Here is a 48794-nt window from a genome sequence, read left to right on the forward strand (position 1 = left end):
TGGGCCAAGAGTTCAGGCGTTTGGGCAATAGCCCGGGCAACCGACATCGGCGCCATGGTCGAGGACAGGACCAGATCGACCCCGGCGGCGTATACGGCCTCGAGGTCTTTCCCGACGCAACCGGCTACTAAAATGACCGGCTTGTCCTGCTGCTTGGCTAGCCGTGCGATTCCGATTGGCGCTTTACCCATCAGTGACTGGCCATCGATTTGGCCTTCCCCACTGATGACCAAGTCCGCCGTCGCGATTTTTTCCGCCAAGTAGGTCAACCGCAAGATTTCCTGAATCCTCGGTTCCAGTCGACCACCCAAAAAGGCCAATAACCCAAAACCAATCCCCCCGGCGGCACCAGCACCGGGAACCGCGCCCCAATCCGTTCCCAACTGCGTTTGACACAGATGCTGTAAGTTTACTAACCCGGCATCGAGTTGGGCAACCACGGCTGGCGTCGCACCCTTCTGGGGACCAAAGACGGCCGATGCGCCTTGCTGGCCAGTCAATGGATTCGCCACATCCGTTAAACCAATGATTTGCGTGTCAGCCAGTCGGGCATCGAGCTGACTCAAGTCGATGGTCCTGATATTTCCCACTGCCGCACCAGTCTGGTCAATCAACGCGTGCTGGTCATCGTAAAATCGCGCACCTAGGGCTTGAGCCAGACCTACACCGCCATCGTTGGTGGCACTGCCACCGAGGCCCAGATACAGTGTCGTCGCCCCCGCATCCAGCGCCGCTTGGATGACCTGGCCGACGCCATAACTCGTAGTCGCCAGTGGATCTAACTGATCACGGGGAACTTGGGTAATGCCGGCACCCTCCGCAACTTCTAAAATAGCCACGTGATCGGCCAGCAGGCCCCAATGTGCCGTCACGGGTTGGCCCAGCGGTCCTTGAATCGGCGTCGTCATGGCCCGGCCCCCAACAGCGGTCAACACACTGGTAACCGTCCCTTCGCCGCCGTCCGCAATGGGTACCGCCTCGACCTGGGCCGTGGGTGCCACCTGTTTAATGCCCCGGGTTAAGTACGTCGCCACTTCTTGGGAGGTTGCACTGCCCTTAAACGAATCCGCCGCTATTACGATTTTTGTCATCCTACGCCACTCCTTCATTAGATAGCCCCATTATACCGCATTGCCTCCTTGCATCAGCTACGCCTTATCCCACCATCACCAATCACCAAATACCCTTAAGTATCCCTTAACTTTCCCCAATCCCCCGCACAAACGCCCCACCAATTTCGTTAGTACCAGTAGACGCCACTTTTTGGCAACGCCAAAAAGGGCCGCCAACTCACAGATTGGCGACCCACATGTCCCAGCGAACTGACCCTACTTCAGGTAGGTCACAGCGCTGCTAACATTAATTTTTTTGGTTGTAATGCCGTTCTTATAGAAGTTATCGGCCATTTCTTGTTGTTCCTTGATAACGCTGGCGTACATGCCCCGAATGCTGTAGCGACGGCGGTCAACCATTTTCTTGACCACTGACTTCTTCAGCTTCAGCGACTTACTGAGCATGGTCGTCAATTGCTTGTGATGCGTATCGGCCCATTGCATGTCGTCTTCCAGGTATTTGACCAGGTATTTCGACACGGTCTTGTGCGACTTGGCGTAGGATTGCATCGATAAAATGTAGTCCCGGTTGTTACTCATGCCGACCCCATTGCTCAAGGCCTTGGCGTTTTGCGTCAGCTCAGCTTGAGCCGTGTACGGATCCCAGGTGACCCAAGCATCGATTTTGCCCTTAGCAAAGGCGACACTGGCCGCCGATTGGTCCATGTTGACCCAATCCACGTCGTTGACTTCCAGACCGGCCTTCACCAGCAGCTGGAGCAGCAGGTATTGGGAACTGGTCCCCTTGGTATAGGCGATCTTCTTGCCCTTCAAGTCCTTCAGCGAGTTGATGCCGCTGTTCTTCTTGACCAGGATGCCGGACCCCTTGGCCTTGGTCGACCCGACGCCGACGTAGGCCAGCTTGGTTCCGGCCGATTGGGCCGTGACGGGTGGCGTATCCCCGGCCCGAGCGTAGTCGATACTCCCGGACTTCAGGGCCTGCATCAGCGCGTTGCCGTCTTGGAATTGCTTGAGAACCAGGCGATAGCCCTTAGCCTTCATTTTCTTGACCAGCTTGCCGCGTTGCTTGGCGATATCAAAGGGATCTCCCTTTTGATACCCGACCGTGACCGTGGTTAATCCGTTGGTGTGACTGCTCTTGGCGCCGTCCGTTTGCCGGTAGCCGTAATAGGCGACCCCGACCCACAGAACCAGCACGATGCCGACCAGCCATTTTAAAAATGTCCGCTTGGTCCGACTCATGCGCTAGCACCTAATTTCACCGGATCGTTTACGACCAGGTCCCGTAACTTCGGCCGCAAGACCTTACCCGTGGCGTTGCGCGGGTAATCGCGAACGAACAGCACGTGCTTCGGTTGTTCGTAGCCGGCCAAGGACTTCTTGGCTTGGTCGAAAATGGCCTGTTCTTGATCCGCTTGGCTGCCGCTATTCGGCCGACTGATGACGACCGCCGTGACGGCTTCACCGTACAGGTCGTCAGGCGTGCCAATGACCGTGACTTCCTTAATGAAGTCCAGTTCACTCAAGACGTTTTCCACCCGGGCTGGGGCGACCTTTTCGCCACCCACACTGATGATATCCTTCTTCCGACCGTTGATGTAAAGGTAACCATCGTCGTCGAAGTAGCCCAGATCCCCGGTCAAGAACCAGCCGTCCTTGAAGGAATCGGGGTGCGGATCGAGGTAAGACTTGATGACGTGGTCGCCCCGCACCGCAATCTCACCGGATTGTCCCGGCGTCGTGGTGAATTCGCCGTCGATCAAGATAGCCATGTCAGTACCCACCGGCAAGCCCACGGAACCGACCTTCGGCTTGTCAAATGGGTTCAACGTGCATTGACTGGCAGTTTCGGTCATGCCGTAGCCCTCCAAGATGCGGGTGTGGTAGGTGTCTTCGAAGTCCGTCAACTTTTCTAGCGGCAAGGAGAACGACGAGCACCGGACGAACCGCAAGTGGGTCTGGTCGTTGTAAGCGGCCTTGGCCTTGTCGTTTAACAACAAGATGTTGATGATGGTTGGTACCACGGAGGCCCAGGTTACGCCGTTATCTTGGACCTGTGGCCAGAAACGACTGGCTGAGAACTTAGGCGTGATGACCATTTTACCGTCGGATAGGCGCGTTGATAAGACGGAAACGACCTGCGCGTTGATGTGGAACATCGGCATGGTAATCAGCGTCGTGTCGGCAGCCGTCAACCGGTGAGCGTCGATGTCGTGTTGGGCACCGTGACGAATCAGGTCGTGGGTCAACCCTACCCGCTTCGGCTTTCCGGTGGTCCCGGACGTGTGCAAGATCAGCGCCAGGTCCTCTTCGGTCGGCGTCGCAGCCACATGGCCGGCAACCGCCGTGTCCCGAATGACCGTCAACTTATCGGCGGTGTTGAGCGTCAAATCGGCGCGTTGCGTTTGTCGGTCTGCCAAGACAGCGTCGACCAGTTCGTCGGCCACGATGACCGCCGCGTAGTCGTGTTCCTTCAGGTCAGCCAGCATTTCTGCTGCTGGCGTATTGGCGGAAACGGGGTTCATGATGGCCCCGATTTCCCAGATGGCTTGCGTCAAGACGGGGTACATCCCCGAGTTCGGCAGGCACACGTAGATGACGTCGCCGTGGCCCACGTGCAGGCCGCGCAGTTGATCGTCGAGTTGGTCGACGTCGGCCGCGAGTTCTGCGCCGGTGTACCACTGATCGCGGGACTCGTCTTTGATGATCTGATCGTTAGCGTGTTGTTTTAATTGATTGGTTAATTTAAGCGTTACTTTTGACATGTGAACGTGCTCCTTTCGAGAACAGGTGCCATTGTGGCCGACCAATCAGGATACCAAATGGCGGTACCTTGAAGCAGAACCACGAAATCAGCAGAGCGCCACCGGCCACGAACAGGTAGCCAACGGGCAGCAAGAGTAATAGCAGCCATGCCGGTAAGCTGATGTGGGCCAAGATGGCATTTAAGGCAAAAATCGGTAAACTTTGACATAGGTAGATCCCGAAGGAAACCTTGGAGAAGGCTTGAATCAGGTTGTCTAGCCAGTCTGGTAAGCCGTGTTGGCGCGCCTTGGCGTACTGCAGACCGAACCAGAGAACAAATAAAATCATAAAGCAGTCGTAAATGAAGATGAACGGCTGGTGCACGGAGAAGATGGCCTTGCGACTCAGCTGCAAGATGTCACGGTCCCCGAAGAATAAGAAGACCGTACCGATGGCCATCAACCCGGCCATCCAGTTGATGAACTTGTGGTGCTTTTCAATAAAGGCGACCACATCATCGTAGTGAATGGCGACAAATCCCCCAACCACGAAGTAGAACTGGTAGACAAAGACGTTGTTACCGTAAGCGCGGAACCACCAGAGCCAGTTGCTGGTGTCGATGTGGGGCAACCAATATTTGATGCCCGTGATCAAGAACAGCTGCACCCCAGCACTAATGCCGATGATGGCGAAATGGTGATCCGGGAGTTTCTTAAACATATAGACGATCGCGGGGAACAACAGGTACAGCTGGAAGGTAACCACAATATAATACATGTAATACTCATTCCCATACTGCAACGCGTTGCCCAAATGGGCCCAATACTTCGGCCAATCGATGCCGCCGCTGGCAATCAACGTCGCGACGATCATGATGATGGCGTTCCAAGCAATGTAGGGGACCCCAGAACTGATGTAGCGTTTTTTCCAAAATCGTAACCACTGATGATCGCGGTTGTAATAATTCAGGACCAACACTAACCCGGTCATGAACATAAAGCCCATTCGCGTAAAATGCAGGGCCAAGTGGGTCGCTTCTAACAATAATTGACTATTCGTGGTATCGACCAAGCGGTTCTCAAATGCCGTCGTGGTGTGATTGAGCAACACCCCACCGATGAACATGACCCGCATGAGATCAACCTCATGTAAATACCGCCGTTTTTTCCGTTCGGCCACGGTCTCACCTCTTCTAACGGGTCGCCCCGTAATTAATACGCCTTTAGTTATATCATTCGATTAACCCTGACGTCCTGATGGTTTTCTAAACAGAAAATAAGAATTTCTTAGATAACCTCATTTCTGGCTTAAAAAGACCAGTCACCATCTACATTACGCTTGATAATCCACTAGTTATAGTAGAATTCATAAAGTTCACAACTTGTTCACAAAAAAGTCAGTTTTTATTAACAAAGCTCCTTCGGCAAAAGTGTTATATTGTTAAGTGTTACATAGCAGTTGGGGGAGCTTGGTCTTAGTGACCACTCCCCCTTTTTTTCGACAATTTTTAAAGGAGATGGCTCATTTGCAATTCAAACACCCCCGGATGGTAACGCTTGCTATTGCCTCCCTGGCAGTTCTGACAGTCGGTTTGGCCGGTTGTTCTAGTTCCAAGAGCTCGTCAAGCTCATCGGCGGCGAGTTACAAGATCAAGACGAACAAGTCCGTGTTGACGGATGCTCAAATCAAGAAGAATTTGGACACCAAGATCATCACGACGCGCCAAGACAGTCAGAAGAGTTTGACCGCAACCTATAAAGCAGCAGCACAAAACAGTAAGTACACGTTGGACAACCCCTACGTCAAGGTCAACCCGTACAAGACGTCCCCGCTGTCCGCATTAGTCACGTTCAAGACCAGCGACGCTGAAAAAGTTAGCTACACGGTCGTTGGCAAGTCGGACAAGACGTCCATCACCAACACCGTTAAGGGTGGCTACACCACGACGCACCAAGTTCCCGTTGTGGGGCTGTACGCCGACACCAACAATACGGTGAAGATCACCGCCACCAACAAGGATGGCAAGACGACCACCAAGACGCTGAAGATGCAGACCGGTAAATTACCGACCTACGTTGCCAACGCCACGATCACGACCAAAAACGTCGACAAGTCCAAGATGGAGATCGGCAAAAACAAGCTGACCATCATGAACCGGACGACCAAACAACCCTTCGCCATTGACGCGGACGGCGCCGTGCGGTGGTACAGCACCGACTACTCCCAACACACGATTGAACAGTGGTCGGGTGGCCGCATCATGATGCTGTCGAAAAAGGACGTCAACTCCGACGTTTATAACGATTTAATTGAAACCGACTACTTGGGTCGGGTCTACAAGGAATACAGTTTCGCGGCCAACACCAGTAGTTCCGATGCAGCCAGCATCAGTAAGGCCGCTGCCAAAGCCAACAGCGAAACCACGGTCATTCACCATGACTTGGTCGAACTGCCGAACCACAACTTCCTGGCCACCGTTTCCGACGGGTCCAAGTACAAGGAAGACACCATGGTCGAGGTTTCCCACAAGACTGGTAAGATTGTGAAGGTCATCGACATGAAGAAATTGCTACCGAAGTCCATGTGGACCAAGTACGCTAAGGGTGCCGATGGCAAGATCGACTGGCTCCACCAAAATGCCGTGGACTACGACAAGAATGACAAGTCCATCGTCATTTCCAGCCGGAACCAAGACATGATCATGAAGCTGGATTACAAGACCGACCACATCAAGTGGATCTACTCCGGTAAGAAGGCTTCCACGTGGCCTAAGGCTTACCGCCCTTACCTGTTGAAGCCGGCCAAGGGCACCGTCATCACCGGTGGTCAACACGGGATCTACCTGCTGAACAACGGCGGCAAGAACTCCGCCAACAGCGAAGACTTCCTGTTGTACGACAACAACATTGCCGTCACCAACGGGAACAAGAAGACGTCCGGGAAGTACTCCCAAGCCGTGCAATACCACGTCAACGCCAAGGACATGACCATCAAGACGACCTGGTCTTACGGGAAGTCCCTGGGTAAGGACAACTTCACCTACGTCATCGGTTACGCCGAACGGCAAGCCAATGGTAACACGCTGATCGACTTCGGTTACAAGCACAACGGTGCGCAAAGTAACGTCATCGAAGTCACCAAGTCAGGCAAACAAGTCTTCAACGCCACTATGAAGAGTGCCGCGGACAAGGCCTACGCCTACCGGGCTTACCGGGTACCGTTCTACAGTGCCGATTACCAATTCGACGCCACAAAATAGACTTTTGTTCCACGTGAAACACCCCTGAGAGCTTTTCTCAGGGATGTTTTTTGGGTTGGATTGCGATTTACTGAAGGTTGAGTCTAAAACTGGTGAAGCCAGGTGCCTGCGTCAGGCGCTAATTTCCCCACCATCTCAGTGTTTCCACCGCCGCCGATGGTTCTGCTGGTAAAGCCAAGCAATCAAGGCGACCACCAGCAAGATGGGCACTAAAATGGCGTAGCCCGCCAACAGGTGACTGAAGGCCGCAACCAGAACGGCGCCGGCGATGAAGCTGCCCAGCACAGCGAAGGTGTCTCGGGCCCTGCCACGAGCTTCCTGGTCGTGATAACGCAGGCTGTCGACCAGTGATTCCGTGGCCGTGCGCAGGTTGCCAGTCATCATCAACGGCGTGAACGGCGCCCCCTTGATGCGGCGAAATTCCTGCAACTCCACGGCCGCCGCCAGAGACAGCAATGCGGTGGCTGCCCAGTCGGGAATCACGTTGGTCGTGATTAAGGTAACGATTAAAATAGCAAACTCCAACCACAACGCCACGCTCTGTGGGCTCACCTGGCGTTGGGCTAGCCAGTGCTGCAACAACCGCGCCACCGCCGTGCCCAAGGCAAAGGCCAGTAGCGCCGTCAAATACCGCCCCATTTGGGCCAATTGTAAGTGGCCGAAGTTAATCCCCAGTAAGATGAGATTCCCCGTTTGTAAGCCCGCAAAGACGGCGCCGTGTTCCAAATAGGAATAGGCATCGAGCGCCCCGGCAATCATGGTCAAACCACTGCCGAAGATCAACTCCTCGTGGGCAGGAAAAGCTTTCTGTCTCACAATATTCACCTCTACACAAAAATTTCGTTCTTCCAGTATACGAGAAATTGTTTAAGTTTTTCCAAGGACGACCAAAAGACCCACCAGCAACGGCGGTCCGTCACTGATGGGTCAAGGGTTTACGTGGCTAGTTAAATGTTTCTAAAGACGTGGTAATCAGCCGGATGAAGGCGTCTCGGTCGAGGTCTAAGAGCACATCGGTATTCTTGGGCTTGCCAGTCAGTTCGTAATAATCACAAACGGTTTCGCCTCGTACCAATTCACCCTGCGTTTCGACGTCCACGTTCATCAACTCGCTGTGGAACATCTCTGGATGCAACAACCAGGCAATCGTACACGGATCGTGTAGCGGCGCGCCTTTGAAGCCCCATTTAGGATTTTCATGGTACAGCTCAAAGAAGTTCAGCAGGCCGTAAAAGGCGTGGGCCACGGGATTGTCGATTTGGCCGATAGCGTCGATCTCTGGCTTTAAGATCTGCGCCTTGTGAGTGACGTTCAACGGTGCCATCGTCAACGGAATGCCGGCGTTGAGCACGATTTTGGCGGCTTCCGGGTCGACGTAGATGTTGAACTCAACGGAAGGCGTCCAGTTGCCCAGCCCCATGGCACCACCCATGAAGACGACGCGGGCGATCTTGGCTTTTAACTCGGGATAGACGCGCAAGAATAGGGCCAGGTTGGTCATCGGTCCGGTCACCACCAGCGTCACCGGTTCAGCGCTGTGTCGCAAGGTTTGGGCCATCAATTCGATGGCGGTCAAGTCTTGGACCGCAAAATCCGGGTCAGGCAACTCGGCACCGTCCAGTCCGCTCTTACCGTGAACGTTACCGGCCGTTTCTAACGGCTTTAACAGCGGTGTGCGGTTGCCGCCAGCCACCGGGATCTCTTGGTGGTGCATCAGCGTCAAGAGCCGCATGGCGTTGTTTAACGTCTTCTCCGGCGTCTGGTTACCGGCCGACGTGGTCACGGCCAACAGGTCGATCTCCGGGTTGGCCAGCGCCAGCATCATGGCTAAGGCGTCGTCGTGGCCGGGGTCGCAGTCTAGAATAATCTTCGTTGTCATTATCGTTGTCTCCTCTTCAGGTCATTAGGTCCATTCTAAACGAAAATGGCAGCGCTTTCTACCGGACACAAAAAAATTCTCGCCACCATGACGAGAATCCACGTTCATCTATTCGATTGGGCTAGCTGGGTTCGAACCAGCGCATCACGGGATCAAAACCCGTTGCCTTACCACTTGGCTATAGCCCAAGAATTGTAGTCATCACTGACCCAACAGAAATAAATTTTATCATTAAGTAGGGGGATAACGCAAGTCTTTTTTGAAATTTTTTGCCAAGAGATTTAGTTGCGTCGGTCAAATCAAACCGTTACCATGAATTGTGTAAGCAAAAAGTTGCCGATAACCATGATTATTAATATTAATAAACGATTATTAATTATATGAGGTGAAGACATTGACCGGAAAAGTTACGATTAAAGATGTTGCCAAAGCAGCAGGAGTTTCAGAAGCGACCGTTTCACGGGCGTTAAGCCACAGCCCGCGGGTCAAACGTGACACGAGTCAAAAGATTCAAAATATTGCCAGCAATCTGGGCTACCACCCTAACGACCTGGCCCGGAGCATTCGCGTCCAGCAAACGCACACCCTGGGGCTAATCATCCCCGACATCCTCAATGCCTTCTTCACCCACCTGAGTCGTGCCATCGAAGACGCGGCGTCGCGAGCGGGCTACGACGTGATCTTGGTCAACACGGATGAGAACCTGGCCAAGGAAGCCAGCGGTTTGAATTTGTTATTAGAAAAACAGGTCGACGGCGTCATCATCACCAGCGCCGGTGGCCCCACTGACTACGCCGCCATCTTAGGGCCGACGCCGGCCGTCTTCGTGGACCGCATGCCGCCGACCCCCAATCACGCGCCTTACGACCGGGTCTTGGTCGACAACGTGCAGGGCACTCGCGCCATCGTCTCCCAGCTGATTGCCCAGGGTGCGACCCGCGTCGGCATCATCAACAGCGCAGTGTCCTTTACCGCCAGTGAACGTTTGACCGGCTACCAGGAGGCCCTGACCGCGGCCGGCATCGAACCGGACGAGGCCATCGAGGCTACCGCCCGCACGGACAACAGCAACGTCCAGCAGATGACGCGCCAGCTATTGATCAATCAAAAATGTGACGGCCTGTTTGTTGCCGACAACACCATCATGCAAAGCGTCTTGCGCAAGCTTCCGGACCTTGACGTCCCCCACCTGCAACTCGGTGGCTTTGACGACCAGGACTGGTTCGACTTTCTCCCCCAGCCCATCGTCACCGCCCGTCAGCCGATTGCCGAACTGGGGCAAACGGCCATCGATCGGCTGGTCGCCAAGATTGAAGACCCCGACCTGTTGCCGGAGGAAATTCGCCTGGCTGCGACCACCATTTCACGCTAACGTAATTCCCAGAAATAACCGGGCCAAATACGCCGCTTGCGTTTCATTGAACCGGCAGTCACGGACCGCCCAGTCGGACACCCGCAGTGTTTCAAAGCGGCAGGTACTCAGGTCATGGTGTTTCAGCGAGGTGCCCGAAAAATCGGCCTGGTTCAGGTCGCAGTCGGTGAATTGACACTGTTTCAGCGTACTTTCCCAGCAGTTCAGTTCCGTGAGCTTGCTGTGCTGAAACGCGACCTGGGTCAGCTTGGTTTCATTAAAATTCGTCAATGAGCCGTCACAGTCCACGAACGTGACGGCTTTTAGGGTGCCGTGATCCAGGGTCGTGCCGACCAACTTGCAGTTTTCAAACCGGACGCGAAACAGGCTGATACCCGTGAAATCGCAGTTGACCAGCGTACAATTGCGAAACAGCGTATCGGTCACCTCGAAGCGATTGAAGGTGTCGCCCATGAACACCATCCCCGATAACGTCGACTGGTCGATCAGCGGGTGTTCCAACTGCTGTTCCGTGATGGTTTCTTGTTTCATGGCCACCTGGGCCAACAGGTGGTCTTCGGCTTGGGTGATGCTCGTGAAGGACTGGGGAATCAGGACTTCGGTGGGAATTTGGGGTGCTTGCATGGTGTTTCAGCTCCTTTTAGGGGTAGTATATCGCAATACCAGGCGACTGAATAGCATGATAATCACGCCTTCGTCAACCTTTTTTAGCACAAGATTATCCGCTCAATCAACCAATTCCAAGTGATCCCATCTCTGCTTGTCATCCCCTAATTCATCCCGTACACTAAAACTTATCAGGAAAATTCTCGAAAAAAAAACGAACCACCCTGGCTGGGGTAGCTCGTTTTTGCTTTACTCGCCAATCCAGCCACGCGAAGGTAGTGGCGGTACTTTTCACAAGATTGATGAGGTGCTTGGAAAAGGATTGGTGAGGTTGTTGCTGTTGATTGTGGGTTGGGCGGCTTTTTGCATGGGCGAGGTTCGCTCAGAGCGTTGCGGCCGCTCTCACCCTGTCTATCCGGAAACTGGCGGCCTCCGAAACGTGTTCCGCGAGCTAGACTCCTGCGCTTAACCCAGCCAAGAAAATTTCCCAAGCCCAGGGTGGATTCTCCTTGCTGGTAAGGTTCGCTCAGGGCGTTGCGGCCGCTCTTGCCCCATCTATCCGGAAACCAGCGGCCGCCGAAACGTGTTCCGCAGGGCAGCTGGTTCCGCTTAACACCGCTAAGCAAATAACCCAAACCCAGGGTTATTCACTTAGCGCCGTTAATGCTCGCCAGCTTAGCGCCCTGCTCCACACTCTTACTTTAAAATCTCACAAAACTCAATCGTCTCATGGTTTGGTCCCAAAATGTTGAAGAACCGAATGCCCTTGTCCCAGAATGATGGGATAGATTGGATTTCGTCGTTGACCAGGTCTAAGCCCTGTTCCTTAGCGGCGGCGAAGGCCTTGTCGACGTCCGTGGTGTTGAGTGAGATGTGGTTGATGGCGCCGGCCGTTGGGTTGGTCGGGTCGCCTTCCCAGGTTTCAATCGTCAAGTTGCCCAATCGCATGAAGGCACAGCGGTTGTCGCCATTGGGAAATAGCCCAGCGCGCTCAAAGCCCAACGATTCGTAAAACGCCATCGTCTTGTCTAAGTCTGCCGTGGGAATTCCCACGTGTTGAATTCCAGTAATAAAGTCTTGAACTGCCATTTTGCATTAGCTCCTATTCAATCTTTTGTCCGACATCAACGGCCTGGTGCTTCAGCTTCGGGAAGATCACCTTGTCGGCCACCCCGGTAATCCCACCTTGGGCGAGGAAGGCAAAGACCGTCCCCAACCCGAAGTTGGTAAATTGCCGCGTGATGACCAAAGCGATAACTGCCATGATGGTCGGCGGAATGTAAGACGCCCACATGGCTTTGGCCGCTTGCCCCTTAAAGTAGCGGAAACGCAGGATCTGCATCAAGTCATCGGCCGGGTGCAACACCAAGTTGACCCGTTGGTAAATGGAAATGGCGACCGCGATAAACGCGACACCTAAGAAGTTCAGCGCGACGTAGAGGATGACCATCCCCGTACTGCGTGCCTCGGGAAGGCCGGCAAATAACGCCGGATATTTCCCATCAAAGAAGTCCTCAAACACTTGAATCAACGCGGAGAACGGGACCATGAAGACCATGTTTCCGGCGATTCGTTTCCAATCCCAGTGGTGAATCAAGATGGCATTTAACACCGCCGTCAAGAATCCCATGATCAGAAACGCCCAAAACAGGTTCCAATGAAAGGCCGTTCCCAAGTTGGCTTCGGCTGCGGACCAGTAGGCCGCCCCCAAGAAGGACGGGTGAATCTTAGCGCTCGTGACCAACGTCAACACGTTACCGGCCGAGTTGATGACCAGTGACAGTGCGAAGTAGGCAATCGCCTTGGACATGGAAATCGTCCGTTGGTTACTTACCGTAACGTCGGCACCCGTATTCAAATCGCTTGCTGCTTCAACTTTCACAATAATCCCTTACCTTTACTAGTCACTCACTTTAACGACAGCCTTGCTGACACCAGCAACCTTGCCGTTTAAGACATCCTCAACTTGTTCCAAACTGACTTCGTGGCTGATCAAGGATTCCACATCCAATTGACCGCTGGACAACAGGGCGATCCCGTCTTCGAAGGCGTAGGGGTTGATAAAGGCCCCTTGGATCTTCAATTGCTTTTGGTAAACTTCGTAGGTGTTCATGGAGAAGGTCTGATTTGGCTTCCCAACACCGAACATCAGGACTTGGGCGCCCTTCTTCGTGGCTTCAACGGCTTGTTCTTGCGTTTGTGGCAACCCCACGGCTTCAATCACAACGTCGTAGTCGGCAGGAATGCTGTCACGCGTGGTGTTGTAGGTGTTGGTAACGCCAAATTTTTCCTTGTTGAAGGCTAATTTTTCGTCCACGATACCAGCAAAATCAACTTGGTGCACCCCGTAAGCTTGTAATAATTGCACAAATAATTGCCCCATGAAACCATCGCCGATGACCAATGCCTTTTGGTAAGGCTTAACGCTCAGTAAGCTCATGCCATGAACCGCACAAGAGATGGGTTCAGTCGCGGCAGCGGCCTTTAAAGACACGTTGTCAGGAATTGGGTAAACGACGGATGAAGGTGCCGTGAAGGATTCTTCCAAGCCACCATCGCGGGTCACCCCAACGGCGGACAGGTTGTCACACAGTTCTGGGCGGTCGGTCCGGCAGTATTCGCATTGGCCACAGTAGATGTTGGGGTCAACGGTAACTCGGTCGCCGACTTTCACGTTGGTAACGTCACTACCGATAGCGGCAACGATCCCGGAGTTTTCGTGGCCCAACACGATTGGTGGCACAGCGTCAGCAGACCCTGGCAAACCGGCGTAAAGGGCCCGGTCAGTCCCACAGATGCCAGCGTAGGCGGTGTTGACCAATACTTCGTTGGCTTTAACCTCTGGCTTGGCGACGTCTTGGATCTCCATCTTTTTGGTTCCCGTTAAAACTAAGGCTTTCATAAGTTAAAATTCTCCCTCTCTTACTTGTTGTATTCGTTAAGTGCTAAGGCAAAGTCCCCTAGCGTGGCTGAACCATTGTCTTTGACGGCCGGCATCACGATGTAATCCGTGAGCTTGCCGACGTTGACATAATCATTCAATAACTCAGCAAATTCGTGCCGCACCTTTTTCAAGAAGGTCTCGCTGACGACACCGCCACCAAAGACGATTTTGTCGGGCCGCATCATCAACGTGACTTGCAGGGCTGCTTGCGCAACGTAGTAGGCCATGATGTCCCAAACGTGGTCGGTCAACGGCACGTCCTTACCGGGTTTCCCCAGCCGCGCGTCGAACGTGGGCCCGCTGACCAGACCTTCCAAGCAATCCCCGTGAAATGGGCAAATGCCGGCGAAATTCAAATCGTCGGGGTGGCGCTTCAAGCGAACGTGCCCCATTTCAGGATGCCCCAAGCTGCCGACGAAATGCCCGTTAATGACGGCGCCGGCCCCCACGCCGGTCCCAATCGTGAAGTAAACTAACGAGTCAATATTTTCATTGAACAGCGTGGACATCACGTACTCGCCATAAGCAGAGCCATTCACGTCGGACGTCCAGTACATCGGCACGTCTAGTTCCTGCTTCAGCCGGCCCACGAAATCCGTGTTGGCCCAGCCCGGCTTCGGCGTGTTGGTGATGTACCCGTACTTCGGCGAGTTGTGCCGCAGTTCGATGGGCCCAAAGGATGAAATGGCAATCGCCTTTAGTTCTGGGAACTGCTTAAAGTACGCGATGGTCTTGCTTAAGGTTTCTTCCGGGGTCGTGGTCGGAATCCGCACCTTGTCCTTGGTTTGATAATCTTCGTTACCGATTGCACAAACAAACTTGGTTCCCCCAGCTTCAATACTTCCGAGTTGCATAGTTGCTACCTCCATATTTACGCCGGGGGCCGTGACCCGCGGCACCTTTTATCTAAGTTATGATGACTGATACAGTCATTTTTAAATCGTTTTCAGTATAGCAACCTCCCAGCGAAATTTTAAGGCGTTTTTCCGCATCGAATTTTCAGAAAAGACGCCAAAATCGCATGATTATCGAAATGCAAACGATTGTATTTATCGTGAAATTAGTCACTTGTTCGACAAAAAAGGGCGTTTTGTTCAGTTACTGGTAACGCTTTCATTATCTTTCAGCCCTGAAAGGCGCCCCGCCAATTGCGACGGGACGCCTCTGGATGATGCTATTTTTTTGGTTGGTGGTGCTACTGAATGCACTACCGCAACGTGCGCCACTGGCCCGACTTGGGCACGCCACCTCACCAACCCAGCGCCCCAAGACCGGGGCCGGTCACGACCTAGTCAACGTCGTCCGCAAGATGGTCAGCACCTGTTGCTGGGCCGGGGTCAAGACGTGTGACGACCGGTAAACGATACTCGACAGAAACGCGGGTTGCTCGTCATCTAGCAATTCCAACCGCGCCACATCGGGACGGTGCTGGTCAACAATGCCCGTTAGGAAAGTGACCCCCACATTTTCCGCGACTAGATTCATAATCGCATGGGTATCCGTCGCCCGGAAAACAACGTCTGGTCGGAAATGGTTCCGCCGCGTTAACAGATTAAATGCCGTGTTATGCACAAAACTATGATTAAAGAGAACAAACTTTTCTTGCTTCAATTCACTAAAGTAAATCCGTTTGCGCTTGGCTAACGGGTGCGCCGCCGACACAAAGATGTTGAACGGTTGGCGATCAAATTCTTCGGCAATCAACGACTTATAGGCAAGCGGTGCCGTCGACCCTAATAAGGCCAGGTCCGCCTGCCCATCACGCAGGGCATTCCGGAGCCAGACCGACCCGCCCGTCAAGGTTCGGATATCTGCCAACATCCCCCGTTTCTGCAGAGACGCCGCCACCTGGGGAAAGTAGTAATTTTCGATGATCGGCGGGAGTCCCAAAACCGTCTGATCCTGCGTTAAGTGCGTAATCTCCTGATGGGCCAAGGCCAGCTCTTGGAGCACTGATTCCGCGTGAACGGCCAGCTGCCGGCCACTTGCTGTTACCACCAATTCATGATGAACCCGGTCCCGCAAGACGAGTTTCGCCTGAAATTCGGCCTCTAATCGCTGAATCGCCATGGTGATTGTCGGCTGGGTAACGCCAAATTCGTTAGCCACCTGCGAAAAGTTTTTTAATTTAATTAGGCGATCGAAATAGGCCAAGTCTTTTGTGTTCATTTTAACACCCCTTTGTCACACTGATTGTAACCCCATTATAAATTATTTTTATAGTCGCTGCCACATTTGACTATACCCGCCTCCCGCCGCTATGCTGTTTCTATAGAGTTAATCAAATAACTGGAGGCATCATTTATGAAAAACGCAGATGCAATTTTAAATAACCCCTTTCTAAATAAGGGCACAGCCTTTACGCAAGCCGAACGCCACGCTCTCGGCCTGGTCGGCACACTACCTGCCCACGTCCAAACGCTGGCTGAACAGGTCACGCAGGCTTACGCGCAGTTCCAAAGCAAGTCCAGTCACTTGGAAAAGCGCCTCTACCTGATGACCCTGTTCAATGAAAACCGGACCCTCTTCTTCCGCTTGATGGCTGACCACGTCGTTGAATTCATGCCCATCGTGTATGATCCCACGGTGGCAGATTCTATTGAAGCATACAGTCACCTCTTCACGGATCCCCAAAACGCCGCGTTCCTTTCCGTTGACCACCCCGAAGATTTCGAAGCTTCCCTGAAAAACGCTGCTGGCGGCCGTGATATCCGCTTGGTCGTCGTCACTGACGCTGAAGGCATCTTAGGAATGGGCGACTGGGGCGTTAACGGCGTCGACATCGCCGTGGGTAAGCTGATGGTCTACACGGCCGCAGCTGGTATCGATCCCGCGCAAGTCCTCCCCGTCAGCATTGATGCCGGAACGAACAACCAAAAGCTACGCGACGATCCGCTCTATTTAGGAAACCATCATAAACGGTTGGCTGGTGACCCATACCTGGACATCATCGACCAATTTGTGACGGCCGAACGGAAGCTCTTCCCCGAATCCTTACTCCACTGGGAGGACTTTGGCCGGGCTAACGCGCAGGTCATTCTTGACAAGTACCAGGACCAATTTGCCACCTTCAACGATGATATTCAAGGAACTGGGATGGTCGTGTTGGCCGGGATCTTAGGTGCCTTGAACATCTCTAAGGAAGATATCAAGGACCAAAAATTTGTCACGTTCGGTGCCGGAACTGCTGGCATGGGCATTGCCAACCAGATTCTTGATGAATTACAACGCGCTGGCCTATCCGAAGCAGAAGCTCGCAAGCACTTCTACGCGGTCGACAAGCAAGGGCTGTTATTTACGGATACGCCGGACTTGACCGCCGCACAGAAGCCCTTTACGCGCGATTGCTCCGAATTCGCTAACGCTGACGACTTAACGACTTTGGCCGCCGTGGTCAAGACGGTTCACCCGACGGTCTTGATTGGGACTTCCACCCAGCCCGGAACCTTTACGGAAGACATCGTCAAGGACATGGCCGCCCACACGCCACGGCCAATCATTTTCCCCCTGTCTAACCCGACCAAATTGGCCGAAGCAACCGCCGCCGACCTCATCAAATGGACGGATGGCAAGGCCCTTATCGCAACGGGGATTCCCGCTGACGACGTCGATTACCGGGGCACAACCTACCACATTGGTCAAGGCAACAACGCCTTAATGTACCCCGGCTTGGGCTTCGGCCTAATTGCCGCAACGGCGAAGGTCTTAAACGGTGAAACGTTATCTGCCGCTTGCCATGCCCTTGGCGGCATCGTTGACACGACCCAGCCTGGTGCGGCGGTCCTACCACCCGTTTCTCAATTGACGGAATTCTCACAAAAATTGGCTGAAATCGTGGCCCAAAGCATCCTGGACCAACAGCTGAACAAGGAACCCATCGCAAACGCCAAGCAAGCCGTTGCGGCCATGAAGTGGGTTCCAGAATACCGGCCGATCGACTAATCTGCTCGCTGCCGATTGAAACGGGAGCCTGTGACCGCGCCTGGCAATGGGTAACCCGACCACTAAAAAAGACTTTTTCAGAACGATTGCAATTCTGAAAAAGTCTTTTTTGATGATGCCAGCTATTTGTTTCACGTGAAACAACACTGGGCAGTCAAACAGTTTTTTGAACGTGCCGACCAGCTTATCGAACTTTCAAACGGGTTCAACCCGGCTATCTCTGCATTCTTGCCTGGTAAGCCCGACTGTAAGCATCGACCCCACGCATGGCTTGGGCCACGTCGTCTGGGGTGACTTCGAATGGCATCCGGTCCATGGTATCTGCGGGTGCCGTAGCTTGTTCGCCGACCTTTAAGAGTTCTGCATCCGTAACGTCTGGAATCTTCAGGTCTGCTAAGGTCGTTGGTAATCCTAATGACAGGTCAAACGCCAGGTAGCGGTCGAACTCTTCTTCAGTCCGACCTTCCAAGAAGAGTTGGGTCAACGTGCCGTAAGCCACCTTTTCCCCGTGGGTCAGTTCGTGGATTGGGCCGTCTAACGCGGTCAACCCATCATGAATGGCATGGGCCGCGGACAAGCCGCCACTTTCAAAGCCGACCCCACTCATCAAGGTGTTGGCTTCAACGATCTTGTTCAAGGCGTCGGTCACGGCGTGTTGCTTGACGGAAGCCAGGGCCAACCGACCGTACTTGAACAACGTATCTTCACATTTTTGGGCAATCGCGTTGCCGACCAAGGTCTGCTTGGCCCCCAACATGTTGTCGCTGTTCCCCTTAGCAACGGCTTGGGCTTCGACGTTCGTCGCTAAGGCGTCCGCAATTCCGGAAGCCAATAGGCGCGCTGGGGCCCCAGCAACCAAGCGAGTATCGATCAGGACCAGGTCAGGGTTCTTGTCATAGAACCGGTAAGCCTTGAATGATCCGTCTTCGTGATAAATGACAGACAACCGCGAGCAAGGTGCATCGGTCGAAGCCAGTGATGGCAAGATGGCCACTGGCACCTTCAAGTTGTCGGCGATGGCCTTGGCGGAATCCAAGGTCTTCCCGCCGCCTAACCCAATCACAACGTCGGCGCCAAAGTCGCTACCGATGCCCGTGATCCGGTCGATCTCTTCCGGTGAGGCCTCTCCGCGGAAGATGACCTTGTGGACATCAAATTTGTTTTCGGTTAAGTAGTCTTTAAATTGGTCACCGACAATTTTGTAAACGGCAGTATCCGCCATTAAAATGGGTTTGCGACCTAATTTTTCTAAGTATTGAACACTATCAAACAAAACACCTTTACCTTGAACATATGAAGCGGGACTCCCAAACATCTGTGTCATTTAAAATCGCTCCTAACTGTTTTTGTGATAGTTGTGATTGATTGAATGCTGGTTTGTATGTGATGTTATTCACAACACCTTCTATTATAAAGATGAAACCGGTTAACATCAAACATTTTCCAACACCCCTTGCCCCAATTTTCCGGATGTGCTAAACTAGCGCTACCGTATCAAACTGAATACTTTTGTTCTCTAGGGTTCCGCCAATTGGGTCTGGTCCGAGAGAGAACCTGTGGCTTAAGCCGCAGACACGGAAGGGAAAAAGCCTGGGAGATTTTGTCAATGACTGACAAAATTTCTCGGGCTTTTTCTGTATAAGGAGGATCTTTTTATGTGGCAACATTGGGTGACCGTCGTTCTCGGCGCGGTCTTTGAAGTCAGCTGGGTCGTGGGGTTTAAACACGCCACGACACTATGGGAATGGCTAATCACTGGCATCGCTGTTTATTTAAGTTTTTATTTTCTGATTCGGGCCAGCCGGCACATCCCCGCCGGTACGGCCTACGCCGTCTTCGTTGGGCTGGGAACCTTGGGCACCACCAGCGTGGGTATGCTAGCCTTTGGTGAACCCGTCAGCCTGGCTAAGCTTGCCTTGATTGGGCTCTTACTCATCGGCATCGGTGGGCTACAATTTACCACGAAAGGAGGCCACTAATCATGGCTTGGCTATTCCTAATTTTTGCCGGGCTGAGCGAAATGCTCGGCGTGACCTTCATGAACTGGGCCCTGCACGCGAAGAAGTTGTGGCTGTGGCTCGCGATGATTGTCGCCTTTACCCTCAGCTTTGGCGGCCTGGAACTGGCGCTTAAGACGCTGCCCATGGGGACCGCCTACGCCGTCTGGACTGGGATTGGGGCCGCCGGTGGCGTGATCACCGGGATGTTATTTTTCCACGAGTCCAAGGACTGGCGCAAGCTGGTGTGGGTCACCGTCATTTTAGGGGCGACGATTGGCCTCAAGCTAATCGGTTAACGGTAAGACCAGGTTGTACCAGGTCTCGCCCGCATGCGCCGACGCCGAGACACCCTCGTTAACGTAACCGTTGCGCTCGTAAAACGGGACCAGGCGCTGCAGGCAGGTCAGGGTCACGGCTTGGCGGTGTTGGTGGCGCGCAACTTGTGCTAACGCCGTGAGCAGTTGGCTCCCCAATCCCGATTGACGGTAGTCCGGACTAACTGCCAGGCTCAGCACCGTCTGGTAGGGATCCGTGGTATTGTTGGGCGTTGATTTCTCGAATAGGGCGTCGGTCAAATAGCGCTGGTCAAAAGCGGGACCGACGATGTATCCCCGCACCGTATCGCCTTCCTTGGCGACCAAAAAGGTATCCGCAATCAGCCGAATCCGTTCGGCCATGCTGGCTTCACTAGCCGCTTCGGCGGGCATGAAGCCAGTTTTTTCGATGGTCATGATTTGGGCTAGGTCTTGCGGTTGCGCGGAATTAATGGTGATGGTCATGGGTATTTCCTCCTAAAGATTGTCTAGCATCAGTATACACCATACCAGAGTACCAATAGGTTGATGGTCACGACCGATAATTTTCATCACCGAAGCGCTTATTCGCAAAGTGCTTGGCCGCAAACTTGCTACGGTAGGCATACCCATCGACCCAGGCGCCGGCGCCGCTAGCGAGTTGCAAGGTATCGTAAGTCTTGCCATGAATCCGGTGGTGGCGCTCGCTGTAGTAACTGCCAGCACCAGCACCTTGATTCCAGCCGTAGGTCCACAGCCACTTTTTCCCGACTGTCGCAATAATCCAATGTTGATGCCGTTTGGACCGGGGGTCACCCGCCACAGTCACAGGCCTGGAATGCAGATCATAAGTCCAATTGCTGCTCCGCATTTTTGTCGCTGTTATTTTCACTCGGTAGTAATGCCCATCACTATAGGTATACCAAGTCCCCCAAAACCGCTTGGGAAAAGACCGCAGCGTCCGTTTCCCCTGGGCCATGGCAGGTTGGGTCACGGTGAGACCGCCGCCCAGGCTCATTAGCAATAACAACATGCCAATCGATCGTTTCATGCGCCTATCCTTTCACGTGAGTCGTCAACTTAAACCGGTCGGGCATCGCAAAGTTATTGTGACGATTCTGCACGAAGTAAAGGCTGTGGCCCTTTTTCTTCAAGCCAAATGTCACCTTGCCCCCCAGCACGAAGCCGATGTGCTGGAGTGTGCCCTTGAACTGATAATGCCCATGCACGTGTTGATACTTGAGGTGCTTCACTAATTGTAACGGATTGTTCGAGATGCTCAGGCTAAACGTCTTGGCTTTGACCTCAATCACCGGCGCAAAGCCCGCCGCCGAGTGCTTGCCAATGGGCGTGGTCGATTGATACATGCCCCGTAAGTGCTTCGGTGTGCCGTGATGCCAGGTAGCCGCCTGCGCCCCGGTCGGAACCCCCACGCCACCTAACATCACCATCAATAAGCTTAACCACATGATCCGTTTCATTTGCAATCTTGCCAGCTCCTCTCAAAATCCCATTCCAACAATCTCTGATGGTTACTATCTTAAGTGACTTAACGCCCATTAGCAAGCACTTTCACTCCATAAATTTTATAATAATCCGGCTATTAGCGAGATTAATATTGAATATAAAAGGCCGATATCATCCGGCCCATAAATTCCTTCATCATTCAGTTAAAATGTCCGCACAATCCGCGTCACAACGCACCGGCCACCCAACAATACCTCACTGAGCTGTGCTTGCGGCGCCGGTGTGTTCCAATACCGTTGGGCTTGGGCGAGCTGGTCACGCACCGCGGCCCCATCCGTGACGGGCAACAGACCGGCATCCCCGGCAAACGTGGGCCCGGTCGTGGTGATCTGGACCATTTGCAAGACTTGCCGGCCATTCTTTTCAAACAAGTCACGCCAAGCCAGCGCGTGATCATAGGTCCGGGCGGCAAACAGGCAGGCCAGTCGCGACGGGTAGTCGGGGTGGTCGCGCAACCGGACCAGTTCCAACACCGTTTCCCGCAGCGCGTGGACTTGGCGGTCTCGGTCACGACGCAACTGCGTGGTCTGTGCCGGCGTCAACGTTAGCCGCGGCGTTTTTAACAACTGGTCCCAGGGCAATTGCTCGCCATGGCCCCAAAAGACCTTGGCCTGGACGTTGGCCTGACCCTGTGAAAAATCAAAAACCTGCCGCTCATGGACGGCCTGGCGCGTGATTAAATGGTAGAAGACTGGCATACCCCTCACCTCACTGACAGAATTAATTGAAGGTTGAAAGACGAGAATCAGTTGAAACTACTGTTATCATGCGATTCGTGGCGTCAAAGATAGTCGTTTACAGCCACATAATGTGAACTGGCCGCCTACCGTTCGCCAAATATGGGTTGGAGCGCTGGGGCGGACGGGCCGAGCCAAAGGGCGGTCTCGACACCTCGCTTTGAGCCGAAGTTCACGTCTCAAAGACGCCAGTTGTCTAAGCGGCACGAACCGCGCCGCTAAGGCAACTCCCACGGCTGAACCCATATTTGGCGAACTCTCGGCTACGGTAGTGCTTGCTAGTAACAATTGTCTTAACCCCAGATAGCAGCTGCATTGACGACAGGTCTTTCATTAACACAGTGTTGCTGATAGCCGTCAACTTGCCGGAGGCAGCCAGGGTGGAGCCAGCTGTGTCGGCGGTGTTGGCTGAGGTTTTTTCTCAGCCTACAGCGCGGGACGACTTGAGAGACTGGCGGTTTTTGCCAGGCTTTCAAGCGAACCGGAAGACCGCCCCTCAGGCTGGAGGTGTTCCCCAGAGCAGGCCCCACCCTAGCCTGACGCAGGCCCCTGGTTTCGACAATTTTGAGTGTCAGAATACCGCCGTTACGCCAATCAGCGCATTAATTTCTCTTTCAACCTTCAAGAATTAATCTCATTATACACAAAAACGCGGGCCAGCTGTCTGGTCACGCGCTTTTATGAAGCTATTTATTTGGCGAGCTTAGCACCCTTGTTAGCGTAGTACATGGAACCGATGTTACCGGAAACGCTGAGCTTACCGTTCTTGTAAACCAGCTTAGTCACGGAAACGTTCTTCAGTGGCGTGCCTTTGTACTTCTTGGTGACCGTTGAGAGGTATTCGTTGATGGACATCCCGGAACTAACGACCAGCACGTTACCGCCGCCGCGCTTCTTGGTTGCCTTGGCGATAGTCTTCATTTCCTTAGCCATCCGCTTTTCAACTTGCTTGGAACTTTCAGCCCGGTCAGCCTTGACCAATTTCGTCTTTTGGCTGTTCTTCTTGTCCAGCTTGTAGTAAGCGTCTTGCAGCTTGGTCCAGTAGTTCTTGCCTTGCTTGGCCATCATTTCGTCACCGTTCTTGAAGCCGTAAACACCGGCGATCAAGGCGTTGTCTGCCGCAATGCTGTCCCCTTCAAAGCTACCGTAGCCGCCTTCACGCAGGTACTTGGAAACGTTGACCTTGACCTTCTTGTTGCCAGAGTACTTCAGGGCGTGCTTGGCCGTGACTTGTTGGCGCGTCAGGTTCCCCGCGTAAGCCGCCACGAACTTCTTGCCCTTTAATCCGCGGCCGAGGTCGTTGGCGACCTTGGTCCCGTTCTTAGTCAGCGGGAAGTCACTCCAGCCTTGGACCCGGCCCATCACGTTCCCAGTCGTTTCCCCGTGGCGGGTCAAGTAAATGGTCACGGGCTTGGTCGTGGTCTTCTTCTTGGCTTGGGCAGTGGTGGTGCCACCGATCATGGCAACGGCCCCCGCTGTAACTGCTAAGACGCCCAGAACTTGCTTACCGAACTTCATCATGAATCTCCTCCGTATATGTATAAAATTATAAGACCTATCACTAAAATTGCCGGCTTAGTCAGCCAGGTTAAACGTTTTAGCAAGCGCTTACAAGTATAAATTTAGCATAAAGTCTACCGGAGCACAACGCCTATTTGTCAAAATTCCGACCCGCCGTGGCGCTTCCAACTCGCCAAAAAACGTGTGTAACCAACTGGGCGTTGGCGACACACGTGATTAACTGCGCTTAAAATTTTAATTCATACTCAAATTTCAATTTTTTATAATAGTCTTGTTCAATCAAATCCGTCGGGCGAACCTCCCCCGGCTTCATGTCGAAGTAGGCCACGCCCGCCTGTTTGAGCATGGTGTAGACGAACTGCGAACAAAACATGATGTTGGGCTTGGCGGAATGCTTGGACACCAGCCCAACCATGTTGTAGGCGCTGCCCTCACGGTTGATTTCGGCAATCTTCTCGGCAATGGCCTGCTTTTGGGCCACCGTCACCGGCAAACTGTAGACCAGCAGGGACGCCCCCGCCTTTTGGTGGAAGAACTCCAGCGTCTCGGCGTTCATGCCGGGAGGATAGACGTTATCGCCGCCGTTATAACTAATGATCGTTTTCAAGTCCCGGTCAAACGCCAACGACACGTGATTGAACTGCTTGCGTGTGAACACCGAGATCATTTCGCTGGCCGCACTCCCAGTATTCGAGACGGCCAAGTAGATGCGCGCGTCCGTCATCGTGGCCTGAACCGCCGCAAAGTAAGCCGGGGTCAGGGTGCCATGATTGATGTAGTGGACGGCGCTGTGTCGCGGCAGGTCCGCAATGATCGTCTTCACGTGGTCGACGGACACCTTTTCCTTGGCCTCGGCGGCGCTGTTGAGGAGGTCGCTGAGTTTGTCGGCACTCTGGCGCAGCTCATCAAAGCTGACCGTCGCGGCCTCTTCGACCGTGGGAAGGTAAAACGCGGTCTGGTTGTTGGTCGTCACGAACCGTTCGACCCATAATGGCAAGACGACCAGCATCACGCCGACCAATTTAGCCACCAAATAAGCCGGGAAGAGTCCCCGCAACGGAAAGACCCCGACCGAAACGAAGACGATCTGAATCACCATCAGGAGCCCGTACACCACGGTCAAGCCAATCTTGGCCGGGTGAGGAAAGTTGGCCAACCAGGTCCGCAGCACCATCACCGCCGCGATGTAAAGGTAAACGATAATCAGGAGGGGTGGGTTGGCGAATAAATATAAGCAACCTAATAAAATCCAGCCCATCCCCCGAATCTTAATGGACTGGAAGTAATTGATAACGTCGTTCATGAAATGGTAGTCTCCTATCTCAAACGGGACGTTCAACACTAGCCGTCTGATTTTTCATGCAAATAGTATAGCATATCTGGCCTGGATTACCAGCTCACCTCGTTCTGATTGACTAGGAGACTAAAGGTTGAAAGGCGAAAATCAGCTGGAACTACTATTAGCATGCGACTCATGGCCTTAAAAATAGTCGTTTTCAGCCTCACAATGCGAACTGGCCGCCTACCGTTCGCCCAATATGGGTTGGAACGCTGGGGACGGGTCGAGCCAAAGGGCGGTCTCGATGCCTCGCTGAACCCATTTTTGGCGAACTCTCGGCTACGGTAGTGAATACCAGTAACAGTCGTCTTAACTCCAGGTGGTAACCGCATTGACGACTATCACTAACACAGTGTTACTGATAGTCGTCAACCTTGCCGGAGGCAGCCAGGGTGGATCCAGCTGTGTCGGCGGTGTTGGCTGAGGTCCTTTCTCAGCCTACAGCGCGGGACGACTTGAGAGACTGGCGATTTCTGCCAGGCTTTCAAGCGAACCGGAAGCCCGTCTTTCAGGCTGGAGGTGTTCCCCAGAGCAGGCGGAACCCTGGCTGACGCAGGCACCTGGTTTCACCAATCTTAGGTGTCAGAACACCGCTGTCACGGCAGTCAATGCGCTAATTCTAGTTTCAACCTTCAGCTAGGAGACCAAAGCAGCCACCCCCACGACCAACCTCGCGAGAGCAGCTGCTTTTTCAATTCTATTCTGCTTGATGCCGGCCACTAACTGACCTTTTCCAGGGAAACCAGATGACCGTTGACGCTGACGCCGTACGTCGGAATGGGCCCGCTGATGACCGTCACGTTGGTCGTGGTGGCCGTCAGTTCGATTTCCAAGACGCTTGCGGCGATCTTCATTCGGTAGGTCAACCGTGTCAGTTCCTTCGGCAAGTGATTGGTGAAGTGGACCACCTCGTCTTGGACGTAGAAGCCTGAGAAGCCGGCCACCAGTGCCAACCAGCTACCGCCGAGATTGGCCAAATGCAGACCGTCGGCGGTGTTCTTTTGGAGGTTGACCAGATCCATTTGCGCCGTATCCATGAAGTAGTGGTAGGCCTTTTCCGTGTCGCCCATCCGCGCCGCTAGAATGCTAAAGATGGAGCGTGATAAGGATGAATCGTGAGTCGTAACGCCTTCATAGTAGTGGTACTCGCGTTTTAATTGCGACAGCGACAGGTCCTCTGGGAACAGATAGTCCGCCAGCAACGTGTCGGCCTGCTTAGCAATCTGGTAACGGTAAATGGTCAACGGGTGGTAGTGCAGCAGCAACGGGAAGTTCTCCGGTGCCGACTGATCGACCGGCCACCGCGGTTTGCTCAAGAAGCTGTCATCCTGCTCGTTGATTCGCAATTCTTGACTGTAAGGCAGGTAAACGTGTTGGGCCAGGTTGTCAAAGACGTCCAGGTCCGCGGAGCCGATGCCAAATTTTTCGAGGCCGTGCGGGTCATCCTTGAGGATCTCACGGGCCAGGTAGGTGACCAAGTTAAAGTTATGCTTGGCCAACCGATTGGTGTAGTAATTGTTATTGACCAGCGCGGTATATTCATCCGGTCCGGTCACCGTGTGAAACTCAAAACGACTGTCCGTGCCGACCTGATGCCAGGACCCAAAGGCTTCCCAGAAGTGGGCCGTTTCCAAAACCATTTCAAAGCCACACTGCTCAATGAAATCGATGTCGCGGGTAATCTCATAGTACTTGCCCACGGCGTAGGCCACGTCCGCATCGATGTGATACTGGGCGGTGCCGGCCGGGAAGTACGCGGAGGCCTCTTCGCCGTTGATGGTCCGCCAAGCAAACAGCGCACCTTGGGTCACGCCCAACGCCCGTGCCCGTTGCCGCGCCTTGGGTAAGGTCTGGTAACGGTACAACAGGAGCTGCCGCGCCATTTTTTGATTCGTGTAAATGAAGTACGGCAACATGTACATTTCCGTGTCCCAGAAATAGTGGCCCTCGTAGCCAGAGCCGCTGAGCCCCTTAGCCGCAATGTTGGTGCGCCCATCCCGACCAGCCGCTTGATTCAGCTGGAACAGGTTGTAGTGGATGGCCAAATCGAGTTCGTCGTTGCCCCCGACCGTGACCTCACTGCGGTTCCACACGTCCTGCCAGAATTCACGGCTGTCTGCCAGCAAGGCCGACAACGAGTTGGCCATGAACGTCGCGGCAGGATCGATGGTATTTTGCTGGCCCATTTCACCGACATAGACTTCGTAGGTCAGGCTGTGCGTCCCCTGATCGCTCAGGTCAACGTTCTGGCGTAACAAGCTGGCCCCTTCCGTCAGGATACCCAGGTAAATGGTCACGGCCAGCTTGGTCTGCCGCGTCTTAACGTGATAACGTTGGAGGTCCCGACTGACAAAGGCCGTTTCGCAAATCGGCAGCCCCGCCATCCGCGTCTTCCGTGGGTCGGCAGAGGCAATCGCTTCGGCTTCGGCCGGCACCGCGATGGCCTTGCTGACGACGAGACCGCCGGCAAAATTGCCCGCCGAAAAGCTGTAGTCAATGGCCCAAAATTCCGTCTTGGTCTGACCAATGGCTGATTTGACGGTCATTTTGATGGTCTCGCCCTGCAAGGTCTGTAGCGTATAGTGCTCGACCAACGCGCCGGTTGAGAGGTCCAGGTCGACGCCAGTCCGCTCGCTGTTGGTGAAGTCATGCCCGGTGGCCGTGGCCACGTGCAAGTGCCGCAGATCGGGTAAATTTAAAATCGTCTGGTGCTGCGTCGCGTAGCCGATACCGGCCTCCCCATAGGTGATGGGGGCGGTTTCATAAAAGCCATTGATGAGCGTCCCGGTAATGGGATTGCCCGTAATCGGGTCGTTGGCCCGCACCCCAAAGTGGCCATTTGCCAAGGAGAACACCGTTTCCAGGTACTCCGGTTGGTGGTCCGCTACGTCGTTTAACGTTAAATGATAGTCGCGTAAAGTCAAAATAATCTCCCCCATAACTCGTAACGTTTAAATCAGTCGTGCCGCCGTGGCTAGTGCGTCTTCCACCGCGGGCACGTTGCCCGTGAAGTTCAGAAACGCGTGGCTGATGCCGCCATACCGGAAGTACGTGGCGTCGTCATTGGCGTGGCCAACCTTCTTGATAAAGGCCTCGTCTTGTAATCGGAATGGATCGTATTCGCCGACCAGCACCGTGACCTTGTGGAAGGTCTCCGGATCCGCTAGTAACGGCGACAGCAGCGGTGCAGTCAGATCGACCGGCTGATCCGCCACGTAATACCCACTCATGATGGTATCGAGCTGTTCAAACAGCTGGTAACTGCGGTGCAGCGCATCCCGTTGCTCATCGACGATGGGAATGCTGCGGTCGTCCCACAGCGGGCCGTTGAGATCCGAGCCCTGAATCAGCGTCGGGTAGAACAACAGGTGACTGGCAATCGTGCAAATGCCCATGGACTTGCACAGCTGGCTGACCGCCAAGGCAATCGACCCGCCGGCAGAATCCCCGCCTAACGAGATTTCCTGATAATTCTTGGTCATGGCGGCCACGACCGCTAAGCCATCGAGAATGCCTGCTGGATAGGCCTGTTCGGGCGCCAGGGCGTAATCCACGTTGTAGACCACACAGTTGGCTTGTTCCGCCACGAACTTCAGCGCCAGCAACACATCTTCGGGCGTCCCACCGTAATAGGCGCCACCGTGGAAATAGATCAGCGCCTTATCCGCGGTCAACCGGTCCATCCGGGCGATGCGAATCACCCGGACCCGCCGATTCATGGAGACGATCTGTTGCATTTCAATCTTCATTTCCACGTGCGTCAGATCCCGTTGTCCCGAGGTTTCGGTCCCTTGCCGTAGACTGAACAGATCCGTTGGCAGCTGCGGGTTCTGCTCAATACCTGCCACCGTCTCCCAAACCAATGGCTCAAATGTGTGAATCGGATCACGTTCCTTAATCCAGCTGGTGACCCCATCCTCAACGCTAGAAACGTGCATGGCTTGCAGTCGTTTCAACTCATCGTCGTACCCCAAAGACTGCTTGGTTGTCGTATCATTCAACATTGTGATTACCCCTTTTCGTGAAATGCCGTTACTCCGAAATTTGCTGCTGCAATCACTGGGCTCTCACCGTCCACCCGCGCGTCATCCCCATGGCACCCGGGGTTACTGGCTACGTTTTAGCACCAATCCGGACTGATGTAAACCCAGCTATTTTCCGTAACACAGTTCTTACTTGCCGCCTTACCGTGGCGGGAAATCTAGGCTGGAACGCTGGGGGAGGACGGTCCGAGCCAAAGTCCGGTCTCGGACCTTGCTTTGAGCCGAAGCCCCCGTCTCAAAGTCACCAATTTTGTAGCCAAAATCGCTACGAAATTCCCCGGCTGAGCCTAGATTTCCCGCCACTCACGGCTACTGTAGTGGCTTTTACTGACACCTAGGTTAACCTCGTCCCCCATCTGGCTGTATTCATTCAATCGTGAACCAGCTTACGGGTGGCTTGCAGGTCACCTATTCAGACTGCCACACCGTCCTGGAGCGACAGACATTCCTCCAGAACAAGCGGCGCGTCCGGCCGGCGCAAGCGCTCATACCTCTACATCAAGCGCCTTAGCCAGGCCAACTGGTCGGCAAACCAGGTGGCTACCGTGGGCTCGACGTAGCGCTCGCCAAACGTGGCGTCGCGGTCTGCCCCGGCGGCAAATGCCGTGAGGGGCCGCGCCAGGCTCAACGCGTGGGGACCGTGCGGATACAGGTGGAACCGGACCGGCACCCCGACGCGTCGCAGTGCCTGTACATAGTCCTGCGCATTTTGTGGCGGGACCAGTTCGTCCGTTTTCGTAGTCCAAATAAACGCCGGTGGATTTTGGCTCGTGACCAGTTGGTCGGCCTCCGTCAGGTCCCAGTCGCCGCTAATGGCTTGCCGGGTCGCCGCATCTGTCGGCCAGCCCAGCCGCAAGCCAATCACGGGATAGGCCAACACCACGGCTTGGATTGCGCCCAGCGTTGCCGGCAAGCCACACGTTTGCACCAGCTGGGGCCACAAGTCGGCGTACAAGGCGGCCACGTGACCCCCGGCCGAGAAGCCGACCAGCAAGATGCGGTGCGCGTCGATGGCGTAGGTCGCGGCGTGCCGTTGAAACGTGGTGACGACTTGGGTCAGCTGATACAGCGCGGTCGGGTAGACTGGTGGCTGGTCAATTAACCGGTAAGCCACCACGGCGACGGCATAGCCCGCGGCCAAATACTGAAGGGCCACGATCTCATTTTCCCGGTCACTGTAGAACCGGTAGCCGCCCCCCGGCAGTAGAATCACCAACGGCCGCCGCGGTGGCTGGTCGAAGTCAGCGATGGCGGCCGGTTGATAGTAGGTGACGGTCACCGGAAAGTCCGGCTGGCCGAGCGTTAATTTAAGCGTCTTCATCGTCTAACTTCTCGGTTTCTAGTGCTTTGGCCGAAGCGATTTCGTCTTCATCCAATTGGTAGAAGAAGAACAGGATGACCAGAATCAGCAAGGCCAAGACGATTGGTAACCAAACGAAGCTGGTGCTGATGGCCGTCAGTGCCTTGGCGCCTTGAATCTTCGCGGAGGCTTGGAAGCCACCCCAGGACAACAGCCAGCCAGAAACTAAACCACCAAAGCCCATGCCCAGCTTGGCACCGACCATTGGCACGGAAGACAGGATCCCGGGTTCGTCAATGTGCATTTCGGACCGCGCGTATTCGACGGTGTCGGCAATCATGACGAAGGAAATGGAGAACGCCGCGCCCATGGCAATCAGTGCGATAATATTGCCGGCAAACAGCAGCGGAATGCTCTTGAAGTGCATGATGGCTTCCCCAATCGCGAAGACGGCCATCGATAGAATCATGACGTTGCGGTGTTTCATAAATTTACTTAAGAACGGAATCGAAATGTTCCCAATCACGGCAACGATGACCAGCCCATTGAAGGCCCCGACCAGGTCTGCCCGCCGGTAAACGTAAGTCAGGTAGTAGACCGCCGTTTGCATCCGAATCACCCAGAAGGTTTGTAGTAAGATGAAACTCAAACTCAAGATGACCCACGGCTTGTTCTTAGCGGCCCCCTTTAAGGATTCGCCGATGGACAAATGCCCCTTGATTTCCGGCGCGTCCGCGGATTGGTCAACGATGTCATCTTTTTCCCGTAAATTGGCAAAGGCACCGAAGAACAGGACGATGATGGCCAAGCCAATGATAATCCCCCAAATCATCCAGCCCTTTTCGGCATTCTTGCCACCTAATTTGGCAACCATCGGCAGAGAAATCGCGCCAATGACCGCGGTCCCGATGTTGGTCATGACCATCCGAGCACTCGCCAGGTTGGTCCGTTCGTCAGGATCTTTCGTCAGACTTGGTAAAATAGCGGTAATTGGTGTGTTCGCACCGGAATAGACTAAGCTAAATAACGTGTAAACCAATGAGATCCAAGCTAATTGAAAGAACTTGCTGCCACCAAATGATGGATTAAAGAACAGCAGCATGGTGAGAATCCCCAGTGGAATACCAAACCACAAGAAGTATGGCCGCGCTTTGCCGTATTTTGAGTGCGTGTGGTCGATCAAGAACCCGTAAACCACACCATCAAAGGCGTCGATGATCCGCACCACGAAGAACAGGGTCCCAACAAACGCCGGTGAAATGCCCATGACCGTGGTGTAGTAGAACAGCAGATACAGTCCAACAATTTGCCAAATCAAGTTCCCAGCTAAGTCGGTTGACCCGTAGAAGAACCGTTGTTTCCATAACTGAGCTTTACTCATGATACTTACCTCCCCCAAAACTTTTTTCAACTATCTAGTTTCTTGTAACCGTTTACATCTAAAGCATAACGGCTAAGACCCTTGAGCGTAATCCTAAATTATGACCGCCCACTTACCTTTTCTAACCACCTCTTACTTATTGACCAATTGGTTAACCCGAATTGACTAACCAACCATTGGGTTCGTCCCTATCATACGCGATATTTGTCCCAATCAGTGGTTAGGGGCCTTTATTAGTTATCAATTTTAACCAATTGGATATTAAATTAACCTATCAACGAACGCTATTTAAGCCAAAAAACAGCCACCGTTCCGACAACACGGGAACGGTGGCTGTTTGGGGTCAATTACTGCGGGCACTTAGGCCTTCGTCAGGTAGTTGGCCTTGATTTGTTTGATTTGGGCTGGGGTAATCTTCAAGCCCTTCTTGATGTAGTTGTTCATGGAACCGTATTGGCCCTTCACTTCGCTGTAGAACAGGTTCAACAGCGCTGGCTTGGCCCACGTCACGTTCAATTGGGTGTTGGACAGTAAGTAATCGCGTTGGATGTCCTTCTTGCTAACGCCCAGGATGGTGTAGAGAATGGCGGCAGAGGTCCCCGTCCGGTCCATCCCGTGGGAACAGTGGAATAACAGCGCGCCTTTCTTGTTCTTGGCGGCCGCAACTAAGAACTTGTGGTAGCTCTTCTTAGCGGCAGGCTTATTCGCCATATCCCGGTACATGCCCTCATCATCGTTATCGTAGTTGGACTTGGTCCCTAAGATGGAGGAGCCTAAGTATTTGGCACCAGCGATCTTCACGTCTGGTTTTTCGGCAATCTGCGCCTTGGTTCTTAAGTCAAAGACTTCTTTGACATGGTACTTCTTAGCCAATTTCTTGGTGTCAGCCTTCGTCAGTTTGTCTAGCGAATCACTCCGCAATAAACGGTCCTTCTTCACGCGTTGACCGGTCTTGGTCTTGTACCCACCCAGGTCACGGACGTTTTCCGCTCCCTGTAATTTGATCGGTGCATTGACCTTCTTGGAAATTGCTGGCTGTAAAGCCGCGTCTGCTTGGGTCGTGGCTGCTTGTGCGGGAGCGACTCCTACCCCGAGTAAAACTAATGAGCAACTAATTGAAGCTAACATGGCACGAACTTTCATAGAAATTGATATCCCCTTTCTGTGATAAGTTCACTTTACCAAGGCTACGTAAATTTTTCGCAAGCTTCTTGTAAACTTTGTGTATTAATCGTTGTGGGTATTATTAATATTTTAATACTGAGGGATTTGTGCGTGGCAAATGTTCGTGAAACAGTTCTGTCGCTGTTTCATTAATTACTTGGTAATAGTGGTTAATCCGCTCGACCGAAAATGGCTTTGTTGGCTGGATGCTAATATTTTCTTTAAAGATCCATCAATGATGTTAACATCCCATCCGCATCAATGATTGGTGTGGCACCAAATCGTCCTTCAATGTAGCGCTTCATGTAACTGATTCCCTGGCGCGACGTGTTTCGCGAATCTCTGAAGTCAAAGATAGAACGCAACTCGCTGATTCCCTGGAATCCCTTCTCGACCAAGTAGATTTGATCCACGCGTAGTGCTGAATCTAGGAGTGGCAAGTCATGAGTCGTCAGGATAACTTGGTTCTGATTGGCCGCGAAATTAAAAATTTTAACCAAGGCTTGCGACAACGCTAAATGTAAAGAATCGCCAAACCCATCGACTAACAACGTCTTGCCATCGCCGGTTAGCTTCGCATTAATCATGGATAACGCCATCAACAAAAGTTGCCGTGTTCCCCGTGACTCACTGGTCAATGTCATCTTCTTGTCCTTACCCGTATACTGGCCGTCTGTGTCATAAACCTTGTGCCCCATCAAAAGTTGGGGTCTATCCCCCTCAAGTAGATCACTATCAACAATATTAAAATCGGCAAAATGTAAAAATCGCAATAGTTGTTGCTTAACCCGTTTATTTCTCACCAAAACAGCCAATTCTTCAGGAATTTCGGCCTCATCAAAATCGGCCACAAAAACTAGATCCTCAGCGAACCAGGTCATGACAGCAATGGCCGCAGCATCATTATTTTGCTGTGCCATAAACAGAAACAAGGTATTGGCCTTGGTTCGCTCCGCCACTTCAGTTAAGGCTGACGGCAGCGTTAGAAATTTCTGCCCCACCCGTTCAAAGTAAACCGTCTCTCGGTTACCATGAACCTTAATCAGGGCTTCGTGTTGAATCGTCTTTTGATCATACGAAAACTCATATCGATACTCAGCGTTACCCTGTTTAAAATCCACTGCGAACCGCGTCTCAGCATTACCCGAATCCGCATCCAATAGGAATGGTGTCGCTGGTAAAGCATCTGTTGCCTTGGCTGGATTGTTTAAGACCATTTGCTGCATGGTCTTGATTCCCGCTAACAAATTCGATTTTCCAGCACCGTTGGCCCCAAATATCAGCAAACTTTTTAAAACGGCAGTCCGACCAATGTCCAGCGTATTGGTTCGCTTATATTTACTGAGCCGCTCACCTACCTCGGCGGATAAAGTCGTTTCAGTCTTAAATGATTTAAAGTTTTCCATGGTGAAATCAATCAGCACCATCATTCACCCCTTTTTAAAGCGATACTGTATTGTCGCATTTAACGAAGTTTTTTTGTGATTATGTGCATCATAATTATCTAAATTCATGATGATCGTTAATATAATCCCGTTAATATAATCCACTAAAATGTAATTATTAGACATGTTTTTTGAAATAAGCTAAAAAAGCCAGCTCACAAAAATTTAGCGTGAGCTGGCTTCGGCGTCAATTTTTAGTTTCACTGCTAATTAGCCAACATCTAAAACATGTTCACGTGTACAAGTACTCATCTCACTAAATTGAAAATTCAATCAACCCAATAATTATCTAATTACCAAATGTCGCAATACTTTGATCTATTTCTTGACGTAAAACTTGTACAGCAATGACAACTTCCTCCCCATTACGACCGTTAAGTGCATCATCTAAGTCGTTGTAAGAATCCAAGATTTCCTTTTCATCACTTCCATAACGTCCCTTAAACAAGCGATACGTTTGAATAACGCCTTGAATGTCAGCCGGATTATTGGCATCCAAGTATCCCATCTCATCAATCACGTGATATAAATCTCGACCACTAGCGCCATCATGATACGCAGCCTTATAGCTCATATGCACAAACATCCCCAACGCATTATCCTGCACCTCTTGTGACATCCCCATCACAATCTTCTTCATCGCCGCAATATCTTTCTTCTGCCGCGAGTAAGTGGGTTGCTTGACCAGGTTCTTGTGCCAGACCCAGCCCTTCACGTTGCCGGCCTTATTCTTCACGTAGTAATACTTCACGACCTTGCCGTTACTCTTGCGGATCTTGGCGGACTTGTAAGTATAGAAATTCGTTCGCAAATACTTGCTGGCCTTATGGACCCGCTTCTTTAGCTTGGTATTCTTATAGAAATACCCACCACTGACCTTGTAGGCCCGTTTCTTCATCTTCTTAGTCTGCAAGACCCGCGTTTTGGCCTGAGCTGGCACCGTTTCGGCGGCCGTGGCCCCCATGGTCACTAACGCTAAGGCTGCGACTAGCACTGTTTTGACTCGCATCTATGTCTCCCACTTTCCTGGAAAAATTTTAAACCAATCCTTTTCCCAGTATAGCGACCCATCCCGGCCGTTAAAAATACGGTGGACGGGCAACGTGACGTGCCGAGTTACCCGGAAATTTCCGTAAACAAATAGCCAGCCCCCAAACACTTAGGCTGACTGACTGTTTAACGTTCTAAAGATTGAAAGACGAAGATCAGCTGGAACAATTGTTATCACATGCTTCATGACATCAAAGATAGTCGTTTACAGCCTCACCAGGCAAACTGGTCGCCTACCGTTCGCCAAAATAGTGCCAGCCAGTAACAGTCATCTTAACCCCAGATAGTAGTTGCATTGACGACTAATCTTTCATCAACACCGTGCTGCTGATAGCCATCAATCCTGCCGGAGGCAGCCAGGATGGAACCAGCTGTGTCGGCGGTGTTGGCTGAGGTTTTTTCTCAGCCTACAGCGCGGGACGACTTGAGAGACTGGCAGGTTTTGCCAGGCTTTCAAGCGAGGCGAAAGACCGCTCCTCAGGCTGGAGCCGTTCCCCAGAGCAGGTCCCACCCTAGCCTGACGCAGGCGCCTGGTTTCATCAATTTTAGGTTCAACCTTTTTAGTGTTCTAACAACTGGTTCAACCAGTCGACGTAGTACTGTTCGCGCCCAATTGCGTGGTCCAAGATCAGGTAGTGGCCGTACGCCTGGTCAATGGCGGCCTGGTCGGGAAAGACCGTTTGGCGCCGCTGCTTGAGGTGGGCCAACTGGGTCCGATGCAAGACGGCTTGTTCCTGCAACATCGGCTGGAGCCGCGGGTCGTCGGCCGACTTGATAAAGTAGAGTTTCAAAATAAATTCATCCTTGGTCGCCGCCAGCTCTGGTGAGGGTTCGCTGACCCAGGCCACCAGTTTCTCGTGACCGGACGGCGTCAAAGAGTACTGTTTCTTTGCCAGTTTTTCCCCGGCAATCGTATCTTCATGGGTAATCTCCCCCGCCGTTTCCAGCCGCTTGAGCATCGGGTAAATTTGACTGTGCTGGGCCTGCCAAAACTCGCCAATTTCATTTTCAAACGCCTTCGCTAGGTCGTAACCCGTTTGGGGGCGCTGATTCAAAAGGCCTAAGATGATGTATTGCAATCGATTACGCTGACCGATGATTGCCAGCTCCCTTCTATGACGTGTCGTTCTCTCTTCATTGAACCAGTTCCCCCGCAAAACTGCAAGGAAAATTCTTGACAAGTCGGCGTATTGCCGTTATAGTAATCAAGTAAATTAAAACATGTAATTAATTACATGTTCACTCGCAGAATAGAAGGAGATTTTCACATGACTAAAACATTTAAAACGCTTGATGATTTCTTAGGCACCCACTTCATTTACACCTATGACAACGGCTGGGAATACGAATGGTACGCCAAGAACGACCACACCGTCGACTACCGCATCCACGGCGGCATGGTCGCTGGCCGCTGGGTGACCGATCAGGAAGCCAACATCGTGATGCTGGTTCCCGGTATCTACAAGGTGGCCTGGACGGAACCCACTGGGACCGACGTGGCCTTAGATTTCGTCCCTAATGAAGGCAAGTTAAACGGGACCATCTTCTTCCCCAAGTGGGTCCAAGACCATCCCGAAATCACGGTCACTTACCAAAACGAACACATCGACGTGATGGAAGCCGCCCGGGAAAAGTACGCCACTTACCCGAAGCTGGTCGTCCCTGAATTCGCCAAGATCACTTACATGGGCGACGCTGGCCAAAACAACGAGGACGTCATCAGCGAAGCGCCTTACCCTAGCTTGCCCGACGACATCCGCGCCGGTAAGTACTTCGACGCCAATTACAAGCGGATCAATAAGTAATTATTGCTGGAAAAAGGACACTGACATTTGCCGATTACGACAGTCAGTGTCCTTTTCGATTGACTAATTATTTAGCGATGCTATCGACCCACATAAACATGTTCGTCATGTCGTAGTCCCCAGCATGCCCCGTGTTCCATTGCACGTGATAGTTGACGTCAACACCTGCGTTCTTGAGTTTTTGCGCGAGTAGCGTTGGCACAGCGACTGACGTATTGCTATCTGTTTCACCATAACGAATCCAGAAATGCTTAGCCATCGTGGCTTGAGACTTCCGGCCAATGTAGGCCATCGGATTCATTAATTTAATGATACTGCTGTCAGCCATCGTCGCCCCACTCTTGGTGTTACGTTGCTGACTGAATTTGGTAAAGTGCTTAGCATTGGTGGTACTGTCGCCAAACTCAATATTCTCTGCCTGACTGACGTTCAGCGCATCGAAGGCCGGTGGCGTCTTGGAACGGCCAACTGACTTGAAGTACTTCGTCAAGTTCACATCGGTAACCTTGCCATTCTTAATCGTCAACCAAGGATATTTGCTAGTCTTAATGGTGATTCCCTTATTCAAGGCCGTTTGCGCCGAATTCATGATTTCTTTTTTAATCAACGTTGCAAATGAACCAGTACCGTCACTGTTTAGTTTCAGTGTCTGACCATTGGCCTTGATACCAGCTTGATTGACGTAGCTAACAAAATCTTGTTTCAACTGCTTAGACAGCTTCTTTTGCTTATTGGTCAGCTTGGTTTGGCTGTTGGAAGCCCCAGGGGTCATGCTGGCTCCGCTAATGTTGTTGACTCCGTTAAATTCCCATTCGTAGGCCGTGTTGGCATTGTTCAAATTTGTGATGGGGGCAAAAACAAAGGCAGCAAAGATACTATCGCTGGTATTCGCAGCGCCAATCGCCTTGAGGTAAGGCTTGTACTCGGCGTTGTTCCCTGTCGAGCCCAACAATGCGGACATGGCGCCTCCCGCACTAGTCCCGTCGGAAATAATTTTATTGGTATTACCAGCTAACCGTGACTGATTGAATTTCAAATACCGAACTGCCGCCTTCAAATCAACAATCGCGGCTGGCGCCTTCCCAGTATATTTACCGCTTTGCTTGGTATCACGCCCCCGAGCTCCTGGTGCGGCAACCACGTACCCCTTAGCCAACGCGGCCTGTGTCGCACTCGTACTGGAGGCACCCCCATTGGCATTGAGGTTGCTACTGCCACTAGGTGCCTTGCCTGTAGGCTTGCTACCTTGCATCTTGCCGCTCAATTTATTACCGGCTGGTGCACCACCACTCATTGCACCGGCTGTTAGTGTTCCCGCTGTCCCAGCCATGTATCCGCCAATATTGTTTGGCATGAAGATGGGCGCCGTGGACTTGGAATAACCATTAATTTTCTTGTTGTGGAAATACTTCTCCGGCACGTAAATATTCATACTTTGATATTTCGTATTGACCGGCTTGCTAACGTAAACGAGGTTCGTGTAACAGCGGACCTTAATTTTTTGCTTGTTTACCGTAATGGTTTTGGTCGTGTACTTTTTGGTGTTCAGTTTTAGACTCCGCGTTTTGCCACTGTAAGTCGTCCCCCCACGATAGTAGCTCACCTTGTGCTTATAAGTCACCTGGCTCAACGTACCACTGGGACTACTGGTTGTGGCTTTCTTGGCCGTTTGGTTACTGCTGCAAGCCGATAAGCTCAGCACCGCTGTCATCGCCAAAGACAGCGCTATCATCTTCCGTCTAATCATCTGATTTGCCTCCATATCAAAGTTGATTCAAGCTTAGTATACCCAAAATCGTTTTAAATATCAGTATTTATATTGGGTAACTTATCCAGCGGGTTACCGAATTTATTGAGAGGCATTTTATCCCCAGGTTGCGGTATACTGAGGGCAAATCCCTCAGAAAGTAGGTCATAGACTGATGGCAAATTATATTAAAGAAATTCGCGAACTGGTCGGTCATAAGCCGCTGATTTTAAATGCTTCGGCGGGCATCGTCGCCAACGACCAGCAGGAAGTTCTGCTCAATCTGCGGACGGACACCCACAACTGGAGCCTGCCCGGTGGCTACCTGGAATACGGCGAGTCCTTTGCCACCGCGATGGTTCGCGAGTACAAGGAAGACGCCGGTCTGGATGTAAAAGTGGTCAAGTCTCTGGGCATCTTCGATCAAGGTTTCACGAAATACCCCAACGGCGACGTCACCCAGGTCATTTCACAACTCTACTTGGTTCAGCCCATCGGCGGCCACACCCTAGATGAGGCGACAGACGAAACCTTGGATTTAAAATACTTTCCGTTAGACCAGCTGCCCCCACTGCTGAATCAGCAGACGGCCGACATGTTGGCCGCGGCCAAGACTTACTTTGACCAGCTATGACTGGCATCATGCTCTGCAAAAATAATGCTACGGACGTATCGACCGCTTTTCTCTTATTTTTCAAAGGACCAATCCTTAGCTTTGACTCTGCTTGCCATCCCCCAATCAGATGTGATTGATTCTATCACCGAAGTTGCGGATGTAATGAACAATAGTAACCCGTCACAGGTGGTACCGTTGACGCCTTTGAACGGAAATTAAATTCATGACACATAGTCTATCTTTCATAATTGTTTTCATAAACACTAAATCCCCTGTAAGCGTAATTTTCCGTTTGCAGGGGATTTTAGTGCACCAAGCATCGGTTACAATCACTGCCAGCAACTCGGCTGATCTACGAAATCTGCTAGACACTGCCGATAACGGCCCCACACCTGTCAACTCATTTGTGAAAACCAACCACCCACTAGACCGGGATTGGCGTATAATAATAAACGTAGCAAAAACTTAAGAAACCATTTGGGTGCGGGCGCCAAGTATTTTCAGCGAGTCCGATTAACGTCATACATAGTTGCCCGACGCCCGCCCATCAAGGAGTGAAGATAAATTATGAAGACTTGTCCCAACTGTCACCAGAAAATTGCGGCAAACAGCATGTTCTGCGAGCACTGTGGGTTTGACCTCAGTCAGACGCCGGCCAAGCCAGCTCGCCGGCAACGACATCACACGTCGTCTAAGTCGGGTAAGCGGTCTAAATGGCTTAGCCGCGGCGTTTGGTGCGTATTGGCGGTCGCCGCAATTGCCGTCATCGTCTTGGGCGTTTCCTTTTACAACAAGCAGGCTGGCAAGGAAAAACAGGTCGCCACGATCACGGATTACATCACGGATAACCAGAGTGATGACTTGGCGGATCACTTAATCAGTGACAACCCCAACCTCAAGATTACCGGAGATACCGTCCAGCCACTGTTGACGTACGCCCGGACCCATCCCAACTACGTCAAGGAGATGAAGGCGGACCTGCAAAAAAATGGTGAGACGCGCGACCACACCTTTTCTTTGGTCACAGCCGGGCACAACCTGTTGGTCTTTCCCATTTATAAACTGCGGGTCACGACCATGCATCCCGTCTTGACGACCAACGTGGCCAACGCGACGTTGATGGCCAACAGTCATGCGCTAGCCACCTCGAAAAATGACCACTACACCTTTAAGGCCGGGCCGCTGTTCCCCGGGCATTACACCTTTAAACTCAGCGGTAGTCGCTCCCACGCCAAGGCGACGGCTAACCTGATTGCCAGTAACGATGTTGCCAAGCACGTCGACCTGATCGCCCAGTCCAGTCGCCGGGCCCACGACACCACCAATGCCAACGACGATGAGGCCAGCGTGAGCGACGCCACCAACGGGACGGTCACGGACAACACGACCCATGATGATGACGATGATTACGACGATAATGATGATTACGATGACTTGTCCGTCAACGCCCAAACGGCGGTCGATGAGCTTTATTATAACGATTACATTGATAGCGAAGACGATTACACCTACACGGAATCAGAGGCACATCCGGACGTGACCGAGGTCAAGCTGTACGACGCGGATACCGGCGACCACTACAGCACCTACCGCTACGATGATATTCACGACATCCTGTCCGAATACAATTCCAGCACTGGCAAATTTGAGACTGTCGACACCGACGACTAACAGAAAGGATTTTTCCCAATGAAACAAACCTACTACCGGATCTGTTCCAACTGCGGCAACCAAAATGCGGCCGACGCCAATTTCTGTCTGAAATGTGGCACGACGCTTTCCGCCGCGGATGAATACGCGTTGATCCCCCACGCTGCGGACCAGACTTTCCCCCTGATTGACCTGGAGTTGACCCCCGACGAGGTCGCGCAAACCAAGAACTTCAAGATTACTGAAGACCAAAATATCCCCGCGGGCTACCGGTCGGCCGGCCTGATCTTTGCCGAAAGCGACGTCGCCCCACGCGCCGGCGCCAAAGCCGCTTGGGAAGACTTGTTCAAGCACGTCTACGCTCTACTCCTGGCCAAAGGCTATGCCGGTGTGGCGCGCGTGTCGATCCAACCAGAACCGATGCAGCCCAGCCAACTCTGCCTGTACGGCGAGGCGCTGGTCGTGGATTCACCTTCTAGAATGGAGGCGCGCCCATGACCCCATTGACATTTCACGCCCCGGCCAACGATCAACCAGGGGCCCAGGCGAATTTCTGCCCCAACTGTGGCCAACCGGTCGCCCCGACCGACACCTTCTGTCCCAACTGTGGCTACGACCTAAAGGCAGCAGCCCAAGCAGCCGGTCAAGTGCAACCGACGCAAACGCAACCCACCAACGCCTCGGCCCCCGCAACGCGACGGCCCCGGCAACCCTGGTCCAAGAAAAAGAAACGTCTCTGGTGGGGAATCGGCGGCCTCGCCGTGGTCCTAGTGGCCTTCTTCGTTTGGGGCAGTAGCCATTACTCCCGTGCGGCCACGCTCGACCGGACCATTAGCGACATCAAGAGCGGCCAACATTTAACGGCGGACTTCACCAGCGCCAGCACCGATCTGACGCTCAACAAGCAAAAGCTCCTGCCGGTCAACCGCTACTACAGCGACCACGCCCGCGACCTCAGTAAATTAAAGGCTGACCTCGCCAGCAGCGGCCGGTCCAGCGATGGCAACTTCGTGTACGAACAAACTGGTCGGCATTTCCTATTCTTCCCGAAATACCAGATCAGCGTTAGTCCCGTCTACCCGACCGTGACCACCAACCACACCGGTAACGTCATTTCGCTAGACAACCATAAAATTGCGACGGCCACGACCGACAGCTACACCAAGAAACTCAGTGCGCTGGTGCCCGGCGAGTATCACCTGCAATCAAAGGGCCGAATTGGCGGCCACAATTTGACCAACAGCGGCGACTACCACATCACGTCGAGCAAGACCTACGACCTGCAGCTGACGACCATCACCGTGGACCTAGACACGGTACCCGGATCCGCCGTTTACCTCAACGGCAAGAAGCTGGGCACCGCCGACAGTAGCGGGACCTACCGGCTGAAGAACGAACCGTGGTCCTCCGACATGGCGGTCTACGCGGCTTACACCTCTGATATTGGGAAGGCCACGACGGCCACGACCAAGCTGAAAAAGAGTGACGATGGCAGTTACGTCGACTTGGATTACAAAGATATGATGGCCGAAAGCGACGCGGATGAGTTGATCAGTAACCTATTTGAAGCCGCCGATGGCCTAGCTAGATTTGGCGGAATCGATGATGCGACTGACGACGATGGTGACCCGATGTCTGACTTCTTCGTGAACGGTGCCAGCAACGCCTACTACGTCGACCTCAAGAAGATGGCCAAGGGGTATAACGATAATGACGACCTGGACAGCATCGGCATGGATACCGACGTCACAGCCGTCAAGCCCGGCCCCAACGGTACCAGCATCGTCACGTTTACCGTGGAGTATACCTTTGGTTTGACCAACTACGATTACGACCACGTCCAAGACTTCCAGTACACCGCCACCGTTCAACCGGCAGGCAACGACAACTCGTCGCAGAGCTATGAAATCGTGAAATACGGCCACGCGGTCAAGACCGACGACCGGCACGAAGACGAAGATTAAGGAGACGTTACCATGACTGATCAACCCAAATTTTGCCCACACTGCGGCAATGAATTGAAACCAGACGCCCAGTTTTGTCCCCAATGTGGCTACGCGGTGGGCGCGGCGCTAAACGAAACGGCCCAACCGGACCCCACACCAGCCGCCCAACCCCAACCCGCACAGACTGAAACACCCACCCCGACGGCCCGGCGCACGGCCAACCCGTCCGGCAACTATTTTAACTGGTACTTCGCTACATTGCGGCATCCCAGTCAAAACTTGCCCGGCACCAACCGCTTTTTCGGCCTGATTTCGCTGGTCGCCGAAGCGTTGTTGCTGTCGCTCACGCTGGTCATGCTCAGCCAAAAGCTGACGACGATGGCCATCCGGACGATGGACCAATACGCGGCCGCTGAACTGAGTCGGGTGCTCAACGTCAACGGCTTGATCTTTAAGACCGGCCTGACCCTGTTCTTCTTAGTCATCATCGGCTACGCCATCTACGTGGGCATCAGCTACGCATTCCGGCGCATCATTACCGGCGAGTCCCAGAACTTCTGGGACTTCCTCAACCACTTTGCCGGGGTGACCAACCTCTTATTGATCTTCAACCTGATCACCTTCTTGTTGGGCCTCATCACTGGCGCTGGCAACCTCTCCAGCCTGAGCATCTTCTTGCTGTTCCTGGTGCCCGCCAATATCCTGATCAGCGCCGCGTTTATCTTCATCATCATCGACGACGTGCCCACGCCGCGGATGGACAAGTTCTACGCGGTCCTGTTGGCGGAATTGGCCTTGGCAGTCGCCTTTGCCATCTTCGGCTTCATCGCGGCCAATTTGGTCGGTGGCTCGATCGTCAGCTACGTTGAATCCCTCTATAACAGCGCGCTTTAGGTGCGGAAAAATCGGTTAGGCTGCGGCCTGGCCGTTTTTTTGTGCGGTCTAGCGGGCGGTGACAGTCTCGGCTGGGACGTACTCCCCCTTGGGCGGACGGTAAGCCAGTAATCAGCTACCCCTTCGCCTGCGTTTAGTGGTATCCTAGAGGTTATTCTAAACGAAACGGTGGCGGACAATTCATGAGTTTAATCTATATCAAGCGGGCGACGATGGCCGATATTCCGGCAATCATGACCATTATTGGCAACGCTAAGGCTTTGTTGAAGGCCGATGGCAGTCCGCAGTGGCAAGACGGGTATCCAGACGAGACGGCCATTCAGCGCGACATTATGGCCCAATGTAGCTGGCTATTGATGATCGACGGGCAGATTGCCGGGACCGCGGCCCAGGTAATTGCCGACGACCCGAATTACCATGAAATCGCGGGTGCGGGCTGGCAAAACACGACCGACCCCTACGCCACGATTCACCGGATTGCCCTGAGCGCGGACTTCGCGGGGCAACACCTGAGCCATTTCTTCTTCTCGAATCTCATCAGCCAGGCCTACCAAGCGGGCATCCGTAACTTTCGGATCGACACGCATGACCTGAACAAACGGATGCAGGCCATCGCGACCAGCCTGGGCTACCAGTACCGCGGCATCATTCACGTGGCCGAGCCCGGCGACAATGCCCGCCGTGCTTACGAGTTGAATTTAGGGGTTAAGCCGACCAATCTGTAACACCACAGGGCGTGATTGGCGGTCACTTAGCGGACGACCACCCGGATTTGACGGGACAAATTGCTAAAGTCGTGCATCTTTATGGCTATAAAATAATTTCAGGATGATGTATAATGGTCAGTACTGATTGTAACTGCATTTTTACCCAGAAAGGGGATTTTCTGTTTAATGTATCGATTTTTCGTCCAGCCACAAGTGAACGTGGCAACGCAGAAGTTAGCGGGCTACGAGCTGTTATTGCGCTCGTATCATCACAATTACTGGGTGACGCCGACTGATTTCACCGCGCTCCCGATGGACCAGCAGGTGTCCCTGTCCTATCAAGAAATCACCAACATCTTGAAGGACCACACCGACAATCCCGAGATCTCGCTGAACTTAAACCGTGAGCAATTCTCGGACCGCCAGACGATTGGCCACTTAATTCACTTAAAAAAGTCCATTAAAAATTTAAACCTGATCGTCGAATTGACCGAGGCGCCTAGCCTGGAAGAACTCCACCGCTACGTGGCGTTGTACCGGTCGTTTGGCATCAAACTGAGTCTCGACGACGTGGGCACTGACAATCCGTGGGGCCCCCACGTGCAAGACGTGCTGCCCTTCATGGACAGTATCAAATTCGCCATGCAAAATTTCCGCTTGCAACACCGGCAAAAGGAATTGCTACCCAGCTTAAAAGCTTGGCGCAAGATTGCCGACATGTACCAGCTGGGCTTCACGCTGGAAGGGATTGAAGACCCTAGCGATGTGGCCCTGGCCAAGCAGTACAACGCGGAGATGACGCAGGGGTATTACTATAGCAAACCTGTGCCTTATGCGGCTGGGTAGTTGTGTTTTAGGGTATAGTAAAGGGAACGCTGGCTTTTTGCTGGCGTTCCCTTTTTTGGTGTCTTCTGATCACCGCAACACCGTTTCAAAAATTACTTGCCACGTATCACCCACAGCGTCAAGGTGCCTTACAGAGTCTGGTTTAAACCTGGCTGAACTACCCAAACATAAAAAATACCTCGGTACTTCAGAACACGATAAATAATCAAATGGGTTTCGCGCAAATTAAATTTGCGCTATTCTAACAACCGCCAATGCAAGTGATAAATAATCAGACAATTTGAATAAAATTCATGCTCTGTCTGGTTATTGGGTAACTAGTATTTATTAGCAACTGTCCTTGGATTTACCGAAAACATTCGAAATAATCAAAGCTACGTACCCCATCGAATAGCGCAAAGATTTCCATCATTTAGTTATTAGACAATCCAGTCCATTTCATCAGTCAGTCTCATCCTATGCCGGCTTATCCGGCTTGTCTATACTTGTTTCAGCTGATTATCTATTTATGATGGAGATGCATTTTAATATTCACGTACCACGTTTTACCCCGCATAATTATCCAAAAATAAAAATGTGAAAATCATGATAAATAAAATTATATTCCGCCCCCATTTCCCGGTTCTTTCTATATATTCCACCAAAATCACCGTCACACAGCGCAATCAACCATTTTAAAATTCCCTGTTGACAAACCGAACTGGCCTCGTTATTATTAGAGCCATATTAGAAATACACGAACGCATCGCCAGGAAGAGTAGTGACTCCCGCTAAGTCCAGAGACCACCGGTAGCTGAAAAGGTGGCTTACAACGGAGTCGTGAAGATGAGCCTGGTTGCTAACAATTGGTGGAAGCTGATTGTTCGATTTGAAGCCCGTTACCGCTTCCGACTTTTGGCAACAGAAGTTACGGAGATGGTGGATGTGAGTCCCCCATAAATCAAGGTGGTACCGCGAGTGAAATCGTCCTTATGTTTAACTAACATGAGGACGATTTTTATTTTGAGGAGATGTTTTGGATGAAGAAAAAGGGAACGATTTTAACGGTGGCGGCCCTGAGCCTCCTGACATTAGCTGGCTGTGGGAGCCAATCCAGTGCCAACAGCGATGGTGGTAGCGCCAAGTACGCGGCCGACCAAACCTTGAACTGGACGGAAACATCTGAGCTGGCCACCAACGATCTGGCCAAGGCCACGGACACCTTGAGTTTCACCGTTTTACAGAACACGCAAGAAGGTCTTTATCGCTTGAACGACAAGGGAACGCCGGCCAACGCGTTGGCCACTAAGACCAAGCTGACCAACGGTGGCAAGACCTACACGTTTACCCTGCGCAAGGGCGTCAAATGGTCTAACGGCGATCCGGTCACAGCCAAGGACTTCGTTTACTCCTGGCAACGCACGGTCAATCCCAAGACTGCTTCGCAAGACGCCTTTTACTTCTTCCAGGTGAAAAATGCCGAGGCTGTCAATAGTGGCAAAAAGCCGCTGAGTTCGCTGGGCATCAAGGCCGATGGCGACTACAAGCTGACCGTGCAGCTGACCAAGCCTGTTTCTTACTTCAAGAAGTTACTGGCCTGGCCGCTCTTCTACCCGGTCAACCAAAACGCCGTGCAAAAATACGGCAAGAAGTACGGGACCAGTTCCGCCACGACCGTGTACAACGGGCCGTTCCGCTTGACCAAATGGAACGGGACCAGCACCACCTGGACGCTGGCCAAGAACAAGACTTACTGGGACAAGCAAGCCGTCCACCTCGACAAGATCAACACGGTCGTCACCAAGAGCACCACGACCAGTTACAATTTATTTAATGCCAAAAAGACCGACGAGACCTTACTCGACGGCCAACAGGTCAAGAACAACCAGAATAACGAAAACTTTGTTAAACGCCTCCCTACCGGTACCCAACGCCTAAGTCTGAACCAAAAGACGGTGCCTGCCTTCAAGAACGTCAACGTCCGCAAAGCCTTCTCCCTGGCCATCAACCGGCAACAATTGGTCAAAAACGTCTTGCAAGATGGTTCGACCGTTTCCAAGGGCTTCGTTCCGGCTGGCATGGGCAACAACCCCAAGACCGGCGAAGGCTTTGACCAGGAAGCCGAGGTCAGTTCCGCCGTTTCCTACAACCTGAAAAAAGCCAAGCAACTGCTGGCTAAGGGGTATCAGCAAACGGGTAAGAAGTCGTTAGCCGTCACCCTGTTGGTTTCCGACACCGACGCCAGCAAGCAAACGGCCGAGTTCTTACAGAGTTCGTTGCAAAAACTCCCCGGCGTGAAGGTCTCCATCAACACGATTCCTTACGTGCAACTGATCACGCGCCAACACAACAAGAATTATGATTTGACGCTCAGTGGCTGGCAATCCGTTTTCGCCGACCCCATCAACTTCTTGGACGTTTACGAATCCAACTCCAGCTACAACACATCTAGCTGGTCCAACAAGCAATACGATAAGTTGCTGGACGAATCCGAAAACCAAGACGGTAATCAACCGGTCAAGCGGTGGGCTAAGTTGGTCCAAGCCGAAAAGGTCCTGATGAACGATCAAGGGACCATCCCATTGTACCAACCCGCCAAATCACAACTGTTACGAAAGAATGTCAAAAACATCAACTACAATCCCGCTGGTGTGCCTTACGACTTCAAGACGACTTACATCGCCAAGTAAGCTAGCCGCCTAAGCGCTTCGTCCACCACCGACCAATCCCCCTAGTCGTCGGTTAGTGGCAGGCTTCATCAGCCAGCACCACTTGTCAGTTCCCATAAATGTCTTTATATAGTAGAAACAGGTCCCCATCGGCGTTTGAAGTGCGCTTCGATGGGGACCTGTTTTGTTGTTTATCCGGCTCTTTGTCAACCGGTGTTGATGGGGAGAATTTGAGAGGTTCAATTCACTTACGAATTGGGCCTCTTTTTTGGACCCGAATATTGAATTCAATCTGTATTCTGTAGTGGAAGTTAG

Annotated in this window: 42 protein-coding genes, 1 tRNA gene and 1 riboswitch; of the genes, 14 read left to right on the forward strand and 29 right to left on the reverse strand. The window is 52.6% G+C overall.

The genetic code is table 11. From position 1 onward, the window contains the following. The 4 genes from EGT51_RS10695 to EGT51_RS10710 all read right to left on the reverse strand — a co-directional run. The coding region (locus EGT51_RS10695) for a glycerate kinase family protein (protein ID WP_135368697.1) at positions 1 to 1091 on the reverse strand (1091 nt) is incomplete at its 3' end. A 237-nt stretch (positions 1092 to 1328) separates the two neighbouring features. Then, positions 1329 to 2315, reverse strand: a complete 987-nt coding sequence (locus EGT51_RS10700; RefSeq protein WP_135368698.1) for an aliphatic sulfonate ABC transporter substrate-binding protein — start codon at positions 2313 to 2315, stop codon at positions 1329 to 1331. Further along, positions 2312 to 3838: an AMP-binding protein gene (locus EGT51_RS10705; protein WP_135368699.1), complete on the reverse strand. Its 1527-nt coding sequence runs from the start codon at positions 3836 to 3838 to the stop codon at positions 2312 to 2314. Before EGT51_RS10705 ends, EGT51_RS10700 begins: the two co-directional genes overlap by 4 nt. Further along, the gene (locus tag EGT51_RS10710) at positions 3819 to 4997 is read right to left on the reverse strand and encodes an acyltransferase (RefSeq protein WP_135368700.1); all 1179 of its coding nucleotides are present in this window, start codon (positions 4995 to 4997) and stop codon (positions 3819 to 3821) included. The genes EGT51_RS10705 and EGT51_RS10710 overlap by 20 nt, the downstream gene beginning before the upstream one ends. Before the next feature lie 337 nt (positions 4998 to 5334). On the opposite strand from EGT51_RS10710, the gene EGT51_RS10715 reads away from it, so the two are divergent. Further along, complete coding sequence (locus EGT51_RS10715) at positions 5335 to 7077, forward strand: aryl-sulfate sulfotransferase (RefSeq protein ID WP_167850198.1); 1743 nt, start codon at positions 5335 to 5337, stop codon at positions 7075 to 7077. A 135-nt stretch (positions 7078 to 7212) separates the two neighbouring features. Here the strand turns inward: EGT51_RS10715 and EGT51_RS10720 are convergent, their stop codons facing one another. From EGT51_RS10720 to EGT51_RS10730, 3 genes are all read right to left on the reverse strand, one after another. After that, complete coding sequence (locus EGT51_RS10720; RefSeq protein ID WP_135368701.1) at positions 7213 to 7893, reverse strand: YoaK family protein; 681 nt, start codon at positions 7891 to 7893, stop codon at positions 7213 to 7215. A gap of 127 nt (positions 7894 to 8020) precedes the next feature. Next, positions 8021 to 8956, reverse strand: a complete 936-nt coding sequence (rihA, locus tag EGT51_RS10725; protein ID WP_135368702.1) for a pyrimidine-specific ribonucleoside hydrolase RihA — start codon at positions 8954 to 8956, stop codon at positions 8021 to 8023. 116 nt (positions 8957 to 9072) lie between these two features. After that, a tRNA-Gln gene (locus EGT51_RS10730) sits at positions 9073 to 9144 on the reverse strand. Between the two features lie 197 nt (positions 9145 to 9341). On the opposite strand from EGT51_RS10730, the gene EGT51_RS10735 reads away from it, so the two are divergent. Continuing rightward, positions 9342 to 10328 carry a LacI family DNA-binding transcriptional regulator gene (locus tag EGT51_RS10735; protein WP_225428721.1) on the forward strand — a complete coding sequence of 329 codons (987 nt, stop codon included), beginning with the start codon at positions 9342 to 9344 and terminating at the stop codon, positions 10326 to 10328. On the opposite strand, the gene EGT51_RS10740 is transcribed toward EGT51_RS10735, so the two are convergent. The 6 genes from EGT51_RS10740 to EGT51_RS10765 form a co-directional block, all read right to left on the reverse strand. Then, on the reverse strand, positions 10320 to 10952 hold the full coding sequence (locus tag EGT51_RS10740) for a pentapeptide repeat-containing protein (RefSeq protein ID WP_135368704.1): 633 nt from the start codon (positions 10950 to 10952) through the stop codon (positions 10320 to 10322). The two genes, EGT51_RS10735 and EGT51_RS10740, sit on opposite strands and share 9 nt — an antisense overlap. Before the next feature lie 678 nt (positions 10953 to 11630). Then, entirely contained in the window at positions 11631 to 12023 is a 393-nt protein-coding gene (locus EGT51_RS10745; RefSeq protein WP_125577281.1) for a VOC family protein, read from the reverse strand. A 13-nt stretch (positions 12024 to 12036) separates the two neighbouring features. Continuing rightward, complete coding sequence (locus EGT51_RS10750) at positions 12037 to 12744, reverse strand: fructose permease (RefSeq protein ID WP_225428725.1); 708 nt, start codon at positions 12742 to 12744, stop codon at positions 12037 to 12039. 90 nt (positions 12745 to 12834) lie between these two features. After that, positions 12835 to 13836, reverse strand: a complete 1002-nt coding sequence (locus EGT51_RS10755; protein WP_135368706.1) for a zinc-dependent alcohol dehydrogenase family protein — start codon at positions 13834 to 13836, stop codon at positions 12835 to 12837. 20 nt (positions 13837 to 13856) lie between these two features. Then, positions 13857 to 14732, reverse strand: coding sequence for a fructokinase ScrK (scrK, locus tag EGT51_RS10760; protein ID WP_135368707.1), 876 nt, complete (start codon positions 14730 to 14732; stop codon positions 13857 to 13859). Between the two features lie 427 nt (positions 14733 to 15159). Continuing rightward, complete coding sequence (locus EGT51_RS10765; RefSeq protein WP_135368708.1) at positions 15160 to 16047, reverse strand: LysR family transcriptional regulator; 888 nt, start codon at positions 16045 to 16047, stop codon at positions 15160 to 15162. 135 nt (positions 16048 to 16182) lie between these two features. Between EGT51_RS10765 and EGT51_RS10770 the strand changes: the two genes are divergently transcribed. Then, positions 16183 to 17820 (forward strand): malolactic enzyme, encoded by a 1638-nt coding sequence (locus tag EGT51_RS10770; RefSeq protein WP_135368709.1) that lies wholly within the window; start codon positions 16183 to 16185, stop codon positions 17818 to 17820. Positions 17821 to 18034: 214 nt separating this feature from the next. Here EGT51_RS10770 and EGT51_RS10775 read toward each other — a convergent pair whose 3' ends face one another. Continuing rightward, on the reverse strand, positions 18035 to 19144 hold the full coding sequence (locus EGT51_RS10775; RefSeq protein WP_135368710.1) for a glycerol dehydrogenase: 1110 nt from the start codon (positions 19142 to 19144) through the stop codon (positions 18035 to 18037). Between the two features lie 181 nt (positions 19145 to 19325). Continuing rightward, a riboswitch (guanidine-I (ykkC/yxkD leader) is annotated at positions 19326 to 19419 on the forward strand. 56 nt (positions 19420 to 19475) lie between these two features. Here EGT51_RS10775 and EGT51_RS10780 point away from each other — a divergent pair. Both EGT51_RS10780 and EGT51_RS10785 read left to right on the forward strand, forming a co-directional pair. Beyond that, entirely contained in the window at positions 19476 to 19799 is a 324-nt protein-coding gene (locus tag EGT51_RS10780) for a DMT family transporter (RefSeq protein ID WP_135368711.1), read from the forward strand. Between the two features lie 2 nt (positions 19800 to 19801). After that, positions 19802 to 20116, forward strand: a complete 315-nt coding sequence (locus EGT51_RS10785) for a DMT family transporter (protein WP_135368712.1) — start codon at positions 19802 to 19804, stop codon at positions 20114 to 20116. Here EGT51_RS10785 and EGT51_RS10790 read toward each other — a convergent pair. From EGT51_RS10790 to EGT51_RS10855, 14 genes are all read right to left on the reverse strand, one after another. Continuing rightward, complete coding sequence (locus EGT51_RS10790; RefSeq protein WP_135368713.1) at positions 20105 to 20599, reverse strand: GNAT family N-acetyltransferase; 495 nt, start codon at positions 20597 to 20599, stop codon at positions 20105 to 20107. The two genes, EGT51_RS10785 and EGT51_RS10790, sit on opposite strands and share 12 nt — an antisense overlap. 67 nt (positions 20600 to 20666) lie before the next feature. Beyond that, on the reverse strand, positions 20667 to 21164 hold the full coding sequence (locus EGT51_RS10795) for a hypothetical protein (RefSeq protein ID WP_135368714.1): 498 nt from the start codon (positions 21162 to 21164) through the stop codon (positions 20667 to 20669). Between the two features lie 4 nt (positions 21165 to 21168). Continuing rightward, positions 21169 to 21600 (reverse strand): hypothetical protein, encoded by a 432-nt coding sequence (locus EGT51_RS10800; protein ID WP_135368715.1) that lies wholly within the window; start codon positions 21598 to 21600, stop codon positions 21169 to 21171. Between the two features lie 183 nt (positions 21601 to 21783). Next, positions 21784 to 22338, reverse strand: a complete 555-nt coding sequence (locus tag EGT51_RS10805; RefSeq protein ID WP_135368716.1) for a DUF2441 domain-containing protein — start codon at positions 22336 to 22338, stop codon at positions 21784 to 21786. A 729-nt stretch (positions 22339 to 23067) separates the two neighbouring features. Then, positions 23068 to 23898 carry a histidine phosphatase family protein gene (locus EGT51_RS10810; RefSeq protein WP_225428722.1) on the reverse strand — a complete coding sequence of 277 codons (831 nt, stop codon included), beginning with the start codon at positions 23896 to 23898 and terminating at the stop codon, positions 23068 to 23070. Positions 23899 to 24124: 226 nt separating this feature from the next. After that, a complete protein-coding gene (locus EGT51_RS10815; protein WP_135368717.1) occupies positions 24125 to 25201 on the reverse strand; it encodes a hypothetical protein in 1077 nt (358 codons plus the stop codon). Between the two features lie 755 nt (positions 25202 to 25956). Further along, complete coding sequence (locus EGT51_RS10820; RefSeq protein ID WP_225428723.1) at positions 25957 to 28161, reverse strand: glycoside hydrolase family 65 protein; 2205 nt, start codon at positions 28159 to 28161, stop codon at positions 25957 to 25959. A gap of 27 nt (positions 28162 to 28188) precedes the next feature. Further along, on the reverse strand, positions 28189 to 29241 hold the full coding sequence (locus tag EGT51_RS10825; RefSeq protein ID WP_135368719.1) for an alpha/beta hydrolase fold domain-containing protein: 1053 nt from the start codon (positions 29239 to 29241) through the stop codon (positions 28189 to 28191). Positions 29242 to 29773: 532 nt separating this feature from the next. Continuing rightward, positions 29774 to 30601: an alpha/beta hydrolase gene (locus EGT51_RS10830; protein ID WP_135368720.1), complete on the reverse strand. Its 828-nt coding sequence runs from the start codon at positions 30599 to 30601 to the stop codon at positions 29774 to 29776. Beyond that, positions 30588 to 31961, reverse strand: a complete 1374-nt coding sequence (locus EGT51_RS10835) for an MFS transporter (protein ID WP_135368721.1) — start codon at positions 31959 to 31961, stop codon at positions 30588 to 30590. The genes EGT51_RS10830 and EGT51_RS10835 overlap by 14 nt, the downstream gene beginning before the upstream one ends. 360 nt (positions 31962 to 32321) lie before the next feature. Further along, on the reverse strand, positions 32322 to 33104 hold the full coding sequence (locus EGT51_RS10840) for a tyrosine-protein phosphatase (RefSeq protein ID WP_135368722.1): 783 nt from the start codon (positions 33102 to 33104) through the stop codon (positions 32322 to 32324). A 242-nt stretch (positions 33105 to 33346) separates the two neighbouring features. Continuing rightward, a complete protein-coding gene (locus EGT51_RS10845) occupies positions 33347 to 34552 on the reverse strand; it encodes an AAA family ATPase (protein WP_404819928.1) in 1206 nt (401 codons plus the stop codon). Positions 34553 to 34859: 307 nt separating this feature from the next. Beyond that, positions 34860 to 35579 (reverse strand): hypothetical protein, encoded by a 720-nt coding sequence (locus EGT51_RS10850; protein ID WP_135368724.1) that lies wholly within the window; start codon positions 35577 to 35579, stop codon positions 34860 to 34862. A gap of 601 nt (positions 35580 to 36180) precedes the next feature. Then, positions 36181 to 36717 (reverse strand): PadR family transcriptional regulator, encoded by a 537-nt coding sequence (locus EGT51_RS10855; RefSeq protein WP_167850199.1) that lies wholly within the window; start codon positions 36715 to 36717, stop codon positions 36181 to 36183. Positions 36718 to 36888: 171 nt separating this feature from the next. On the opposite strand from EGT51_RS10855, the gene EGT51_RS10860 reads away from it, so the two are divergent. Continuing rightward, positions 36889 to 37425: a phenolic acid decarboxylase gene (locus EGT51_RS10860; protein ID WP_135368725.1), complete on the forward strand. Its 537-nt coding sequence runs from the start codon at positions 36889 to 36891 to the stop codon at positions 37423 to 37425. A gap of 67 nt (positions 37426 to 37492) precedes the next feature. Here EGT51_RS10860 and EGT51_RS10865 read toward each other — a convergent pair whose 3' ends face one another. Beyond that, a complete protein-coding gene (locus tag EGT51_RS10865; RefSeq protein ID WP_225428724.1) occupies positions 37493 to 39172 on the reverse strand; it encodes a subtype B tannase in 1680 nt (559 codons plus the stop codon). Positions 39173 to 39347: 175 nt separating this feature from the next. Between EGT51_RS10865 and EGT51_RS10870 the strand changes: the two genes are divergently transcribed. The 8 genes from EGT51_RS10870 (at position 39348) to EGT51_RS10905 (ending at position 48500) form a co-directional block, all read left to right on the forward strand. After that, positions 39348 to 39806, forward strand: coding sequence for an NUDIX hydrolase (locus EGT51_RS10870; RefSeq protein WP_135368726.1), 459 nt, complete (start codon positions 39348 to 39350; stop codon positions 39804 to 39806). A gap of 549 nt (positions 39807 to 40355) precedes the next feature. Beyond that, positions 40356 to 41459 (forward strand): TcaA second domain-containing protein, encoded by a 1104-nt coding sequence (locus EGT51_RS10875; protein ID WP_135368727.1) that lies wholly within the window; start codon positions 40356 to 40358, stop codon positions 41457 to 41459. Between the two features lie 18 nt (positions 41460 to 41477). Beyond that, a complete protein-coding gene (locus EGT51_RS10880; protein ID WP_135368728.1) occupies positions 41478 to 41936 on the forward strand; it encodes a zinc ribbon domain-containing protein in 459 nt (152 codons plus the stop codon). Continuing rightward, the gene (locus EGT51_RS10885) at positions 41933 to 43402 is read left to right on the forward strand and encodes a zinc ribbon domain-containing protein (protein WP_135368729.1); all 1470 of its coding nucleotides are present in this window, start codon (positions 41933 to 41935) and stop codon (positions 43400 to 43402) included. The genes EGT51_RS10880 and EGT51_RS10885 overlap by 4 nt, the downstream gene beginning before the upstream one ends. A 12-nt stretch (positions 43403 to 43414) precedes the next feature. After that, a complete protein-coding gene (locus EGT51_RS10890; RefSeq protein ID WP_135368730.1) occupies positions 43415 to 44278 on the forward strand; it encodes a zinc ribbon domain-containing protein in 864 nt (287 codons plus the stop codon). Positions 44279 to 44460: 182 nt separating this feature from the next. Then, positions 44461 to 45003, forward strand: coding sequence for a GNAT family N-acetyltransferase (locus EGT51_RS10895; protein ID WP_135368731.1), 543 nt, complete (start codon positions 44461 to 44463; stop codon positions 45001 to 45003). A 168-nt stretch (positions 45004 to 45171) separates the two neighbouring features. Beyond that, positions 45172 to 45831: an EAL domain-containing protein gene (locus EGT51_RS10900; RefSeq protein ID WP_135368732.1), complete on the forward strand. Its 660-nt coding sequence runs from the start codon at positions 45172 to 45174 to the stop codon at positions 45829 to 45831. A gap of 1019 nt (positions 45832 to 46850) precedes the next feature. After that, the gene (locus EGT51_RS10905; protein ID WP_135368733.1) at positions 46851 to 48500 is read left to right on the forward strand and encodes a peptide ABC transporter substrate-binding protein; all 1650 of its coding nucleotides are present in this window, start codon (positions 46851 to 46853) and stop codon (positions 48498 to 48500) included. The last annotated feature ends 294 nt before the right edge of the window (positions 48501 to 48794 follow it).

The sequence above is a fragment of the Levilactobacillus suantsaiihabitans genome (assembly GCF_004745505.1).
Lineage (GTDB): Bacteria > Bacillota > Bacilli > Lactobacillales > Lactobacillaceae > Levilactobacillus > Levilactobacillus suantsaiihabitans.

Bases quoted from the DNA above. Each gene is read 5' to 3' on its own strand.
- EGT51_RS10845 (WP_404819928.1), bottom strand. From the start codon at position 34,552: ATGGTGCTGATTGATTTCACCATGGAAAACTTTAAATCATTTAAGACT.
- EGT51_RS10875 (WP_135368727.1), top strand. From the start codon at position 40,356: ATGAAGACTTGTCCCAACTGTCACCAGAAAATTGCGGCAAACAGCATG.
- EGT51_RS10700 (WP_135368698.1), bottom strand. From the start codon at position 2,315: ATGAGTCGGACCAAGCGGACATTTTTAAAATGGCTGGTCGGCATCGTG.
- EGT51_RS10905 (WP_135368733.1), top strand. From the start codon at position 46,851: ATGAAGAAAAAGGGAACGATTTTAACGGTGGCGGCCCTGAGCCTCCTG.
- EGT51_RS10835 (WP_135368721.1), bottom strand. From the start codon at position 31,961: ATGAGTAAAGCTCAGTTATGGAAACAACGGTTCTTCTACGGGTCAACC.
- EGT51_RS10755 (WP_135368706.1), bottom strand. From the start codon at position 13,836: ATGAAAGCCTTAGTTTTAACGGGAACCAAAAAGATGGAGATCCAAGAC.
- EGT51_RS10780 (WP_135368711.1), top strand. From the start codon at position 19,476: ATGTGGCAACATTGGGTGACCGTCGTTCTCGGCGCGGTCTTTGAAGTC.
- scrK (WP_135368707.1), bottom strand. From the start codon at position 14,732: ATGCAACTCGGAAGTATTGAAGCTGGGGGAACCAAGTTTGTTTGTGCA.
- EGT51_RS10740 (WP_135368704.1), bottom strand. From the start codon at position 10,952: ATGCAAGCACCCCAAATTCCCACCGAAGTCCTGATTCCCCAGTCCTTC.
- EGT51_RS10750 (WP_225428725.1), bottom strand. From the start codon at position 12,744: ATGTCCAAGGCGATTGCCTACTTCGCACTGTCACTGGTCATCAACTCG.
- EGT51_RS10815 (WP_135368717.1), bottom strand. From the start codon at position 25,201: ATGAACGACGTTATCAATTACTTCCAGTCCATTAAGATTCGGGGGATG.
- EGT51_RS10860 (WP_135368725.1), top strand. From the start codon at position 36,889: ATGACTAAAACATTTAAAACGCTTGATGATTTCTTAGGCACCCACTTC.
- EGT51_RS10805 (WP_135368716.1), bottom strand. From the start codon at position 22,338: ATGCCAGTCTTCTACCATTTAATCACGCGCCAGGCCGTCCATGAGCGG.
- EGT51_RS10885 (WP_135368729.1), top strand. From the start codon at position 41,933: ATGACCCCATTGACATTTCACGCCCCGGCCAACGATCAACCAGGGGCC.
- EGT51_RS10705 (WP_135368699.1), bottom strand. From the start codon at position 3,838: ATGTCAAAAGTAACGCTTAAATTAACCAATCAATTAAAACAACACGCT.
- EGT51_RS10810 (WP_225428722.1), bottom strand. From the start codon at position 23,898: ATGATGAAGTTCGGTAAGCAAGTTCTGGGCGTCTTAGCAGTTACAGCG.
- EGT51_RS10870 (WP_135368726.1), top strand. From the start codon at position 39,348: ATGGCAAATTATATTAAAGAAATTCGCGAACTGGTCGGTCATAAGCCG.
- EGT51_RS10770 (WP_135368709.1), top strand. From the start codon at position 16,183: ATGAAAAACGCAGATGCAATTTTAAATAACCCCTTTCTAAATAAGGGC.
- EGT51_RS10785 (WP_135368712.1), top strand. From the start codon at position 19,802: ATGGCTTGGCTATTCCTAATTTTTGCCGGGCTGAGCGAAATGCTCGGC.
- EGT51_RS10895 (WP_135368731.1), top strand. From the start codon at position 44,461: ATGAGTTTAATCTATATCAAGCGGGCGACGATGGCCGATATTCCGGCA.
- EGT51_RS10890 (WP_135368730.1), top strand. From the start codon at position 43,415: ATGACTGATCAACCCAAATTTTGCCCACACTGCGGCAATGAATTGAAA.
- EGT51_RS10840 (WP_135368722.1), bottom strand. From the start codon at position 33,104: ATGAAAGTTCGTGCCATGTTAGCTTCAATTAGTTGCTCATTAGTTTTA.
- EGT51_RS10850 (WP_135368724.1), bottom strand. From the start codon at position 35,579: ATGCGAGTCAAAACAGTGCTAGTCGCAGCCTTAGCGTTAGTGACCATG.
- EGT51_RS10865 (WP_225428724.1), bottom strand. From the start codon at position 39,172: ATGATTAGACGGAAGATGATAGCGCTGTCTTTGGCGATGACAGCGGTG.
- EGT51_RS10765 (WP_135368708.1), bottom strand. From the start codon at position 16,047: ATGAACACAAAAGACTTGGCCTATTTCGATCGCCTAATTAAATTAAAA.
- rihA (WP_135368702.1), bottom strand. From the start codon at position 8,956: ATGACAACGAAGATTATTCTAGACTGCGACCCCGGCCACGACGACGCC.
- EGT51_RS10775 (WP_135368710.1), bottom strand. From the start codon at position 19,144: ATGACACAGATGTTTGGGAGTCCCGCTTCATATGTTCAAGGTAAAGGT.
- EGT51_RS10790 (WP_135368713.1), bottom strand. From the start codon at position 20,599: ATGACCATCACCATTAATTCCGCGCAACCGCAAGACCTAGCCCAAATC.
- EGT51_RS10715 (WP_167850198.1), top strand. From the start codon at position 5,335: ATGGCTCATTTGCAATTCAAACACCCCCGGATGGTAACGCTTGCTATT.
- EGT51_RS10900 (WP_135368732.1), top strand. From the start codon at position 45,172: ATGTATCGATTTTTCGTCCAGCCACAAGTGAACGTGGCAACGCAGAAG.
- EGT51_RS10745 (WP_125577281.1), bottom strand. From the start codon at position 12,023: ATGGCAGTTCAAGACTTTATTACTGGAATTCAACACGTGGGAATTCCC.
- EGT51_RS10825 (WP_135368719.1), bottom strand. From the start codon at position 29,241: ATGTTGAATGATACGACAACCAAGCAGTCTTTGGGGTACGACGATGAG.
- EGT51_RS10880 (WP_135368728.1), top strand. From the start codon at position 41,478: ATGAAACAAACCTACTACCGGATCTGTTCCAACTGCGGCAACCAAAAT.
- EGT51_RS10830 (WP_135368720.1), bottom strand. From the start codon at position 30,601: ATGAAGACGCTTAAATTAACGCTCGGCCAGCCGGACTTTCCGGTGACC.
- EGT51_RS10795 (WP_135368714.1), bottom strand. From the start codon at position 21,164: ATGAAACGATCGATTGGCATGTTGTTATTGCTAATGAGCCTGGGCGGC.